Origin of the sequence: Legionella cardiaca, from assembly GCF_029026145.1 — a bacterium.
Taxonomy (GTDB): Bacteria; Pseudomonadota; Gammaproteobacteria; order Legionellales; family Legionellaceae; genus Tatlockia; species Tatlockia cardiaca.
The window spans coordinates 57,672-115,342 of record NZ_CP119078.1 but is presented as its reverse complement, the minus strand read 5'-3'; the positions used below and the strand labels follow the sequence as shown (position 1 = coordinate 115,342).

Sequence of the window (57,671 nt, the reverse complement as noted above, 5' to 3'; positions counted from 1 at the left end):
TGAATGGGGTGGAGCCCTTTTTCCAATGGTTCCAGGACATGAAATTGTTGGAATAGTGGAGCGTGTAGGAAAAAATGTTAACCATTTTAAAGCAGGTGATCATGTAGGTGTCGGCTGCATCGTTGATTCCTGTCGAAGATGTAATAGCTGCCATGAAGGTTTAGAACAATATTGTGCAGAAGGTATGACACCTACCTATAATGGTATGGAACGAGACGGTAGCCGTTTAACCCAAGGAGGTTATTCGACCAAGATCGTTGTCAATAAGGATTATGTTTTGCGTATTCCTGACAACTTACCGCTCGATGCCTCCGCACCGCTTTTATGTGCCGGGATTACTCTTTATTCCCCTCTTCGCCATTGGAAGGCTGGTCCTGGGAAGAAAGTGGCCATTCTTGGTCTAGGTGGATTAGGACACATGGGAGTCAAATTGGCTCATGCTATGGGTGCCGATGTGACGGTGCTTAGCCACTCCTCTAAAAAACAAGAAGACAGCAAGCGTTTAGGAGCCGACCATTTTTATGCGACTTCCGATTCTGCTACCTTCTCAAAATTAGTCAACACTTTTGATCTTATTATTTGCACAGTTTCTGCAGGCATTGATTGGAATGATTATTTAAAATTATTGAGACGAGATGGTGTTATGGTGGTCGTGGGTGTTCCCGACGAAAATGTTCCCGTCGGTGCATTTTCATTAGTAGGGGGGCGGCGCAGCCTGGCTGGCTCATTAATAGGTGGTATTGCAGAAACCCAGGAAATGCTTGATTTTTGCGGAAAACACAATATTACTTCAGATATTGAATTAATCCCAATGCAACAAGTGAATGAAGCCTATGAGCGTGTTTTAAAAAGTGACGTTCGCTATCGTTTTGTGATTGATATCGCATCAATTCGTTAAGTTTAGGTAGTCTTGATATTCTTTTGTTTTATCAGGACTACTTCCCTCACTCCCCTGTTAGTTTTTATTTTCCATTGATAAGCACAATTTTTTCCTCGTTAACAATATTAATTTTATTAATTTAAGCTTCAGTTAAGAATAAAATGCTTAAATATCTATCATGGTGAGTTTTTTATATTATTATACATGCCTAGGCGTTATTTTCTTGAGCACATTTTAGGATTAGACAAAAGCAAAGCCTCAAAAACATCGGCTCATGCTGTGCATTTTGTAGACTATAGATTCGGCGCTCAGACAATTCCTATTGTTTATAAAGAAAATAAACATGGTAAACCTCTCGCATCAGTCAGGGAAACCACTTTTAGTGAATTAGCCAGGCTTATTATGAAGCCTCATTTAACGCCTCCGCAACATCTCGTAGTGAATGAAGACAATCAAATTGTGGGAACAGCCGTTGATAATATAAAACTCTCTATTGCTCAACGAGAAAAGATTGGTGAAACCCAATTTTACAATCTGACTCCTCATAATTATCTATCTGATTTAGCAACCAATCATGCCTTGACAAAAGAAATTTCATTTAACTTCCTTAATCAGATGCCTAATGGTTTTTTTGCTCATTTAATGACGCAGAAAGCAAAAAGAAATCTCTCAATTGATATGGAGTCGCTTGCCAGTGTTTTAACTTGCTCCTACGCTTTAGAGGAGGATGATTTACATAAGGGAAATATTGGGTTTTATATTGTCAAGAAAAATGGAAAACCCCATGTTGTCTTCTTTAAGATAGATCACGATTTATTGCTCACTGAAAGTATTACCTCTTTTGTTGATTCACGCCTGCAAAACTGGATAAATCGAGAGAATAATTTTGATATTACTACTCATGATTTAATTCATTTTCCCGATCTTCGAGATAGTGAAAATTTTTATTGGCCAACTCGCAAACGTTTTTTTGTTAAATTAGGTGATGATAAGGTTTATTCACACTATGAAGACAGGGAAGCATTCAAAAAATTACAAAAAGATAAAGATTTTGTTCGTTATAAATGGAAGCAACTTTTAAAGGATATTCTTATTCCGGATGAATTAATTCGGGAGTCATTATTTATTCATTTAGAAGATTCCAACTTTAATGATATCTCTGAAGTTAATCTAGTAAGTCAGGCCATGAGTGAGCGTATGGCAAAACTAAAATCAGTTTTGTTTTCAATACCAGCTTTTTATGAATACTTAAACAGTGAACCTGGACAACAGGATCTGCAAGATAATATTAAAGAACTAGTGAGTCATATGGAGGAAGTTTTTCCTGAAGCGAAGAGAAAAACCTTAAAAAATAGTATGCATCTTCTTATGGAAGAAAAAGCTAATTTCTATTTAGCAGCAGCATCTGGTTTGAGTTCCGCAAGAGGTAGTCCTCTCCATGCATCCATTCGGCTTGGCGATTATCGTTTTGAAAAAAGTGACAAAAAATTTATCCACACAAGAGATCATTTAGGAAATCTTCCGATTGATATTGCTTTCCAACAGGCACAAACTTATATACCCCATTCTGAAACGATGCATCCAGGTCAAGATCCTATTTTTGTTATCAAACATCTGTTAGAAAGGGGAGCTAGAATGACGCCCCAAATTGACAGTTTCTTTAAGAGTAAAAGCATTGACATCACTTCCTATCAATTTAATTCGCAATATTTAAACTGGCCCTTAGAGGATTATGCAGATTTGAAAGCTACCCTTACCGCTATAGGTGGTGACAATACCCTCACTTTAAAAACAAAAAAAATTATTGCTGCCCAAGTTACTCAAAATTGCATTCATAGGCTTTCACCTTCTGACTTGAATACATTTAAAAACGATTTAAATGGCGCAATTGGACACCCTCGAGCGTCTGAACTTCTGTATATCAGTCAGCTACGCTCTTCTTTTTGGCTTATAAGAATACTTTTTGGTTTATATGGTAATTCATCTACTAAAAAAGAACTCAATTCCATGATTCAACAAGCACAGAAAAAAACACTAAATAAGTCTCATTTATCTCAATTTTTTACTTCAGCCAGCAACTCCGAACCTGTTTCTGAACAGGAACAGGACAATTCTGACTCAAAAACTTACGAGAGATAGCGGAAAAATTATTCCTAACAGAAATACTTCTCCAAATTTCAATAAATTTTGTACTATTTTTAAAATATGAGCCAGGATTTTAGAACACCGACTATGCAACAATTAAAAGGATGCAACAAACAATATATTTTAGTTTTGTTTATGATTTATTTTATATTGGCAAGTTTCCCCTGTGTTAACTTTGCACAATCGCAATCATCACCGCAAGCAGAAAAAACCATTATTGAAGTATCTGATACCCAATTCCAGGTGGATGGTAAAGGAAAGGCCGTAAAAGCATTTGATATTCGTTTTATTCATCCCGATGGGAGCATAAGCAAAGAAGGCTATTTTGGCACAAAAGGTGAACAATTTAATGTCATCGTGGTTAATAAGACTGCTGAACCAATCACCATTCATTGGCATGGTCTCATTGTTCCCAATAACCAGGACGGTGTGCCCGATGTCACCCAAATTCCCATTAAACCAGGGAAAAGCTACCCTTATCAATATAAATTAGTGCAATCAGGAACCTATTGGATGCATTCACACGTTGGTTTTCAGGAACAACAACAATTAGCTGCTCCTTTTATTATTTATGAATCTGGTAAAACCTCTAAAAATCAAGAAATTATCATGTTCTTAGAAGATTTTACCTATCACGATCCCGCCAAGATCTTTGAGAAATTACGCAAAACCTCTATGCCCGCCATGGAAAACATGGATATGCAAAGCTCAATGAAAATACCCCATAATATGAGCATGAAGAGTGATTACAATGATGTTGACTATGATGCATTCCTTACGAACAAAGTTACACTAGCCAATCCCCAAATCAAAACGGTTACCGCTGGCACACAAGTCAGACTTCGCATTATTAATGGTTCTGCTTCAACGAACTATGAAATTAACTTAGGTTCACTCACAGGAACTTTAGTAGCCGTCGATGGCGAAAATATCAAACCAATCCATGGGAATAAATTTCCAATTGGCATTGGCAATCGTCTTGATATTATTATTAGTATTCCAGAAAAAGGGGGGGCCTTCCCTATTTTGGCTCAAGTTGAGGGAAGTAATAAGCAAACCGGCCTTCTCTTAGCAACAGCTCATGCCGTCATTCCTAAACTAAACCTCACCGCATCACAAAATTTAGGTCGCATTCCTTATTATGAGTTAGAGAAACAACTAAGCTCACCAAACCCTCTGCCAACCAAAAAGGCAGATGTTAGTTTAAATTATACCTTGCAGGGCACCATGAATGGCTATAAATGGACACTCAATGGCGAAAGCTGGCCTAAGGTTATCCCTAAAGTCATTAAAAAAGGGCAACGCGTGGAAATGGTTTTTACCAATAAAAATAAGATGTCTCATCCTATGCATTTTCATGGGCATGTTTTTCAGGTAACCGAGATTGATGGGGTGAAACTCAAAAACGGTGCCTTGCGTGATACGATTCTTGTACAACCGAATAGTACGGTTAAAGTTGAATTTGATGCGAATAATCCCGGAATATGGCTAAACCACTGCCACAATCTTTATCACTTTGCCGGCGGCATGGGGACTACTGTTGAATTTGCAGGCTATCCCAAGCCCTCTTTTTATTTGCAAGCGATTGGTGAAACTCAACCTGCAAAAGAAAACAATCCCCAATAATGCAGTCAATTGCACAAGAAGTTATGTCGTTAATCTATTTATATTTATTGCGAATGAGCCTCTTCCACCTCTTTAATTAACTCATTTATTAATAAATGAGCTTTCATTTTTCTGCTAAATTGCACGGATTGCCCCGCCCACATCGACATAAAATCACTGCAATTATCTGCTTGCGCTTTTTTTCGCATCGCCAGTGTCAATGCATTTTGGATGGGATAATCAAGAATATGTTTTTCATGATGTTGCATGCGTAAAATAAATTTATTACAAAGACCTCTTGCCAACTTTCCAGAAAACGCACGCGTTAAAACAGTATTATCTTGTTTAGAATTTAATAAGGCCTCTTTATATTTAGGATGGGCTCCTGATTCATCACAACACAAGAATGCAGTTCCTAGTTGCACAGCAGAAACACCTAATTTTAACATCCTGGCAATATCCTTACCCCTCATTAAACCACCTGAGGCAATAAGAGGGACATTAATTTCTTTGGCTAACTGCTGGGTTAGGGTATCTATACTTTGTAAAGCCTCCTCTTCACGAGTCAAAAAACTACCTCGATGCCCGCCAGCCTCACATCCCTGGACAACAACCATATCAATGCCTTCTTTTTGTAATAACTTTGCCTCATCTAGCGTAGTTGCTGTACCAATTAACAAGATTTTTTGTGCTTTTAGTTTTTCAATCCAGGGTTTACTTAAACAACCGAATGTAAAACTTAATACGTGAATGTCTTCATCCAAAATGACCTGCATTTGCTCTTCAAAATCAGGGATAAAAGGCCCTTTTACAGGCTCGATAGGAATTTTCAACTCAAAACAACATTGCTCAATAATTCTGCAGGCCTCCTGTATGGTTTCCAAGGAGGCATGATGCTTTGAGGGAATAAAAAGATTGACGCCAAAGGGTTGGGAAGTTAGTCCCTTTGTTTGGCGAATTAGTTTACGGATTTCATTTGCATCTAAATACCCTCCAGCCAAGAAGCCCAAACCTCCTGAATTGGCCACTGCTGCTACCAATTCAGGCGTCGTAATTCCGCCAGACATAGGCGCTTGAATAATAGGGTACTTAATTCCTAACATTCGTGTAAGTAGCGATCCAGGCCACATACCTTTGCTCCCAAGTTAATTTAAATCCTATGATAGTTTACATTATGGGAAAAATCGCTATGTTTAAAAACTAACGGTTGACTCCTATACTCTAAATACATAAGAAATATTTGCTCAATTTTTTAATAAACAGGAATGAATAGGCGTGTAATTTGCTTATTTCCAATAGGCAATTTAGTGAAAAAATTCACTATGGGAAGCTTATGAGCCTAGTCGAAAAATATAAACGCAAGAAAAATTATCCCGTGGTTATTGCTAATCAATGGGGAATTATTATTTATGTGAATCAAAAATTTGAAGAGGTTTTTAAGTGGATGTCTGCAGAAATTATTGGCGAATCACTGACAACTATTATCCCTCCAACCTTACACGATGCTCACAATTTAGGATTTTCTCGTTTTTTGGCGACAGGACAATCATCCATCCTGGATAAAACAATTCAGTTAAAAGCCATTGATAAGGACGGTATTGTTTTCAAGGCTGAACATTGCATTCAGGCTGAGAAAAATGAAGAAGGTGTCTGGACTTTCATGGCAACAATACGGCCGCTTAAAGCCTAAGCTAATGGAAGCAATATGAAAGATGACAAAATATTAGCCATTATTACTCAACTCCGCCGTACACTAAGTAAAATGGAATTGTCATTAGGGGTGATTGATGATGCCATCATTTGGACCAATAATCATGGCATTATCATGTGGTGTAATGAGCAGTTTAGTCATCTAATTAAACGTCCGCATATTGCAATATTAGGTAATGCCATTGATGAATTAATACAACTTAGGCAAGCAAATAACGTTATTTCATTTAAGGATTATCTTTCACTCCAGGGAAGGCATGATTTTAATATCTATAACCTCCTCCGTGATGGTAATCCTATTTTTCTTGAAGTGTATTTAAGGCAATTTCAAAGTCTGGATGAAGAAATTAGTCTTATTATTATCATGCGTGAGATTACCGAGAAACAAAAATCTCAGGAAAAAATCAAATTTTTAGCATCTATTCCTGAAAATAATGCTGCCCCCATTTTCTCAGTAAGTTATAATAAAGAACTCCTTTTTATTAATGAGGCAGCGAACGCCTTATTTGAATTCTGGGAAAAAACATGTGGCCACCGAATTCCTCCTAATGTGCTAACTGCCATTAATTTAGCGATTAAAGAACAAAAGGAACAGCTAATCGAAGAAACTTGTCTGGAAAATGAATATTTGTTCAGTATCACGCCAGGCTCACTTCATTACGTTAATGTATACGGAACAAATATTACCTCTCGTAAGAAAGCAGAAAAGGAACTCTTATATCTATCCAGCCATGACATTCTCACAAATTTATATAATCGCTCTGCGTTTGAAAAGACCTTAAATAAAACCATAACCAGGTCTCGCCAGAATCATGAACAGTTTGCCATATTACTTCTAGATTTAGACAACTTTAAACAGGTTAATGATACCTTTGGTCATCATGTAGGGGATCAATTATTGGTTACTGTTGCTAAACATCTGCGAGAAAACATTCGTGCAAATGATATAGTTGCCAGATTAGGTGGCGATGAATTTGTTATTCTACTTTCTAATATCAAAACGGAGCAGGAAGTAGATAAATTTGCTAAATCCTTAATTCGTCGTTTTAACAAACCTATCGAATTGGAAAATCATTGTTTTCTAGCTACGGTAAGCGCCGGAATAGTTATTGCTCCGAAATCAGGAAAAGATGCTTCTACGTTACTCAAAAATGCGGATATGGCGTTGTATACAGTAAAAGAGCTGGGACGTAACAATTATCAATTTTTTACAAATACCATCCATAATAATTTTTCTCGCCGTTCTGAAATAGAAATGAGCTTGATTGATGCAATGAGAAAAGAAGAATTTTATTTGGTTTATCAGCCTCAATATAAACTCCCTCGCAAACAAATCATTGGCATGGAAGTATTATTAAGATGGCAGCATCCTACGCTCGGCGCTGTTATGCCTGCGGAGTTTATCCCGATTACAGAAAAAAATGGTTTAATTCTGCAGCTTGGAGAATGGGTATTACGAAGTGCATGTAAACAATACATGAGTTGGCAAGATCAAGGAATTATTGCCAGGAATATAAATTTGGCAATTAACTTATCGCCTAAACAACTGGAAGACAAAAATTTTTTAAACTCCATGAAAAATATTCTTCAAGAAACAAACATGTCAGCAAAAAATTTAGAGTTAGAGTTAACAGAAACCGCCGTCATGACTAGTGCTGTTGATTTGGATGACTCGTTAAAACAATTAAAAAGCATGGGAATTAAGCTTTCAATTGATGATTTTGGAACCGGCTATTCTTCTCTAACAAGGTTAAAAGATTTGCCCGTTAATAGCTTAAAAATCGATAAATCTTTCATAAGGGATTTAGCCACTGACTCTGATCATGCAACGATTGTAAAGTCAATTATTGGTTTGGGAAACAGCTTGGGTTTAAATGTAATCACAGAAGGAGTAGAAACAGAAGAACAGCTGAATTTACTTTTTCAGTATCAATGCACAATGGCTCAAGGTTTTTACTTTGAAAAACAGCCATTAACAGTTGATGAAATGTCACGTCTATTGCAGCAAAATTTTTGATGTCCTTAAGCCTTTGCCATATGCAGATTGTTCATGATATTCATGGAAATTAAATTCTGCAATCCTTTTTCAAATCAGCGTTATCAACTTGATTTTTATTGCCAAACAAACGTTTCTCTTAAGTTATCTGGACAGAAGTTAGTTAATAGTACTAACTTTATGAGAGAGGTAAATAGAAAGTCAGGACACCTATGTTTCGCGAATTAATCAATACATTCTCTGTATTGCAAATTTTTTTACTTATTCTGGTGTTGCTCACCGCTTTTTCAGCGTTAGCGAGCTATCTGGCATCAATTTTGATTCCTAAAGAAACAGTAAATAGCGAATACTCACGCAGCACTGACAACATTCTTAGTATTATGGGAAGTGGCTATGGGGTTTTTTTAGGCTTTGTGATTATTGCTCTCTGGAATCAATATCTGGCTGTGCAGAGAATTGTTTATCAAGAAGCCGACGCACTGAGTATCATCGTGCGCAATATTGAGGTTTTTCCCGAGGAAGATAGATCAATATTAAAAAACGCTGTTTATCGCTATCTAGAGGCAATAAGAGTCGATGAATGGCAAACCATGCGGCAAGGCAAGGAGAGCGAAAAAGCATGGGCGGCTACCTATAATCTGTATAAAACATTTCAAACCTACGATCCTAAAACACAGAAACAAGCACTCTTTTACCGCCAAATAATTAACAACATTGACGCCACATTAAAAGATAGACGCAATCGCCTGATTTCCATGAAAAGCATTCTCACAGATGAAATGCGCACAGCGTTAATCTTAGGGGCAATGGTTATCATTTTTTTATCAAGTCTTTTAAAAGCTAGAGAGGGAGCTTTGCGTATTTTTGCTACCTTTTGTTTAGCCACTGTTATTAGTTTCAATCTCACCTTAGCACTTAGTTTTGACTATCCTTTTTCGGGGAGTATCTCTGTATCAAACGCGGCTTTTTACGAAGGAGTATTGGCAAATTAGGCGCTAACTTGCCTTTTGCTAATTCACAAAATCAAAATTATGGTATAATCAGAAGGTGGAAATTCTTGATGTTCTCTGTTCCAATACCCCCCTCTAGGATTAAGCATGCTTAGATATTTTTCTTTGGCTAATATGACTGCCGGTTTTGTTGCAGTTATGGTTGGTTTTACCAGTTCTGCCGTTATTGTATTTCAAGCAGCCATTATGGCTGGCGCAACTTCTAAAGAAATTAGTTCATGGCTTTTTGCCTTAGGCATGAGCATGGCAATTACTTGTATTGGACTTTCTCTCCGTTATCGCATCCCAATTTTGACTGGATGGTCAACTTCCGGGGCAGCTTTGCTTGTTACAAGTTTATCGGGAATAACCATGCCTGAAGCCATTGGCGCATTCATCTTTGCAGCGTTACTAACCACCCTGGCAGGAATTACAGGCATTTTTGAAAAACTAATAAGACATATTCCTCCTACACTCACCTCTGCTATGTTGGCAGGAATCCTGTTTCACTTTGGCATGAATGTTTTTGTCGCTATGCAGAATCAATTTTCACTAGTATTTCCAATGCTACTAACTTATTTACTAGGTAAGCGATTTTGTCCTCGTTATGGAATTTTATTAGTTCTTGTCATCGGTATTCTTGTCGCCAAAGTAGAAGGTTTATTCCATGTCACGCATTTTAGTCTTTCTTTACCATCCCCAATCTTTACTATGCCTGTTTTTTCCTTCGCTACCTTAATAAGCGTTGGACTCCCCTTATTTATAGTAACCATGACCTCCCAAAATGTTCCAGGCATTGCCATACTGCGAGCATCAGGTTATCAACCACCTTTTTCATCATTAATAAGCTGGACAGGTATTACCAATCTTCTCCTGGCACCTTTTGGTAGTTTTTCAATTTGTTTAACAGCAATGACGGCTGCTATTTGTTGCAGCAAAGAAGCCGATAATGATCCTGAGAGACGCTATAAAGCAACCATTTTTGGCGGGATATGTTGGTTATTAATAGGGTTATTCGGCGTTACCGTAGTGACCTTATACCAAAACCTACCCCAAGAACTCATTTTAGCTCTGGCTGGATTAGCGTTATTTAGCACTATTGCCAGTAGCCTAAAAACAGCACTTGAGGAAGACGTCCATCGAGAACCAGCAATTATCACTATCCTTGTTTCCGCTTCCGGCATTAGCTTATTTGGAATTGGCGCTGCGTTCTGGGGACTTATTGCCGGGGTTGTTTCTTCTACCCTATTAAACTGGAGTAAAAAACATACTACCGAATTGTTAATGGCGCCTTAACTTGGCAGCCATTTAGCAGTATTTGTATTTTTATTTTTCATAATTTCAATAGCATGCCTCCTAATATACACTAACTACTCAATATAACGTTTACAGGAATGTTCATGTTATCCATTCGCCCTTTTCTTTTGTTTCTAACCACACTGTTTAGTTTGCTATTTGGCTCAGCAAGTTTTGCCAGTGAGCCGCATGAGCAAGTTGATTCTTTTATTAATAAGGAAATGAAAGAACAACAGATTCCAGGGCTCGGGGTATTGGTGATTGAAGATGGCAAAATTATTAAAAACCAAGGTTATGGTTTTTCTAATCTGGAATTAACTACTCCTGTAACACCCGATACTGTTTTTCAACTTGCCTCAGCAAGTAAGCATTTTACTGCTTTCGCAATTTTAACCTTGGTTGATAGCGGTAAAATAACAAGTTTGGATGACCCACTTGATAAATATTTAGGAGAGTCGATTCCTTCTGATTGGAAACAAATTACCATTCGACAACTTTTATCGCATACCTCAGGAATTCCAGGTTTCCCCGCAGATTTTAATAATCAACAGGATTACACCGAAGCGCAATTACTAGACTTTATTGCCAAACAAAAATTGCTATTTAAACCTGGGGAAGATTGGATGTATAGCAACGGTGGCTATGTTCTCTTAGGTATCATTATTCATAAAGTCAGTGGCAAATTTTATGGTGACTATCTTCAGGAAGTTGCTTTTAAGCCCTTAGGAATGGCTTCCACCCGCATCAATAACGTAGCAGAAATTATCCCAAATCGTGCTGCCGGTTATGAGATGATCGACAATAAACTACAAAACCAATCCTGGGTTGCCCCCAGTTTAAATACTACTGCCGATGGCAGTGTGCTAACAACGTTAAATGACATGGCTAAGTGGAACGATGCTTTAGACAAACAAAAAATATTAAGCAAAGCGATGTATCAAGCCTGGTGGACGCCTATCAAATTAAAGAATGGTCGTAATTTTCCTTACAGTTTTGGTTGGATAATAGGAAACGTGAATGATCATCGGCACATAGAGCATGCAGGTCAGTGGCAAGGATTTCGTACACAGATTTCACGCTTTCCTGATGACAATTTCACGGTCGTGGTATTAATGAATAGCAACCATATTGACCCCGTCTTTATCGCTCAAGAAGTGACAAGAATTTATAAACCCGCCCTTGCAGCGCCTCTCCATAAGCCAGTAAAACTTGATCAAGCCCTATTAGCTCGTTATGCAGGCACCTACAAAAATTCGCTACTTCCCACTGAGATTAAAATTCAAGCAACAAAAAATAATCATCTTCTCTTCAATAACATGATTTTTATTCCTTATACCGAAACATCATTCTTTACGCCCAATAGTGTGATGACCTTAACCTTTGAAGTCGACCAAAATCAAAAGGTAAGCGCTTTAACGCAACACATCCAAGGTGACGTGAAATTGGTATATAAGCGAATCTAGAAATTACGAGGTAAATAAAATATAGGAAAACGTTGCCCTGAAGGACATCACTTTTTTTGAACAATTTATCATTTTTTAATGGGTAGCTTGTTTGTCATTTCTGTGTCGGGAATCTATCTCTCATATTATTTACTGGATTGGGAGATGGATTCCCGCCCACGCGGGAATGGCAAGAACTTTTAAGGTCTTATCTCTTGAGCAGATGGAATAGTTGAATCCCAATGGAGATAAAAGCGCTCTATCTTACAAAGAGACAGATTTGAACCACGCTCTTTAAGACACCATTGAAGTATTTCTTTTTTATCTTCTGATACCGTGTCCAGGTGAGTGCGAAGTAATTCATTTCGCTTTTCTTTGAGTAAAGCGATATGTTGTCGTTGCGAAGTTGTTAATGGGTTTTTGAAAAAAGCAAACATTTTATCCATTGTCTCATGTCTTCTGACATACCCCTGTGAATGAATTATTTCTTCATAACAGGCTTCAAGAAACTCTAATTGCTGATTTATAGATGATAAATTAGCGATTGAGCTATTCAGGAGCTCTTGTGAAAACTTACTGCCTTGATACGTACTTCTGAATTCTTTTACTACTTTTTTCACTTCTCTTTGCACTGCATCATCATCTTTGTCACCTAATTGAGAAATAATTTCCATATTAATCAGCGTAGGAATTAATTTTTTTGCCGCATTTTTTGTAACGATAACCTCTTTACCGAATTTCAACGCTGTTAAATTTTTAGTATCGTCTTGCTGATATTTACCAAATACTAACTTCTGCTCTTGCCCATTGATTAATGTTTCGCTTAAAGAGTCTAGAAGTTTACACATCATCTGGAACGCAGTTTTATTAATCATCGCAGTAAACAAACGGTATTTTAATGCGAGTATTTCAGAATACTGGTGCTCGCTACCAACTACTTCTTTGAAATCCTTCATTTTTTCAATTATGTAGCGATAGCGGAAAGCCATAAATTGAGTTTCCTTTTCCTCAGAACCGAGTGCATCAGTAGTCTGCTCATCTGCTTCATCAGGAATGCCAAAAGCATCAACATCTATTTTGTATAGTCTTTGCCAAACTTCTTTTTGATGCACCATATTCCAGACTATGGCAAAACCATCGTCACTTAATTCTCCGAATGTCTTGCAATTAAATAAATACGCCCGATCACCATCTTTGGGGTGAAGCATTTCTACAAAGCGTTTAGCACCGTCTTTAGCAGAGCTCAAATTAACTTTTTCATATTGGAAAGCATGAAATTCGCGATCAACCAATTCCCACATTGTTTTTGACCATTTTTGTTTTGTATGCTTGGCAATAACCTGATTCATATGATTTAACATCATGTGAAATTCCGGTCTTATCGTGTTATGTAATCTTGCATGAAAAACATCATGAGAAGTTACTGCCGGCATTGGACTATCAACATAATCATGAATACCTTTGGTGGTTGTCTCAACCCCACTATTACGCATACTAATGGCAGTAGGTCTATAGTTATATTCGATGCCTTCCTTGACTGCATCAATGCCCACTTTGCCTAGTTTAGCCCGACTTGCTGCAGCACCGTTGATACCACTTACAGCAATTTGCAGAGCTTCAATAGTACCGAAAGACATATGAAATTCATGGAGTCCTTCCTCATCTGTTACTCTATACCAGGAACGATTCCTGAATAACGCGTTTCCTAATTGCTTAGGAGCACTTTCCTCAGCAATAATATTTGGATTAGGTTTTGAAAGATAAAAGATTTGCTCTGATTTAGGCAAGGCTCTAATCAATAAATGCAAGCGGTCTATATGCCATTGGGTACACTCTCCACCAAAAGCATTTTTCTTAATAACGGGGATTAAAAACCTCTTTGCCTCTTCGGTAAAATTACCCGATTCATCCAGAATTTTATAGGTCTTTTCAATAGGATAATCTTGCGGAAATTGCGCCCTATCGAGAATAGTCGTCATTTGTTGGCGGGTGATTTTGTTTTGTTTAAATAGCCACAGTGCGTAAAACGTATGTTCCTCTGTCATTAGTGACTCATTAGCAAAATCCCCACTCTGAATTGCACTTGCAACTTGTGCAAGCCCCTCTTTAGTGAGAGTAATACGCTCAGGAATTGTGATGATATTGCCATTTAAAAAATCATCAAAATCATCCGAATGCAGCGTTTTTTCTCCTGCAGTAATCGCCTCGACTTTTTTAGGGGAAAAAGGAGACTGATACTTCGCGTTTTTATTTTTGCGAGGAGCAAATTGTCGTAATGTAGGGTCGAAAGATACATCAACGCCTTCAGGAATTTCTGACGAAAAAAAACGACCAAAAAAGGAATCCCAAGCTGCATTAGCATCAGCTATAGAGTTGATCTCAGCTAGACCATAATCACCAGACATAAATTTTGATAAAAAACTATATTGCTTGTTGCAAATATACGCCTAATTTATTAGGGGAGTATTAACAAAACAAATAAAATATAAATTTATGCAAAGACGCAAAAATTTAATATTGAAATTAATCAATAAGTTGTTTAGCTGCCTGATAGTTTAATTTACCACTCCCAAGTTTTGGTAACTCATCCAATTGCTTAATTTTTTTAGGAAGCATCAATTTGGATAAATTGGACGCCGTTAGTATTTGCATTATTTCACTTGGTGATTGCGCACCAGAATAAATCAACGCTAATTGCTCTCCTTTTTTATCGTCAGGGATTGCAATCGCCATGAGCTCTATATTGTCATCGTTAATTTCTTGCAACCATTGCTCTTCCACTTGCCCTAAACTCAACATTTCACCACCAATTTTGGCGAATCGTGAATATCTATCAACAATGGTTAAATAACCATCATTATCCAAACTCCCTTTATCACCGGATTTATACCAAATAAAATCCTCCCCTTCCTCAATCAGCACCTCGGCTGATTTTGTCGGCATATTAAGATAGCCTTTCATGATTTGCGTTCCCCCAATCAAAACCAACCCCTCTTCTCCCAGGGGCAAATCTTGTAAGGTATTGGGATCCACAATACGAAAAGCACAACCTGGCAAGGGTAAACCAACTGTGCCAGGCTTATTTGCCGTATGGACATGCCAATCCTCTGGGGATAAAACATCAGGTAAATTACAGCTTGCAACGGGAGCAACCTCCGTCGCGCCATAACCTTCATAGATTTCCAAATTAAATCTTCGCTTAAATTCTTGGTAAACTTTAGGCGATAATTTCTCAGCTCCAGCAATTACCATGCGTAAGCTAGAAAGCATCATGGGGTGAATCGCATTGTTTCTTGCATATAATCCCAGGAATGTTGAAGTTCCGCAAAATAGAGTCACTTTGTGGCGAAAAATCAATTTAGCGATAGCTAAGGAGTTGGTTGGATCAGGATAACAAACCACTGGAATACTTTTTAGTAGTGGTAACAAGGTCGTTACCGTTAATCCAAAAGCATGAAATAAAGGCAGGCAATTCAAGATTACATCTTTTTCTTCTACGCCAAATACACTGGCAACCTGGTTAATATTGCTTAGCAGATTGCGATGTGTCAGTTCAATGCCCTTAGGTTTTCCTTCGCTACCACTACTGAATAAGATAGCAGCAGTATTATTAATTGGCGTTTCTTTAATAAAAAGAAGCTTCAATAACCAAAACGGTAAAAGCTTTGTTAATAGCAGCATGCTAACAATCAATAATTTATTTTTCTCAGGCTTAAAATCTTCTAAATAGATAACCGTTGCCATAGAGAACAAGCTATCAAACTCAATCCCTCTCGCCTTGATTTTTTCTACAAATGCTCTTGAAGTTATAATCGTTTTAATTGCTGCCTGTTGGCAAGCTAATTCAAGTAAAGCGCCACCCGTTGTATAGTTTAGATTGACAACCGTTTTGCCTAAACATAGCGAGCTTAAGTTGGCAATAATGCCGCCTAGGCTTGATGGTAAAAGGATAGCAATATTCTGTTGATTTTTAACAATTTTTTTTATGTTTCTACTAAAAAATAAAACGAGAGCTAATAATCTATTATTAGAAATTTTGTCCCCATTCTCACTTATAATTGCAGTTAAATTCCCCATCTTTTGGGCTTTATAGGCCCATTCAGATTGAATACTGTCGAGTTCATTCGTTGATAACTTCCAAGCTTTAATAGACAGTTCTCTTACTTTTTGTTTGACTTCCTGTGCTTTGCTATTGATGTCCATTACAGCACCATAAATCACACTTACCCGTCGATTATTAGCCTTGATTAATTTTTTGTAATAACTGGATGCATAAGAAGCTTTTGCTCCCCACAAACCATGGATATAAAAAGGGACAATTACGGCATTAGCTCCCATCGCGGCCCGCTCAAAACCTGTGCGAAAAGCACCTAATTGGCCATTTCTACTTAAGCGCCCCTCGGGAAACAGAACAACAACTTCACCAGCATTTAAAGCTATATTAATTTCACGCAGTGCCTCATGACTGGCACCACGAGCAATAGGAATCGTATTAAATTTCTTAAATAACCATTTTAAATACCACACCTCATAAATAGAACGTTCCATGACGAAACGGATGGGCCTTGGACAGGCAATCTGCAAGATAGCCCAATCAATAAAACTGACGTGGTTGCCCAACAGCAAAACACCACCGGTTGAAGGTAAATTATCCAATTGATAAACACTAAGGCGATAAAATTTGGAAGCGACAAAATATAATAAATAACGCACTAACGATTGAGGTAAGGTAATTATCGTATAGATAGCCCCCGCCAAAGCAATAACAAACAAGCCATACAATAAAATCAAACTGTCCATGCCAATGAGGCTAAAAATGACCGTAAGAAGCAAGAACCCAATCATGAAACAATTTTGTACAAAATTATTCGCGGATAAGATTTTTCCTAACTCTTGCCGTGGCGCATTAAATTGAATGAGCGCATTAAGGGGTACTATGAGCATACCGCCAAAAAAGCCATAAACTAAAAAAAGAAGAACGATTGCCGACTGACTGGAAAGAGCCGGCAACACCAGAAGTCCTAAACAAATTCCCACTGCAGCCACTGGAATTAAACCTGTTTCAACAAATCCCTGTGATACTTTACCAGCATATAAAGCACCCAATAAAATCCCAATGCCACCCATGGCTAAAGAACCTTGAGCAAATATGACACTGATATTGCCAATGTGATCCTTTAAAAAAGCCCCATAGCTTGCCAGTAGCACTTGATTGACTGCCCAAAATACTGACAATCCCATGATGCAGGTGAAGATCACATAATTTTTACTGGCTTTCTGCAGATAATTTTTTAAATAGTAACCTCGAAAATATTTTGCCGGCTCATACTGTGATTGAGGATCCGCGGCGTCCTTTTGCAGTAACTTAAAAGTCATTGCTGTTTCAAATATGGAAAAAAGTACTAATAAAAAACCGGCCGGGGCAAACGCTTGTAATAAAAGAGACTTGTCTAGACTTTGCTGCAAACCGAGGGAGGCAATGAAATAACTAAAAATATAAGTAAATAAAAAAGTGGCGCCCAAAATAGAAACAATTGTCAGGGTTTGAACGATAGCATTGGCCTGTGATAAATGTTCTTTCCCAAATATTTCTTTAATATAACCATATTTTGCTGGTGAATTAAGCGCACTTTGTATTGCAAGCAGTAGTGTCAGAGAAAAGGCACCCCAAAAATATCCCTGATAATAACACCAGGTAATTAGCAAAGTTAATGGAATCTCCACCGCCGCAGTGATTCTCAAAACGACAGATTTTGGAAATTTATCAGCCAAGAATCCTGATGGCGTAAAAAGTAGGATATAAGGCAGAAGGATTAGGGCATTAATGATTGCTGATAGTATCGTGTAGGCGGTACCGGTTGCTGTTTGATACAGTGTATCCTGAATTAAAATTTTGTGTCCCAAGTCAATGAAAGTATTAAAAAAAACCACCATCATGTAGGGGTAGAAACCTTTCACCTGAGTTAATTTCATCGTGTACTCCAACAAGCAAGGGTAGAATCCCTTTTGCGAATTACAGTTTAATAGCCCGAGTAGCAATTAAGGCCGGTAAGTATTTTTCAATTAAAAATCGTGGCGATGGGTGTTCATCTTCATAAAACCCGGCTAAAAGAAAACCTGCTTCCAATTGACCGTTGATTTGACTCGATAAGCTGTGGCCAAAAACAAAAGCCTCTTTATTTTCTATCTTTCCGTTAAGTATATTCGGGGAAAGATCTTTAATATCAGCATAGGGTAAAGGGTATCTTGGTTTTAATAATCCTTGCTCTTCCAATTGCTTATCTTTATCGAAAACAAAGAGAACAGGATTATAAAAACTTGCTAATAACGCACCCTTTGTACGTAAAACGCGGTAGCACTCTTCCCATACGGGCTTTAAATCTGACACATACAAGTTGGATATCGGATGAATAATATAATCAAAAGAAGCGTCTCTAATTCCCTCTAATCGACACATATCACCCTGTATCGTTTTAAGTGACAAGTGATCTCGCTTTGCAACGTAACGATCTTGTTCCAGCTGCTTTTCAGATATATCGAAAACGGTAACATTAGCTCCCGCCGCTGCTAATACAGGTGCCTGTTGTCCCCCTGCAGAAGCCAAACATAATATATCTTTACCCTGAATAGTTTTAGGGAGCCAGGTTTCAGGAATTGGCTTCTTGGTAATATGAACTTCCCACCGTCCTTCTTTTGCAGCTTCAATTAATTCTGAAGAAACCGGTTTAGACCAATCATGTTGCAACGAAGCCTGCTTATCCCAAGCTGCTTCATTATGAGTCAAGATATTAATTTGATTTTGCTTTTTCTCAACTGACATTGTTCTCATCACAAAAAATTAGCAAAGGGCATTCACTTCGCTAAGGGTTGCTACGTAGTTTGAAACTAAGTTTAGTTACTCTCGTGAGTCCCAATAGGCTGAAACAAAGCACTGGAATAGCCAAGTTTAATGCACCTGGCGTCAATTTAGCTACCAAAATACCAATCAAACCTGCAAGGCCAAATTGACAAGCTCCCAGTACAGCAGTAGCAATACCTGCTTGTTGTTTGAAATCTTTTATAGCAAGTGCCGTAGCAGTTCCCATACTAATACCAATACCTAAAGTCAGGCAAAGCATGGGAAGCATAAAACTTAAAATACTGCACTGCTGTAAATTGAGGACAATCATAAAAAAGCAGGACAATATCATCAAAATTAGTCCCCAAAACACTATTTTTTCCAGAGGGTAGACATAAGTGAGGCGTGCAGCAATCATATTGGCGACAAACACCGTCATTGCATTTAAACCAAACCACAAACCATATTCTATGCCACTAAGATGGAGTTGAGTTATCAGCAAACCGGGAGACAGGGCACAAAACAAATACAATCCAAGCAAACAAGCAGCTGCGACAAGGGTATATCGACGAAAATCAGGATTATCCATTAACTGCTTTATCGCGTTGGATAATCTAAACTGTGAGGACTTTGGATGATTGTAACTAGGAATATAACGAAAAGCCACGATGGTCATCAACAAACCAAGCACGCTTAAAAAATAAAACCCGCTATGCCAATCATGAGTCGCATCCAGTAATATACCGCCAATGACTGGAGCGGAGCTGGCAACCATTGAATTCGTTCCTGCAAGGATACTAAACAAACGAGCACAGGCATTGGTTGAAAAATTATCCCTTACAATAATAAAGCACAGCAAATAAGTTCCGCAGGCTCCACATGCCTGAATTATGCGAGCTATAATCAAAATCGATACTGATGTTGCTTGTGTAGCAAGAAATGACCCTATAAAAAAAAGGAATGCAGTACCTAAAGCCATTGGCCTTCGCCCGAAATGATCAGCTAAGGGGCCAACCAGTAATTGTCCTAAAGCCACTGTAAGCATAAACACATAAAGACTTGCTTGCATTGTTGCGCTATCGGTTTTAAAAAAAAGACTCATTTCAGGAATTGATGGAACAAAAACATCCATAGCAAAGGAAATACTGATAATAAGTGGAAATAAACGAAAAAGGCTTTGCTTTTCCGTCCAACATATGGGGTTCAATTAGAATGATCCTGTTTTAACTATTTAGCAAAGGTGTCAATAACTGTTAATAATAACCGATTTAGAGAATTAATAAAAAAAATACACGAAATAGGTAGGTTGGACTGAAAAGCCCAACACACCTTCAAAACATCTGACTAGAATTTGTTGGGCTTAAACAGCCCAACCTACACTTGCTAAATAACTTGTACCAACAAATAAAATTGTGTAGGTTGGGCTGAAAAGCCCAACACCCTTAAAAACATGGGACTGGAATTGTCGGGCTTAAACAGCCCAACCTACACTTGCTAAATAACCTGTACCAACAAATAAAATTGTGTAGGTTGGGCTGAAAAGCCCAACACGCCCACAAACGACCCGGCTAGAATTTGCTAGCTTAAACTGCTCAACCTACACGTCCTCTTGTATCCAGCTCAAAAACTCTATATAAAAGATCTTAGGAAGATCCAAAAGTCCATTTTATGCAATACAGAAGAACCTTCGCACTAGGAGCCACCTATTTTTTTACTTTAAATCTGTTAAATAAAGAATCTGATTTACTTATTCAACAAATTCATTTTTTGAAATTTGCTTTTAAAAAAGTTCAACAGAAACACCCTTTTTATATTGATGCGATTGTTATCATGCCTAACCATTGGCATATGATTATGACCTTACCAGAAAACGATGGAAATTATTCCATGCGGCTCAGTTTAATAAAGTCAAATTTTTCCAGGCAAATCATTGCCAATGAATATATATCCTTATCAAGACAAAAAAAACGCGAGCGTGGTATTTGGCAGCGAAGATATTGGGAGCATCTTATCCGTGATACAGAAGATTATGAGCACCACATCAATTATATTCATTACAACCCGGTAAAACATGGTTATGTTAACAATCCATCCGATTGGCCTTATTCAAGTATCCATCGATTTATTAAACAAGCTATTTTACCCAAAAAATGGGCTTATAATGATAAATGTATCCAATCTGGATATGGTGAATAAATTTATAAAACAACCAGTATCAACAGTAGGTTGGGCTGAAAGCCCAACACGCCTTCAAACAATCCGGCTGTAATTTGTTGGGCTTAAACAGCCCAACCTACATTTGCTAAAACAACCTGCACCAATAAATAAAACCGTGTAGGTTGGGCTGAAAAGCCCAACAGGGCCTTCAAACAACCCGGCTAGACTTTGTTGGGCTTAAACAGCCCAACCTAGGCTTGTTAATCATTTACCGGAAAAGAACCATTTTCTGCGTTGCGATAATCTGGAAAAGAGCAGTGCATATGCGCAATTTTCCAAATTCCATCTTCTTTTTCAGCAATAAGCGTACCTCGTAAATGTTCAAAGGTATGTTGGGTACCATTAATTGTTACATAAGCATTGCAAATTGCGGCAGTCCAACGGGCATCTTGCGAAGGAGAAATAAATTTTATAATTTCAATTTCACCCTGTTCTGACTGACTCCAATCTCTGAGTAATTGCATTTCAATTTCTTTTAACCCTTCACGGTACTCATCAAGTCCAGAACCCCACATGTTTGAATTTCTGGTAAATAGGCTTAATAACAAAGGCAAATCACGTTTTTTATAACCTTCGCAAAATTGTTTTAACAGTTGTTCAGTAGGTCTTTCAGGAAGTTTCATCATGGGCTCTCCACATCAATAAAGTTGATGGAGTATGAAAAATTTCAGCAGGAAAATCTGTCCGGGATGGATACGGACAATCACCAATGTATCATTCGTTCAAGTTCAAAAAAGGATGCATAACCCGTACGCTGCTTCACTCGGATAAGATAAGTTTCTACGGTTCGTGGAGAAATTTCTAGCATGCCTGCAATTTGCTTATAGGAAAACCCTTGCAGAAAAAATTTAAGACAAGCCAATTCTTGCGTAGTCAGATAAGTCATTCCTGTTTTACCCCTGACTTTAATTTTTCCCTGACTTAAGCACATGTCTTGGTAATTCACATCTCTGTAGGCTTTAGGTAGTGCAATAGCGCTCTTGTCCATAATGTGCAATAAATCTTTGTTTTTCCTATCAAAGTCATAAATAAACTGCTCTATGATCTTTATTTTATTCAAATAAAACGAACCAGGATTAGGATGTTCATAGGGCAACGTGACGGCAATCATGTCATAGTAATTTTTAGTACGCCGCACCAGTGTTAAACCATTATGAAAATTAAATTTTTCTCTCGCCAGTTGTAAAGGTGCAGTTGGAGGAAGTGCTTCATCCCACAGAAACCAATAGAAAGGTATCGATTCATGCTCATCCTCAAAAGAAGAAAAGACAATCGGTTGATCATCATAGTCTTTCGTATGCTCAAACAAACCTGGATTATTCGTTAAGCAGTTGATTGAACCGTCAGCATAACAACGAAGATATTGAAAATAATTAAACCCAAAGGTTTCAAGCAAGAAAGAACTTGCCTCTTGTACTTTGTCTTTAAGAGTAAAAATAGGATGCTCGGAATCTATTTTAATAGGCATAATGGGCTTCTTTAACTCCCCCTACTTATCGGCGTTTGTGTTCCCGTATTTTCTTGTCTGTATTATATTGCGAAAGGGAATACACCGCCCATAAAGCAGCAGGAATCCAACCAATCAGGGTTATTTGTAGTATCAAACAAACAATCCCAGCGATTGGACGGCCAATAGTGAAAAAAACAAAAAACGGTAAGAATATAGCTAAAAATAAACGCATTTGAATTCCTATGACTTTAAGAATTGAAGAGTTTAAAGACTTCAGAGTAAGAATCCAAGATTAGCATGCGTCGCTGATTGCCCAGAGACAGCCAGTTTGCCAGATTCATTCTGGATGTCAGCAAAGCGTAGGCTGGGCTATAAAGCCCAGCCTACGCTTGTTGATTATTGATTATTGATTATTGATATATCATAGCAAAAACAGTGAGCGCAGCGGATACACTTGGCCATCCTAAAGTTACTTACCGATGGATTGCTTTACAACAATCCTTGAAGTCTAAAGAGCCCCCTCATGATTTAAATATGACGGGGTTTCTAATGCTTTGTTTAATTTTGGTTTTTCTACGTTGATGGGTAGGTTGTTATTCTCTGAATAACTGTCTAGTCTACCTGTTATTCCATAAAGATAATTTAAAATTAAATTATCGCCTAAAAAGTTGTTTGATGTTCCAGAGGCCAACCAGACTGCAATGGATTTAAATAAAGGGGATTGAAAGTTAGAAAAAATATTGTTTTGTATTCGGCAATTTTGTGATTCGCTTAATAAAATTAGGCCAACGTACTCGAGGCGATATTCAAGCTCTTTTGTTGGCAAGCTGGGCGCTGATATCACATTATTTAAAATTCTACAGCCAGAAGTATCACGAATATTCAGACCAACCAGATAATAATTAACCTTGTCTTTCGGCTGATAAAAATCCATATTGCCAATAAAATTCCTACTTACATTTATTTTTGCTCCCGAAAGATTGACCGCAATATATTTGGTATTAGTAAAACTAATATTTAAGACATTTAAATTCCTTCCGCCAGATCCGGAAATAGCAAACCAAAAGCCATCTAAATACCCATTTTTGACAGTTATATTACTATGGTTACTTAATCCAATCCCGATATTTTGAGAGCCTGGATTTGGATCGCTTAATTTTTTTTCATTTAAATCAAGAACAACGGAATCTGAATTAATGGCGATCGATCCTTTGATGTTTTCATTTAGGTAATAGCACCCTGGAGAAGAAATTATATTATTTTCGAGAGAATGACAATTTGCTGGAAGTGCAAACGCAGTTATATTACAGCTTAACGATAAAAAAAGAGCTAGAATTGGGTTGATTGCTGATTGCTGATTGCAATTAAGGAACATGTTTATCCTATTTTCGCGGTGATTTTTCTAATTTATCAATATATATTTTCTTACACAATATCAATAAATTATAAATATGTTTGCTGCTCAAAAGTATCAACTTCCTCAAAAGGCAGTATTCTTTAAATATGGTACTAAACAGGACTGACACAATAACATCTGTCGGTTTTGTCAGCCCCACTTTTAATTATTTTTATAAAAACCAGTCCCAAAAAGTCGAGGTATTTAATTTTATCAACAAAGATTAACTGTGTTCTATTAGCAAGCGTAGGCTGGGCTATAAAAGCCCAGCGACCAATCTTGAGCATTACCTAGCAAATTGATGATTAACTCGAAAACAAAATATTAATTCAAGCATCCATTCATCAAATCATTTCTGGGCTTTTCAGCCCCGCCTACGCTTGCTATTCTATTCGTGAAATCGAGGAACTATTTTTCCATGATGAGTGACAGCCTCAAAAAACATTTTCATAGGTCGAACCCAAAGCTGGTTATCCCCAAATTGATCAAAATGATAAAGTGCCCTATACACTATCAACTCTTCATCTGTTTCACTATGACGAGCTTGGGCAATGACTTCATATAATTTTTCTTTTTATAATGCCTGTATTTTTCCACAGATAATTGGATCAGCTAACATTTACACTCTTGTGATTAATAGTCATTCGTTTTCACTGACTGGTAGAGCTATTTGTATTGGTAACTTGGGTACCAACCTTTTATGAGGGATTTAAAAAATTTTCATAACTATTGATTTGATTGGTCGGGACGGAAGGATTTGAACCTTCGACCACTAGCACCCCATGCTAGTACGCTACCAGGCTGCGCTACGCCCCGATTGGATGCGAATAATAACTTGTCTGAATGGAAATAACAAGATTTACAGCGTTTCTCTATGGAGAATAGTGAATTAGGAGGATTTATGCCAACAAGAATGAGCTATTGGCATAAATCAGGCTAATACCTAGGATTGTTTTGGTGTGGTGTTTAGGAAATGTTTGACGAACTCATAGTCTTTTGTTTGTAAATTATTCCCACTGCAAATGGGACTTGCCCATTTGTCAGCACAGGGTTTATCCCGTGCAATAGACCACATTGCCAAACCACCTAACTTCTTGCTTTGGGCGAATTGTCTTAACTCATCCGCATTAGCAAGAGTAAATTGTTCGGTATTCACATCATTCACACCAATCATTGGCGTCACGATGATTTGTTGCCATAGGGCTTCAGCATTTTTTTCAGGATACAGGGTTTGCAAATAATCATGCAAGGCAGTGGTCGCGGTAATCGCATAACGTCCCATATTATCAGAATAGGCTGGACCGTAGTCCATGGCCATAATATTAACCTGGTAGTTCAATTCTGCCTTCTTCGCTTCAAGTAAAGCCTGTTGCCCTTGAAACGTTAAACCTTCAGGCATCACAGGCAAGGTAAAACTCAATTTGATTTTTGGATTTTTTTGTTGGAATACACGCAGTGCCTGCATTAGTTTTGGTACATCTGCAGTGCCGTTTTCAATATCAAAATCCAAGGTTTTGGCTTGATAGGTCTTCATGACTTGTTCAAATATGCCAAGAAGTTGTTCCTGGTTGCAATTAAACGAGATATCCGTACCACTTGCACCACCAAAGGAAACGGCCACATCAATACCATTTTGAGCCAAGTGATCAGTCAATCGTTTAGCCCATTGATTACTCACGCTGTAATCCACTTGTGCGCCCCAAGCGGGCTGACAACTTCCGCTATCAGTAATAAAAGCTAAATGATAAGCCTGCAAACTATTTTCAGCTGCTATTTTTGCCAAATCCATGGGTTCCATGCTTTGGGTTTCAGGATCCCAGGTAGTATTCATCGTGATGTCTGCATAAGGACTAAAGACCAAGGGTGTGGAACCAAGAGCATTTGCTGCGACAATAAGACTACCCAAAATAGTGATAACTTTTTTCATCTTCTTTAAAGCGAATAAAAACAGGCAACAATAATAACACATTTAAAATATCTTGAACAAATAGATTATTAATTATTCTTTTTTTTAAAAAATATTAATATCTTTACCAACAAATATGCTCACGTTAATTATTCATTAATCTTTTAGATTTAAAATTAAACTATTAACAGTAAAAATCCAGGTTTCTCTAATGAAATATAAACTTCCGCCCCTTGTTCTTTTCGAAAGTCATGCCGACAGATCAACCACTGATTTTTTAATAAAGAACTTGGATTATTTAAAAAAAGTAGGTTACAAGACCTTTTGTTTTGAAATTGAAGTGGGGCAAAGCTTGGAGAAGCTGATAGAGTTTCAGAGAACCATAATACAGCAACAGACCAAACTTATTGCAGCAATGGATTCAAGACATCCAGAATATGAAAAATTGGTCGAGCAATTACGAACAGTTGGCTATAAACAGCAGCTTCTTCTCGAACTCAAAGACAGTGGCTTGGAATTTAGAGCCATCGATACATCCGTTCAAAGTCAACTAAAAACCGGAATTAACTCTCTGGAAAGAAATGAAACACTAGCTAAAAATACCCTTGCTGCCGCTAATGAAGTGGACGGTGGTGTTATTGTCTTGACAGGTTTTGGTCATTGCATCTATCAGCAAATGATTGCTGATTTCGATAAAGAACATGCCAAAGACTATTTGTGGTTTCATCTGCATAATCCTGACTATGAGACGGCAGTGCATAAAAAATTAGTAACAGCCTATCAAAACGAGGGTTACCAGAAATATTTTCCGTTAGGGGTATCAGTTATTGACGTCTCCCAAACAGCAGATGTAGAACAACGGATTAAAGAAGACATTAGCAGGAAATGCTATAACTATGAGAGTGAGGAAGTTTGTACTTCAACAGCAAGCATACTTAAAATACTTATTGGCTCAGAAGTGTCCGCCCATCTGCGCACTGACGGGGAACACCACGTGGATGCGGTAGTTTCCGTGGAAGAATACACCACTAAGCATGGCACTAATGAAAGTGATTTTTTGCAAGATCTGAAAATCACTTTACAAAAAATTCCTTATGAAGTACATGATTTGAGTACCAGTTTTTCTAAAAGCTCAGGGAATCATGTCATTATCCGAGACATTAATACAAAAGAAATTGCAGAAGAAGTTCAATCACTAAAACCTCTCATTTAATTTACTAAACATTAGGAGAAGGCTGACTATTGGCAATTTCATCCTCAGGGGTCGTTTCTCCTGTTGTTTCATAGCCTGGAACGCCATCACCCAATAAATTAACCTCATCACCACCTATAAACTGGTTTTGATTTAATTCGTTAGAAGAGCCTTCCAATGCTAATTCATCAGAAAAATCTACCTGGGGTTTGATTAACGTATCGACCGTTTCCTTTTCTAACTTCGTCATAGTTCTCTCAACTATTGTATCGCCCTTTTCTAATTATAGACGGAAAACGATTTTTGAGATGAAGCTTGACGAGAAGGCAGGTAAAGGCTAAGAGACAATGCCCTTAGCCCTTTAATCTTTAACTAAAGGCGTTAATACCGGTGATATGGCGCCCTAAGACCAGCGTATGGACATTGTCAGTTCCTTCATAGGTAAATACTGATTCTAGATTTAGCATATGACGGATAACATGATACTCCAGGCTAATTCCGTTACCACCCAATAGATTACGACACATACGAGCAATTTTTAGCGCTTCTCGACAGGCATTCCCTTTTGCCAATGAAATCATGACAGGTGTTTCACGCTGTTGATCTTTTAAACGACCAATTTGTAAATTCATGCATTGTGCTTTAATTATTTCGGTATACATCGTCGCTAAATCTTTTTGGATTAACTGAAAGGAAGCTAAGGGCTTATCAAATTGTTTGCGTTCGAGCAAATAATCCCGTGCAATATCAAAGCATGCCATTGCAGCACCCATCGCCCCCCAGGCAATACCATAACGAGCTTGACTTAAACAACTCAAGGCTGCACCCAACCCTTTATCACTGGCTGGCAATAAGTTTTCATCGGGCACAAAAACGTCTTCAAAAACTATTTCACCAGTGATTGAAGCACGCAAAGACATTTTTTGTTTTATTTCAGGACAACTAAATCCCTTAAACCCTTTTTCAACGATAAAACCACGAATACCCGCTTCAGTCTTTGCCCACACAATCGCAATATCGGCAATAGGTGCATTGGTAATCCACATTTTAGCGCCATTTAAACGCCAACCACCATCAACCTTTTTTGCATTAGTCCGCATGCTGGCAGGATCAGATCCTGAATCTGGTTCGGTCAAACCAAAGCAGCCAATGATTTCACCTGCCGCCATAGCGGGTAAAAAACGTTTTCTTTGTTCTTCGCTGCCATAACGAAATATGGGATACATGCATAAAGAGCTTTGCACAGAAACAAAACTGCGTAATCCACTATCACCACGCTCTAATTCCTGACAAACCAGACCATAGGAAACATAAGATGCTTCCGCCCCCCCGTATTCTGCGGGCAAGGTTAAACCTAACAATCCCAACTCCGCCGATTTTTTTATCAACTCTCTAGGAAATTCGGCATGCTCAAAAGCGTCGGCCATTAAAGGTATGACATCTTGATTGACAAAACGTGAGACGCTATCGCGAATCATACGTTCATCATCGTGTAATTGTTCGTCAAGAAATAACAAATCGTCCACGTTCCTTCTCCCTTTTAACTGAATGCAATGCCAAAATCGCAGCAACAATAGAATCACGGCTTGGCAACAGATACTGCCATGCAGTACCTAATGGAATAAAGCAATCTTCACCTGTAATGCGTCTTATTTTTAAACGATTAGGTGCATGCTCCATTAATAATGTCATTAATCCCTCACTCACAGAACCGCTTTGACGGCCCTCATCGACAATTAAAACGCGTTTTGCTTTTGCAACTTCGCGGATTATTGCTTCCGTTGGCAAAGGACTTAACCAGCGTAAATCAACCAATTTCACCTCAATGTTATGTTGATCCTTTAAAATTTTTGCCGCTTGCTTTGATAAATAATAACCATTGGCATAGCTAAGAATAACGGTATCACCTTCGCCATCAACCCCTACTTCACCAACGTCGATCGTTTTCTCAATAGCAGGGTATTCAAATAACCAACCATTATCCCCCGTTTCATGTAAATCTTTCGTCATGTATAAGGCAATGGGCTCTAGAAAGACGATGACACGCCCTTCTTGATGGGCTAATTTCATGCAAGTTCGCAACATCATGGCAGCATCAGGTCCATTAGAAGGACAAGCCACCAATACACCCGGCAAATCCCTAAGGACAGCAATGGAGTTATCATTATGAAAATGACCGCCAAAGCCTTTTTGATAGGCTAAGGAAGCAATACGAATCACCATAGGATTTTGATATTGACCATTAGAGAAAAACGATAAGGTCGATGCCTCTCCGCGCAATTGATCCTCGGCATTATGTAAATAAGCTAAGAATTGAATTTCAGGAACAGGCAAAAAGCCATTATGCGCCAATCCGATTGCTGTCCCTAATATTGTTGTTTCATCAAGCAGCGAGTCAAATACACGTCTTTGACCAAAACGTGCCTGAAGATCGGCCGTAACCCGATAAACTCCGCCTTTTTTACCCACATCTTCACCAAATACTAGCATGTTAGGGTACTGCATCATTAAATCGGTTAAGGCAAAATTAATATTCTGGCAAAGGTTACGCTTCATGGTTAACTGGTTGTAACTTCCAGCAAAAACTTGCTGACGTCTTGACTCATCTGGCGGTAAGTAAGCACGTTTATTTCGTCCTTTCGGTAGTAATGATGACATCACTTCTTTGGCACTGCTCATTTTAGGCAAGTGAATTGCTTCCATGGCTTTTGCTTCAATCAGGGCGCGATTATCTTGATATAAATCAATGATAGCCTCTAAGGTCATCCATCCTTCCCGGTAAAGGATACCCGCTGTATATAATAAGGGATCGTTTGCTTCTCTTTGCTCAATTTCAGCCTGTGTATTATATTGTGACTCGATATCAGAACCAGCATGCCCTAATAGCCGCACACATTTCATGTGTAAAAATACGGGCTGTTTTTTTACTCTAGCCAGATATTCAGCTTGCTGTGCCTTTTGATAAATATCAGCAATATTTAAACCATCGCAACTTATATAGTGCAGTCCCGGACGCTGTTTTATTGACGTTTCTATCCAGGTGTTCGGTGTCGGAACTGAAATACCGATGCCGTTGTCTTCACAGATAAAAATTAAAGGTAATGGATAAGGTTGTGTTGCAATCCAGGAGCAAGCATTCAACGTTGTTTGTGCTGAAGCGTGGTTTGTTGAGGCATCGCCAAAAGAACATAAAATAAGCGAATCAGCAGGTAATTTACTATGAATCGCTAATTCTTTGGCACGCGTAATCGACAATGCTGTACCTAATGCTTTGGGTAAATGAGACGCAATGGTTGACGTTTGGGGAGGAATAGTTAAAGGAACACTTCCAAATACCTTATGTCGCCCACCGGCTATTGGATCTTGAGCCGCAGCAACCAACGACAATAAAATATCTCTTACGCCGTCTGTGCTTGCTAATTGCTTGGCTCGTTGTATGTAAAAGGCACCACTGCGATAATGTAAAAAAGCCATATCACTGGCTCTAAAGACTTTGCCAAATACGGCATTACCTTCATGACCACTGCTACCGATGGTGTAATAAGACAACCCTTTTTCTTTTAATTGGCGAGCAATAAGGTCAAGCAAGCGAGACTTAATCTGCGAATCAAATAATTCAATCGCAGTTTTTTTATCCATATCCACATCCGTGGGCATGGTCGCGCTTTTAATAGCAGGAAAATCCCCGTTTTTTATGCGGTTGATAAATTGTTCATCGACTACGCTGGCTCTATCTAGCATCTTTACACCCTGTCTTAGTATCCCCTGTATAGGGGTGATATCCTTTCTGGTCGGTATTGCTTATCAGCCTGCAACTTGTTCAAAATAGGCTTTACGGGCAATGACATCAATACTTACCTACTGTTGGCCGCATCAAGTGATTGCCATTACGGCCGATACAGAGGGCATCAGTATAGTGAAATGCCTTTATAAATGACAAGTAAATTAAGTCAAAGGATGAAATATGGCTGTTGAGATACCGAATAACACGCCAATTGTCAGGTTGGAGCCTATCCAGGAATTAAAACAGACCAAGGCTGTCACGGAACTCTACGTGGGCCAAATATTAAAGACCGTGGTGGTTAAAGCATTAAGTGAAAATCAGGTACTTATCAATATTAATGGTCAAAACCTCAATGCTCGAACATCACATCATGTCGAACCCGGTGAGTTGCTACAAGTTAAGGTCCTGCAAACTGAAGGAGAAGCTGTATTACAAATTCTTCGAACGCCTCTACAAACAAACCCATTACAAACTGCGTTAATGCAAACATTACCTAAGCAAGCGCCCCCCGCCTACCTACTCGCAACACTAAGCGGTTTAGGGGCGTTACCTAATTTACCAGCAACCATTCAGCAACAAATTCAACAGTTATTGGCAAGTATCACCCCATTGACACAATTACCCCAGCACTTGGCACAAGCAATAAGTCATAGTGGTATTTTTTGGGAAAACTCTCTTTTAAATTGGCGACGAGATAATCCGAAAGAATCATTAAATTTGGATTTTAAAGGACAATGTTTGCGTCTATTGACTATGCTAAACAGTCAATTACCCTTATCTAATACCTTACGTAATCCAGCCAGTTATTACGAGTCCGATACCTTATCGCTACCAGCTAACTTCCCACAACCTCAGCGCAGTTTACTGCCACTTTCATTTACCGACCAGCCTCTTGAACAGGTGCTTGCTATATTGCGAGAACATACGGCCCATACCTTAGCTCGAATAGAAACCAATCAATTGTTGCATTTACTGAGCGCACAAGAAGCCCCTTATAGCTTGATGCTTGATTTACCCGTCAATACCTTAGCTGGACTTGAAGTTATTCCACTTAAATTAGAAGATAATCGTCAAAAAAATGCCCAGGCTTCAGGCTGGTCTATCAGTTTTGCAATTCATTTAACAAATCTTGGTGATATACAAGCCAAGGTGAGTTTGCAAGGCTCAGCTATTGATATCCAACTCTATGCGGAAAAAGAAGAAACAGTCGAATTTTTAGCAGCCAGCCAACAAATTTTTGCCAATTTACTGCAAGAATTAAATTTATCCCTCAATTTATGGAATGTTAATTTGGGATTGTTTAGTGAAGAAATAGATACAAGCAATCTTCATTTACTGGATATACGAATATGAAAAAAGACAAACTACAAGCCGTAGCACTACGCTACGATGGCAAGTCAGCGCCTAAAGTTACGGCAAAGGGTGAGGGAGCCATTGCCCAGCAGATCATAAAAATCGCCAAAGAACATGGCGTTCCCTTACAACACGATGAACAATTAACAGCACTTCTCGCGCAAGTAAATTTAAATAAAGAAATCCCGCCAAACCTTTATGTAGCCGTAGCACAGTTGCTTGCATTCCTCTATTACATCAATGAAAAAACCCCTCGCGATTACCAATAAACTGGCAAAAAGTGATCAAATATTCTACAATTTAGCTACCGAAGCAGACTTGAGGTCAATTATGAAACGGATAGCATTAGTGCCTATGTCAGTCATTTTGACAGCTTGTGGTTATAACACTGATGTAGTGGAATATAGACAAGTTAGTGTTACGCCTGTGGTTACAACTCGTGTCGTTTCAACTCCCGTTGTTACAAAACGCTGCTGCCCTACTGTGGTCACAACACCAAGAAGATGTTGTCCTACAGCCACCACCGCAGTCGTTACGACGCCTAGTTGCTGTGGCTCCAGCGTAGTTACCACCCCCGTTGTAACTACTCCAGTTGTCTATGATTCAGTAAATATTGTTGATACAGAACCTGTTGATGTAACAACAACTACTGTTGAATACTATTAAAATTTCGCTCACAGCAGCAAGACTCTTTTAAAGAGTCTGCTGTGACAAACTCAAATGAGCGTGCTTTTATTAAAGCCTGTTGCTTCTTTAATTTTATTAATGATATCTTAGCCCCTGGGTCTCAGCTACTTTATTAGCACATAACTCGATGAAATCTTTTGCTAAATCAGCTTTATGAGCCTGCAACTTGGCGCTGTTAGTTTGCGATAAAAGATCTAAATAGCCTGATTCTGCCACGTTGGTATTCCATTCAGAAATAACGCCCGGATCCTCTTCATTTTCTGTTGCCTGTACTTTAGAAGGACCAGCTTGATCTTCTGGACTCATTGCCGTGATAGCACTTTGCAAATTATGCTCATTGAAGGCTTTATCTACAGCTTCCTGAATTTGCGCAACCGTTCCTGTTCCTGCAAGGTAGTTCTGCATAGCCGTAACCACAGCTCTTTTTTCTGCAGATAATTGCGACAAATCATCCAGGGGATTCAATAATGATACTTCCTCAAGCTCACCTGTGATTCCCTTTAATAATCCGACACGCCCGGCTACTGCTTGCTCACGCTCATTAGCACTTTTACATCCACCGAGTGAGGCAGGCTCGATAAAAACGGATAACGCTTGAGAAAGCATGCCAAATTGTTTATTTTGATGGGCATCATTTGCCATCATCTTAAACAAAGTCTGGGCCACTAAGGATGGCATGTCTTCAGCAGGAGCCATTGGTTTTGTTAATGTAGCCTTCCATGCTGTTTTCAGACTTTTCAACGTTGTTATGGTATTATCTCCGTAATCGGAATCTTTGAAGTAATTCAGACCATTGCCACGTTGCGATAAAAAACTCAAATAATTAGTATGTGCTGTGCCATAAGCTGCCGTAATGCTTTGTCGCAATTCTGGCGAAAAAGCTGCTGCGTGATAATTGAAAGTAGCCAGTAAGGCTATATCCGTCATAATCGCAGCTTCTTTCGTCGCACCATCGCTCGCACTGTAACTCAATTCATAGGTATGTTGATTAACGGGAATATTTTGCACATAGATGAGTGAATTAAGCTCCCCTTTTGCGACCAGCTCCGCATTATACAAGTGAGAACCCTTCAAAATACGTGCCGCACTTGCACGCTGCTTATTCTGTAGTTCTACAAGAGGAAGATTATCAATATACTTGGGGTGCAGGGAGGTTAATAAGTTATAAACAATAGGCCCCCTGTACGCACTATTTCGTTGCTGTAATAATTGATGGTCATATGCAAGTTTGTCAGCGACATCCCGAACCGCACTTTTATGCGCAGCGCTCGTGATCCCGGTGTTAATCGCTATCGATGGAACACGTGCCTCAACCGTTCTATTGGCATAAGCGGTAACGTCATGGCTATCGGGATTATAATGACAGCGGCTAATAACGCGGATAGCTTGCTCTTCAGCGCCGAATTTTTTATTATGCGCTGTCTTTTCCGTCGCACTAATATGCGTCGCCGTTTTGTTACTAGCATCGGTGCGAAAATAATCCAATCCGGTTGCCGTAATTGATTCAAACGCCTTATCTGTTAATTTTTTACTCAATTCAGCATTTATTGCGCTGAAATTATCCTTTGCTGCCAAAAAGTCTTCCACTAACATTTTACGTGCCATTTTGGCTAGTTGCGGCCGGGCTTGGTCTAATTTTTTATTAAGTTCCACATAGTTAATATCGATGCCATTGGCACCCTTAACCTCATTTAAAATTCTGGTAAAAGTGCCCAATACTTCCTTATTGATTGCAAGCATTAACTCATCGCGTTCCTGAGGAGTGAGCGCTGCTGCACGGCTGGTTTTTTCCAAAGCACGTAAACACAAGGAAGTATGCAACATTATTTCTTCTTGCAAGGCAATAACACTAGAACGCTTTGGAGACCTCAAGTAAGCATCCAGGAGTGCATCTGAACCACCGGTGGAATCAACGGCACGCTTAAATTTAGCTTTTAAGTCATCGTGTTTAGCAATGTCGATGTTACAGAACGTTGTGTCAGTAAGCTTGGCACCTAACAACTTTTCCAATTCAGCTTTCGACCCTCTGTCAATTCCTGTTATTTGCCCGCAAATAAGCTTGTAGTCTTCAGGAGTAAAGCTTACAGGAATAATGAGATGACCTTGAGGGTCAAAGATTAATGTTTCAGCCCGCGCAGTTGTAGCGTTATGCAAAGCCTTTTGCACTAAAGCAGTTTGATATATCGCTTCGGCTTTAGCTTGCTGATTGGTACGACTTTTTTCAAATTGCGCATAAGCTTCAAATTCTTTAACAACAGTGTCAATTTTCTGGCCAAGCTTGGTATTATAATTGGCTTGTGGGTGAAGAAGAACTTGCTCAACTTTAAGATCCAGAAATTGCTTTTTGCGCTCGGCAATATTCTCAGCAGCAGTTCCTAAATAGAATTCTTCCCCTGAAGGACCAGCTAACGCCTCTTTAGTAAAGGGTACTTCTTCATCTTTCGCCGTTAGATTAGCTAATTTATATAGCTCAAACATTACACCGGCAGCCCGAGAGTTATGTGGTCCACTCCATTTGGCAAACAAAGCCTCTTTCTCGGATGCATCTAATGCACTTAAGTGCTCATTAAGCACAGTAACTGTTAAGCCTTTTACTTCAATGTCTCGCATTAACTTTTTAAAAAAATCTGTTTTAAAGGTGTTCGGTCCCTCAGCGAGGTATTTTCTAATGGCCTCAATAGCAGGCTTTGCTTGATACTGGGCAATCAATGTATCTTGCTGTTCGGCTAAACGGCCAGAAATTGTCTCTTTTAGTTGAGTAAAAACGTCATGTTTAGGATGAGTATTTTTTGCAAGGTCAGAGCGGATACGCGTATCATGAAGAATGTCTAACATTAAAGCGGATTTTTCAGCATCAAGACCGGTAAATAGCGCGTTACTCTCTATACCTTCATGAATTTCCTCAATTTTATCAATGCTCAGGGACGCTTGTACTTTTCTGCGCAAAACAGGAGGAAGTTTGAAAAACCGCTCAGGATCAGCTGAAACCAAAGCGGTTGCAATCGCAGGATGAGAATGGAGTAAAGGCTTCACTAAGTCAGGATTTCCATCCACTTTATCCAATAATTTGTCAATAAAATCTTCCGCTTCTACCCTGTCTCTTGCTAGATAAAAGCTATAAAGCTCACTTACCACTTGTGGAAGATATTCAGGAGCCTTCTCATTTAATTGGGTTAAATGTTTTTGCAGATTTTTAAATGCAATATCTATCTTTTCATACTCTTCAAGCATTGCTTGAACTAAGGTTTTACCTTGATGGGTCGTACGATTATCAAACGTCAGAGCATGCTTTAATTCGTGATCAAGCACGCTTTTTGCGTGCGTTGAAGGATGCTTTTGCCAGTAGTGATAGGGAGTACTCTTTAATATTGCTTTATTAGGCTCAGAAAGTTTTGTCTCTACAATCGTTACTAAATCGAGATCAGCTAAGTTAACATTTAAAGTACGATAAAGATCACGTACCCATTGTGCCGCTTGTGTATAAGATGATCTAGCCTTGTTCCTGCCTAACCAGAATAATTTTGTGCGCTCATCTTCAGATAATCTAGCCAGGGCATCCGTCAATTGTGCTGCAGTCAGCCTATTTTCCCTCATTAAGCCAAGAATTTCACCGAAGAATCTTTTTTTGACGAGGTTTTCTGCAGAGTCGTTTTTACTTGCTATATAAGCTTCAAGGTCGTTAATTATAGGCATAATCGTTTTGCTACCAATAGAGAGCTACTACTATAGATTATAGAACTTAGCTTAAGAGAGTATTATTTAAGACAGTTTTTTTAAAAAATACTCTCACGTGACAGAATAGGTTTAGGCCGATGGTATGAGAGATTTTTATCTTGCGCAAAAATCACCCTATTTTCTTAATTATACTAAGGCAGTATGATAGAAAATTATCGTTCTCTTTCTAATTATTATGAAAAAACTTCTACTGTTATTTTTGGCATTTTTAAGTTCACAAACTCAGGCCTTGCCTCAGGGATTTGCCTATCTACAGCAAGTCGCACCGCAAATTATTGAGGATTTACGCTACGCGACAACAAATAATTTTATGGGACGTCGCGTGCCTGGTTATCAAAGCCATCATTGTATTCTTAGCCTGCCAGCCGCCAGGCAATTAGTGAACGTGGAAAAAGCCGCTTTAGCAATGGGCTATACATTGAAAGTATATGATTGTTATCGGCCGCAACGAGCAGTGAATGCTTTTTACCGATGGAGTCAGGATGATCGCGATCAAGCAACAAAGATGTATTTCTATCCTCGCGAAGAAAAAAGCATGCTTTTTGCCAAAGGGTACATTGCTAAAGCTTCAGGCCACAGTCGTGGCAGCACCGTCGATATCACGTTAATAAAGTTAGGAACAACAGCGCCTTCATCTATTGCAAGCACACGTTGCTATGGAAAAACGCGTGACCATATCGATGATAATTCAATTGATACCGGTACACGCTTTGATTGCCTTGATGTTAGTGCCCATACCAATTATCAACATTTGACTCCGCAACAAAAAGCCAATCGTTTGTTATTACGTAACCTTATGATGCGCTATGGTTTTGTACCTTATAAAGAAGAATGGTGGCATTTTACGCTAAAGAATGAACCTTATCCCAAAACCTATTTTGATTTTCCTGTTAAATAAAATTCAATCTCGGCACCTTGCTTGATTCCCTGATAAAGATGGCCTAATTTTTATAAGAAATATAGCCCTCCAAAATTGAGCAATTAGCTTTTCAGGAAAGCTTAAAGCTTATAAACCTTAAGGGAGTAAAAACGTGAGGCTACCTCTTTTATTTAGAATTTATCGTCGCGCCCTGTCAATTACGAGTTATCTATTCCCTGCTTTGGCAGGCATTATTAGTGCTAAACGTTTTTTAACTCCGACCAAGCATCCAAGACCCCATTGGGAACAGAAAATTATCAAAACGGGCGAAGAAAAAACGCTCGCCAATAACTTAAAATCCTGGCGTTGGGGAATTGGACCTAAAATTTTATTACTCCACGGATGGGATGGCAGAGGCAGTCAGTTAGGATTTTTTATTGAACCATTAGTGAAAGCAGGTTTTCAGGTTATTGCCATTGATGGGCCTGCACATGGAGATTCACCGGGAAAAAGAACGAATTTGGGGGAATTTGCACAAAAAATTGTTGAAATCCAAAATGAATTAGGCACCTTTTATGGTGTTATTGCCCATTCCTTTGGTGGCCCAGCGATCATACTGGCAACCGATAAAGGATTTTCTGTTAGTAAACTTGTTCTAGTATCCTCTCCCTGCGATCTACAAAAGATTTTTGATAATTTCACGCATTTTATGGGATTATCTCCTCGTTCCAGACGATATTTTCAATCTTATATCGAAAAGGAAGCGGCCCTGAAAGTACGGGATGTGCAACCCAAAGAAATTATCAAGCGAATTGGCAAGCCTATTCTTATCATTCATGACAAAAAAGATGCTGAAGTACCTTATAGTGAAGCGCTGCAATTAACGGCAGATTTGCATGATTATGATTATTTATTTACCGAAGGGCTTGGCCATCGACGAATTTTAAAATCAGAGCAACTGTTAGATAAAATTGTCTCTTTTTTTAGAAAGTAAGTCTCAATCAACCAATCAAGAGGAGGGAGATATGTGGCTTGTCTTTGCTATTACCGCTGCTTTACTGTGGGGTTTAAATTATTCATTAGCCGAAAAAATATTGCAAAGTATCTCGCCAGTGACCTTGCTAGCCTTTGAAATGTTAATTGGTGGTTTTTTATTTTTTATAATTTCCTATTTTACCTCTTTCAGAAGGGATTTAGCCCTTCTTATTGCTGAACCAACTGTCCTCTGGCTGACAATCACTGAAATTATAATTGTTATCGCTGCCAGTTTTTTTATTGTTTGTTCAATTCAATTTAAAAATGCTACCTTAGCCGGCATCATCGAATTGATTTATCCTTTGTTTATTATCCTTTTCACCTGGTTACTTTTTGGCGAAAACCATGTAGATCTTTCCGTAATTATTGGTGGGGCATTAATTTTTATTGGGGTTTTAGTGATTAGTATCCCCTAAGAATAAGCTTTCTCGACGATAATTATCAATTATCGCCGACAACAAATTAAGAAACCGATTCCCGGATAATCCACACACGTTGCGTATTATCAGGAATCTCTGTCTTTTCCATCCATAAAACAAACGGCTTAACGCCTACTCCAGACGGCATTACCTTTGAAGATAAAGCAACAGCAAAAGGATATTTATTCCTTAAGCTCTTTAAAGTATTCAGGACTGGCGTTGCATCAGCCTGATTATCTTTAAGAATTAACTCATTCCCGCGATAAATTACTGTAACCTCTTGTCCTTTAAGAGCGTCTTTTACAACGGTTTCAAGGCGTCGCCAACGAGCCTGCTGACCTCTATGCACTTCAGCTTGCGTTGGATTTTGCTGATACTTAAGACGGCGATGGGGTGAAAATACTTTCGCCCAGGTATTATTACCAGGTTTTTGCTGTAAAAAGTATGTACACAAGGCATCCACTAAATAACGGTATTTCCCTGAAATTTCAGGTTTCGTGCCCGGGACATTATTAATAAAAATAGCAAAAGCCAGCGTATGCGCATTTGCCGTATAGAGGTAGCCAGAAAGGCTGACTATTCCGCGCATGGTTCCTGTCTTTGCACGTACTAAATCTTGTTGGGTTGGTTTTTTAAAGCGTTTCTGCAGTGTTCCATCTCGACCTGAAACAGGAAGAGCTGAAATGTATTCATAAGATAGCGGAAATCTATCGTAGAGGAATCGCAATAAACTTGCGGTTTGCCCAGGGGTTAGCAAATCATCCCGTGACAATCCAGAACCATCCGTAAGTATTGCATTATTTAGCTCTACGCCTGTTTGCTCCTGGATGAATTTTTTTATCAGTGGTTGTGCTTGTGCCCAGTTGACCGGCGAGCCATGGAGTTTCTCAGCAGCATGCAAGAACAAACTATCCGCATATAAATTATCTGAAGGTTTAAGGGTATCTGCCATCAACTGCGCGATTGGTTTCGATGATTCTGTGGCAATTAATAAAGAACCAGCAGGCGCCTTGCCTAATAGAACACTCCCTTCCAATACAATATTAGCCTCGGCTAACTGTCGTTTGATAAGGCCTTGGGCGTAGGCTAAGGGGTTGCGAATGGCCATTTGTTGCTGTACTGCCCATTGCCCTACAGTGACACAGCCACGAACACTCAGATTATTTTCTTGATCCACAGAAAAATCAACGCCGCAGCGATTACCTTTGGCTTTTGTAATTACTTCATTATTAATATGAATGCTACCGCTGGCATCATCGGTTTCTACCACAGCAGGTTCACCTATTTTTGCAGATGGATTGACTGTTACCGTTAGACGATTTGTATCAATCATTACCGGTGCCAAAGGAGCACCATAGCTATATATAAGATCTTCTGCCAGCCAGCCAGGCGGATAAGGATTAACATTCGCATGGCTGCTATCAATGTAAACATTTCCTTGAATACGATTAATATTCCAGGCTTTTAAACCCGCCAAAAGGATAGCCAGACGCTCGTGATTAAAGGACGGATCGCCTGAAAGATGCAAGTATAATGAGCCCTTTAAAATACCTTGTTGTAGTTGCGAAGCGTTTGTGCTTAATTGATTTTTAAAGCGATAATCTGGTCCCAATACCATGAGGGCTGCTGCATCTGAAAATAATTTCATATTGCTGGCAGGGACAAAGGTGCGGTCTTGATTGCGGCGATATAAAATTGCCCCTGTGGTTAAATCAACCACTTCAACACCAATATTAAGCGAACGGGATACCTGATTAATTAAATTATCAGCACCGCTTTGAAAACTGGCATGAGAAGAGGCCGTTAACAAGGCTAACAATGCACCCGACAACATCCTTTTCATCAATTTCGGTTCCTTCATATTGAATTTTAATAAAGAAATATTAATCATATCGTAAGCCCATGCGCTCCAGAAGTCCTGCTAAGGTATCATTATCGAAAAATTTTACTTGAAGCCAACCACCATTGCCCTCGCCGTTAACAATTTGAACAGGAGCACCTATTTGTTCCGCAATTTGAGCTTCTAATCTCTTAATATCACGATCACGATGCGAATCTCGTAGTGGTTGTTCTCTTCCTTTCATTTCTTTAACTTTTTTCTCCAAATAACGTACTGACCAGTCATGCTCCGTAATTTGTGTTGCTAAAGAAGATTGTTGATTTGCTGAGAGCCCAACCAACATTTTTGCATGCCCCATGGACAGGCTTCCTGATTTTACCTGCTCCTGCACACTCTCACACAAGGTTAACAAACGTAAAATGTTCGTGATATGGCTGCGGGATTTGCCAACTAAAGCGGCTATTTCATCCTGTTGAAAATGAAACTCATCCAGCAGGCGACGATAACCGTTGGCTTCTTCAATTAAATTTAAATTTTCTCGTTGAATATTTTCAATCAGCGTAACGGCGGCGGCTTGCTCATCGGAATAATCACCAATAAGGCATGGAAGCTCGGCCAATCCAGCAATCATCGCCGCTCGCCAACGCCTTTCACCCGCAATGATTTCGTACTTATCTTTTGTTAGTTCCCTAATCACTAAGGGCTCAATTAAGCCTTGAGAAGCAATGGAATCCGCCAATTCTTGTAGCGCTAAGTCATCAAAGTTTTTCCGTGGCTGATAACGACCGGGGTGTAAAAATTCAATGGGGATTAATTTAAATAATGTTTTCATAGGAAAGAAACATAAACAGCAATGGCTTATTGTTTCATAAGATTTTAAAATTACATAATGAATCGCAGTATTTTTACAGAATGTGGGCTATGAAGTACCTGCCGATGCGCGATAAAACAGGAAAGCGCTATTTCATTTGTAGTGCATCATTCAATAAGAAATCATTAGGCTCAATAGCTTGTGTATTTCGAGCAAAAAATCCGGAGGAAGCCACACCCGTGCTCTTATTGGTCATCTGACGCGAAACTTCAGCTGATAATAATCTATTTTCACTGAGAAACTCTTTGGCTTGTGTTTTTATATAGCTATCATCAGAGCGTAAAATACGTACAAGGTAATTTGCAGCCTGTTGTAATTGACCAACGGAGCCTTTTTCAGCTAATGCTTTTGCCATATCCAACATGGCATTCGTCAAACCTTGTTCTGCAGCAATCCTCATCCACTTCACAAAATGATTGGAATTTTGAGGATAAATTTTTGCTAATTTATAAGCTGCCATGGCTTTTCCTTCAAGCGCTAAAACCTTCAGCTGCTTATATAAATTAATAGTTTCCGTCTTAATCTGATAATCATTTGGAGTTTGTTTCCGAGCTTGCGCCAAATTATCAAACTCGCTTCGTTTATTGGTCATAAATCACTAAGTTTAGCAATGAAAGTTAAACAATAAGTGACTAAAATTAACTCAATATTAAGATAGACAAGCTTTACACAATCTTTACTTTTCACAGAGCAATCAGGATGCCGGCGTAGATGGGCAACTATTCAGGAAATGGTTGTCCGCCTGCGCGGGTGTGACGTATTTTGGGGTCGATTAAACATTGCCAGTCCAAAGCAATCTTATGTTCTATCGTAAAGATACCATCCCACATGAAAAAGCATATGAGCTGCGATACCCGCCAGTAAGCCAAACTGCCAAAAAATCCAACCAAATAAAATGGCCTGCCATGCATAGAGTAATAACATGCTATAAATAAAGCGTCGGCTTGATTGACAACCAGCTGCAATATAAACAGGTAACTGCACTAAGGCGAGAATTAACCCACTTAAGACAATAGCGCTCCAAACGATAAAAGAATTTTTTTGATGCGCCAGAAGAATCGCAAAGAAAGCTGTGACATTTATTAAGCCCCAACGCGCTATAATTTCCTCAACAACGCCACCGTAGAGAATACAGCCATCAACCCCCACGACTGCTCTTAATTTACGCATTATCTGAAATGTTTCTGTATCCAATATACTGGCAACTAATCCGTAGTAGAGAAAGAAGAAAATTAGCAAACCACCCACAGTCATTAAAAACACGGGCAATAGCATTGCCTGTATTTGGTCAAAAACCGGTTTTCCCTGTAGCATGGCATCTAATACTGGAGCATTTAACCCTGTTTTTAACGATAATACGCTTCCGCCCATGGCCATTAAAAACACCATAAACAATGTTTGCGCAATACCCAGGCGACTCACCCGTTTTTTTAATTCTTCGCTGTTATTTGGTAACAAGAGATTAATCAATCGCGGCACTGCAATAAATACTCCTGGCAGAGCCAGACAAAATAGCACAATGATTAAAGGCCAATTAATTTGCATTATTACTCTTTCCTAAGCACGCTATAAAAAAATCCATCACCTCTATTTTCTTCGGGTAAAATTTGCCAACCATAACCTGTATTGTGTCCCCAGGGTTTATCCTCTGATACGATGGAACAATCTTCGCAACTTGCCACAAATCGGGCAATTTGTTGTTCATTTTCTTCTTTCATAATGGAACAGGTTGCATAAACGAGTAGACCACCTCGTGCAAGTAAGGGCCATAAACTCACTAATAAATTAAACTGGAGCTTGGTTATCGAGGTAATTTCCTCAGCTGTTCTTAAGAGTTTAATATCTGGATGCCGCCTGATAACCCCAGTAGCAGAGCATGGCGCATCAAGAAGAATACGTTCAAAGGGCTTCCCATCCCACCAGGACTGGGGATTTAAGCCATCGCCCTGGATTAGATTAGCCTCTAATTTTAAACGAGATAAATTCTCCTTTACTCGTTGCAAACGTTTCTCATCCACATCCAAGGCGACGCAGGCTGCTAATTGTGGTTCTGATTCTAAAATATGACAGGTCTTTCCGCCTGGAGCACAACAAGCATCAAGCACCCGAAGCCCTGGTTGCAATGACAGCAATGAAACAGCCAATTGCGCTGACTCATCTTGTACAGAAATGTCGCCTTGATTAAACCCTGGTAGTTCGTAAACATCACTAGCACTCTCAAGACGAATGCCCACTTCAGAATAACGATGAGGATAGGCCTGAATGCCTGCTTGTTGTAATTTTTCCAAATATTGCTGTCTTGGCAAATGACGAGCATTCACCCGTAAACTCATCGGCGGGTGGATGTCGTTTGCTTTTAAAATTTCCTGCCAAGATTCTGGCCAATTTTTTTGTACACGCTGCATAAACCACTGAGGATGTCCATAAATGAATTCCTTATTATTCTGTAACTGTGACAATATTGTTTGTTGCTCGCGGCAAAATCGCCTTAATACGGCATTAACTAATCCCTTTGCCCAAATTTTTTTGCTTTGCTCGAGCAAATTCACCGTTTCTTTTACAACGGCATAATCGGGTTTTTGCATGAAATGCAATTGATAAAGTCCCATTAATAAGGCTAACCATACTTCAATTACTTTCGGTTGCTTATCAACAAGACAGTTGGCCATGGCCTGGAGACGGAAATAATGTCGACAAACACCAAAGCAAAGCTCTTTTGTAAAAGGTGTCAGCTCTTTGGTAGATTGCATCATGTGAGAAAGTGGTGATTTGTCCTGCAATACTTTCGTTAGAATTTTTAATGCTTGTAATCGTTCTGTTTTTTTCATTGTAAAACAAAATTCACTTTCAGTTGTGAGCGATTCGCGTTTAACCAATCCGCTACTTTCATTACTTTTGAGCCAGGAAATTGAATGTACTCAACCATAAGAGCATGTTGACCGGTTGCTACCAGCATGCCTTGTTTATCCAGAGACAAGATGGTTCCAGGTTCAGCAGTAACCGAGTGCTCTACTACATGAGCCCGATAAATACGCAATATCTCTTCGCCAATCTTTGTATAGGCTATTGGCCAAGGATTATACGCACGAATTTGATTGTTAATGTCATTGGCAGTTTTATGCCAATCAATAGCCGCATCTTCCTTGCTAATTTTTTTTGCATAAGTCGCTTGCTCATGGTGCTGTGCTTCTGGCATCGCTTGTCCAAGCGCTAAAGCATTTATCGTTGCCAATAAAGGCTCTGTTGCGAGCTCGGCGAGTCTGTCATGTAAATTTCCTGCAGTATCGTCAGGCAAAATTGGGCAGCGAACTTCCATTAATTTATCGCCCGCATCCATACCTGCATCCATTTGCATAATCGTCACCCCAGTCTCACTATCACCATGCAAAATAGCATGCTGAATAGGAGATGCTCCTCGCCAGCGCGGTAGTAATGAGGCGTGAACATTAATGCAACCTAATTTAGGTATAGCAAGTACCCTACGGGGCAAAATAAGTCCATAAGCAATAACTACCATCAAATCTGGTTGCAGAGCAGCAAGTTCTGCAACATCTTCTTCATTGCGAAAATTGAGCGGTTGATAAATGGGTATATGTTGTGTGAGCGCCCAGCTTTTCACCGCGGAGGGCTGCAATTTACGCCCTCTTCCTGCAGGTCTATCCGGTTGGGTATACACTGCCAACAAACGATGCGCTGATTCTGCAAGCGCGCGAAGACTTGGTAAAGTAAATTCTGGGGTACCAGCAAAGACGATGTTCAAATTTACTCCTGGGCTTGAGCTATAGAAACGTCTACTTAAATAGTAGACTTACAGGCTGGATTCCACTCGCTTTATTTACGAGATTTCTGCCGCTTGTATTTATCCAATTTCCTTCTCGCCATGGCGCGCTTAAGTGGTGATAATAAATCAACAAACAATTTGCCGTTCATGTGATCAATTTCATGCTGAAAACATTCACCAAGGAGCCCTTCGGCAGTCATTTCAAAAGATTTACCAAAACGATCCAGAGCACGAACTGTCACTTTTTGAGCGCGTACAACGGTATCATAAGCACCGGGCACTGATAAACACCCCTCTTGATATTCCATTTTCCCTTCAGAAGCAAGAATTTCAGGATTTATTAACACCAATTGCTGGGTTTTATCGCCAACGACATCAATGACTGATAATCGCAAACTCACGCCGATCTGAGGCGCTGCCAAGCCTACACCATTGACGCTATACATTGTTTCAAACATATCTTCGATTAAAGCTTGTAATGCATCATCAAACTGCTCAACAGGTTTTGCAATCTGTCGTAGTCTTTCATCAGGTAAATAAAGAATTTTACGAATGGCCATAACTATCTATTTTAAAGCGTATAATACATGGTATTATCACCCAACACCTCGTATCGCTGCAAGTTATCTCAAGACCTTTGCCTTAATGGAAACATTCATAGTCTTAAAAAATGGTTAGGCTAACATTCTGAAGTCCTGGATTCTTGCTGCCAATTAATGGATTAATTAGTTAATGAACAACACGCCCTATCTTGTTGCGTTAAATAAAATGCCCTCCATAGGTCCACAAACCATCGCAAAACTCTTGTTGCGTTGGCCGAATTTACAAGAGATGTTTCAATTATCAATTCAGCAATTAGAACAAGCAGGCTTACCCGCCCCTATCGCTCAAACTATTAAACGATTCTCTTTTAAAGAAATTGAAGTTGATTTGCGATGGCAAGAGGCTAGCAATCATCATTTATTGACCTGGGAAGATGAAAATTACCCTCATTTACTCAAAGAGATAGCCTCTCCTCCTGCGGTACTTTATGGGATTGGCGATCTCTCCTGTTTACAAGAACCTACTGTTGCCATTGTTGGCAGTAGAAAACCATCTATTCTTGGTAGTGAGACAGCACGGCGCTTCGCCACTGAATTAGCATCAAATCAAGTAGTTATTGTAAGTGGTCTTGCTTTAGGCATTGATGCGCAAGCTCATGAGGGTTGTTTGGATGTTAAAGGAAAAACCGTAGCGGTCATGGGAACTGGAATAGATTGTATTTATCCACGTCAGCATAAAAAACTTGCCGAAAAAATCTGCCAGACAGGCTTATTATTAAGTGAATTTTCTTTAAAAACCCCACCAGTCGCTGGACATTTTCCACGCAGAAATCGTATAATAAGCGGTTTATCATTGGCCACATTGGTTGTTGAGGCAGCAATCAAAAGCGGCTCCTTGATTACGGCTCGACTCGCGCTTGAGCAAAATCGGGATGTCCTGGCAGTGCCCGGCTCTATTTTGAACCCACAAGCCAGAGGTTGTCACTATCTATTGCAACAAGGAGCAACGTTAGTGACTACAACACAGGATGTTATGGACGCATTAGGTCTGGATAGTAAGCAAGTCATGCAAACTCGCGCAACACTATCCCTTGCCACGGATAATAAAAACCTAGTAAAGTGCATTGGCTTTGAAATAACGACAGTAGATCAAATCATTGCACGAAGCGGGTTAGGTATTGAAGAAGTAGTCAGTTCCCTGGCTACATTAGAATTAAAGGGTATTGTGAAAGCAGTTCCCGGTGGCTACATGAGGTGTGCATAATGAAAGATAGTTTGTTTGAAATGTTAATGAGTTTTTTTGAAAAAAGCTTGGCGCAATTAAAAGAAAGTCAAACGAATGCGGACACTGATAACCCAGATTCATCTGAAAACGCCAGTTTAGAAAGTCGAACTCTTTTTATCAGAGATGCGCAAAGCACAGCCATGCGTATTTTTACAGAAGATGAGCGACAAAAATTTACTAAAGCAAGTTATCAATTTTTAACACGTGTCATTCAGTGGGGTATTATTGCCCAAGAAACATTGGAATTGATTATTAATCAACTATTATTTTCTGAATCACGATTTGTTACTTTACAAGAAACAAAATGGATTATTCGTAATACACTTGCCGACAACCTTGATGCCAATCAATTAGCTTTTCTTGATCTTGTGCTATACCAAAAGGAAGATAAGCTAGCGTTACATTAATTATTACCCCAAGGAAAGGTTAATTTTTTATGAGTAAACACTTGGTTATCGTGGAATCTCCCGCGAAAGCTAAAACCATACAAAAATATTTAGGCAAAGATTATGACGTGTTAGCGTCCTATGGGCACGTCAGAGATCTTCCTGCACGCAAAGGTTCTGTGAATCCTGATAAAGATTTTCACATGACTTATAAGCCTATCGAAAAAAATTTACGACATATTGATTCTATCGCCAAGGCATTAAAAAATTCCGACTCTCTACTTCTTGCAACCGACCCTGATCGCGAAGGGGAAGCGATTTCCTGGCATGTATATGAATTAATGAAAGAGCGAAATTTACTAGATAATAAAGAAGTTCATCGCATTTTTTTTAATGAGATTACTAAATCAGCGATTCAGGAAGCAATCAATAATCCACGCTCAATTGCGATGGACCTGGTTAATGCGCAACAAGCTAGACGAGCCTTAGATTATCTAGTGGGTTTTAATTTATCACCGCTATTGTGGAAAAAAATTCGTCGCGGATTATCTGCGGGCCGAGTACAAAGCCCTGCACTACGACTTATTGTTGAGCGCGAAGAAGAAATTGAGCGTTTTGTACCGCAGGAGTACTGGCGAATAGTCGCCCAATGTCAACATGATAGCACGGCCTTTGAAGCCAGACTCACCCATTTTGAAAAAGAAAAGCTCCAGCAATTTACTATTAACGAAGGCACAAGAGCTCATCACGTTCGTGACAGCTTGCTCAAACAGGCTAAAGGTTTCTTACTAGTTGATAATATTGAAAAAAAGCAGCGCAAGCGTAAACCGGCATCGCCATTCATCACCTCAACGTTGCAACAGGAAGCAGCCAGAAAATTAGGTTTTACTGCACGAAAAACGATGATGATTGCCCAGCAGCTTTATGAAGGTATTGATATTGGCACCGGCACAATGGGCTTAATTACCTATATGCGTACGGACTCGGTCAATCTAGCCAATGAAGCCATTGAAGAAATCCGCAGTTTTATTGTAGAACGTTATGGCAAAGATAATTGTCCTGACACACCCCGTGTTTTTAAAACCAAATCGAAAAACGCGCAAGAAGCACACGAAGCCATTCGCCCGACGTCTATTAAACGTACGCCAGAGATGGTACAACAGGCATTAACAGCCGATCAATTTAAACTTTACAATCTTATTTGGAAGCGCACGGTTGCCTGCCAAATGGCAGAAGCAATTATTGATACCGTGGCCGTTGATCTAAGCTGTGGGGAAGGAAATATTTTTCGCGCCACCGGTTCCACTATTATTTTTCCTGGTTTCCTTACCGTTTATGAAGAAGGTCATGACGATATTCAGGATGACGACCACAATGCAGTTTTGTTGCCTACACTAAAAATCGGTGAAAAGATTAATCTTCAGGATATTCTTGCAAATCAACATTTTACTGAACCACCTCCTCGTTACTCAGAAGCCTCTTTAGTAAAAGCACTGGAAGAATATGACATCGGGCGTCCATCAACTTATGCCACCATTATTCACACTTTACAGCAACGTGAATATGTGATTGTCGATAAAAAGCGTTTCGTTCCCACGGATGTCGGACGTATTGTAAATCGCTTTCTTACCGGCCATTTTACGCGCTATGTTGATTATAAATTCACAGCGCAACTAGAAGACACTTTAGATGCGATTTCGCGTGGCGAACGCGAGTGGGTTCCAGTATTGGAAGAGTTTTGGAAACCTTTTATTGATCAAATTCAACATATCGATACCCAGGTGCAGCGTAAAGACATCACGACTGAAACACTTGACGAGCAATGCCCTAAATGCGGCAAACCATTGGCGATTCGTTTAGGTAAACGCGGACGCTTTATTGGATGCACAGGGTATCCTGAATGCGATTATACTCAGGATTTAAATAGCCAGGAAAGTGACAAACCGGAGGCTGATATTGTTGAAGGACGTATTTGCCCCGAATGCTCAGGACCGTTACATATCAAAACGGGACGCTATGGTCGTTTTATTGGGTGCAGTAATTATCCGCAATGCAAATATATTGAGCCTATCGAAAAGCCTGAAGATACAGGTGTAGAATGTCCTAAATGTCATAGTGCCAAAATTCTCAAACGTAAGTCACGTAAAGGTAAAATCTTTTATTCTTGTGGTAGCTATCCAAAATGTGACTATGCTCTGTGGAATGAGCCCATTGATAAACCTTGTCCCCAATGTGCTTGGCCTTTATTAACCGTAAAAGAAACTAAGCGAGCAGGTAGACAAATCATTTGTCCTCACGAGGGATGTGGCTATACGGCAAATGAAGAATAATTCTTGGTTGCTCTTCGTAGTCTCTATTTAGAGGCAGACGAAAGAAATGCGCGTTAATATAACGCGCATCTGCTATCACTATATTGAATTGGTATATGCAGATTCTTCAGAACTTACACAGCATTCACGAAGACTATTTACCATACCGCCAACCAAATCAACAGTATTAATGATTGGACTAAATGTGGCGAGAACCGCAAAAGCTGCAGACATAACCAGGCAGGCGCCAACTCCTTTCAGATTTTCCAGAGAATCTTTAAAATTGCCAGTGACCAAATTGCCGATAGCTCTTAAAAACTCAAGTCCAGCAAATAATGCCACTACTGCCGAAGTTATTCCCAATATTGGTGCATCTGTAACAATTGAAGTTGTTCTAACTAAAAATTTTTCAGGAACTTTATAAGGTTTGAAAAAATAGGAGCGCAGAGACCTTGAATCTTTTTCAAAAATTGATTTATTTATTACTTTAGCGGTGGTGCCCAAAATGAATAATGACATGAGTTATCCTGATAAAAAAATCACAAATGGCAAATTATACACCAATCTATTTTATTATAAAACATAATGCTTAAATTTATGAAAGAGCAACAGGGCTTCTAATTTTTGAGCATCTCTTTGGCTTATACCACTTCCATAGCTACGTGGGAAAAATAACAGAGTAACGCATAATAGTTAGGTATCCAAATGTCTACGTGATTCTCTTCCTTGATGCGCATTAAGCACGGTACGTAGCAAAGAAGAGGTATTTGTGACCCAAATAGCTATTTTATTTCAAGAAAATATAACTACTGAAGATAAGAATTCCTTAATAAAAACTACATATAATGAATTAATTTACGGCAAAAAGCTCAATTTAAATGAAACTATACCGCTCCCTTTCTGAAGCCACCACAGCATTTAAACGAAAATCTAAAGAGGTATTCGCTATTATAAGTTTTAATGGTCAAGCCTATTTTGTTTTTCGCAGCAACCCGGACGCTGAAATAGCAACCATTATGCAAGTTCATGCTAAAATGGTTATTGGGAATGAAATACGGCATCAGGATACAAAATACATTGATAATCATAATAAATTTCAACTTTTTAAGTTTATGGTTGAAGCGAATGTTCCGGAACTATTTCCAAAACACTCCCAACATGCAGAAGAAAATCTCATTCGTGGTTTCCCGGAGGCTGTGAGCAAATTTAAAGCAACCTTTCCAAATCAAAAAATTATCAAAATTGATATTTTTTTAACACATTCTCCTTGCTCAGAATCAGGAGACAAAAAATGCAGCACTCAAGTCAGTGTGAACGGCTTTTTTCTTCCTGCAGGCTGTGACAAAAAATTAATTGCATTTTTTAAGAAGGAAAATTATAAATCTGCAGATATCCAATTATTTACTAACGATACCAAAGTTAAAGTTCAATATAATCATGTTTTTGATTCTTCAACCACTTATGATGATAGTGAATTTATAAAAGAAGCGGACCCTATTCTTAAGGGTTTACTATCTAGCCAATTAGACAAATCAGGTTGATCTGTATGAAACCTTGTGCTTAATCTTCAGGTGGCACGCTAACATTAATAATTTGTTGTACACAACTTTCTACCTTAGATACTCTATTAATAATGGGGATGCGTCAGCCATAAACTAATGCAGTCATTTTTTTGCTTTGACAAGTCGGTTACATTAATTTGTATTTAACTTGGACAAAACCACCACCCAGTGTGTACGTTGTCATTTGGTTTAATTCAATATCCCGTGCCAATGCTCCAAATAATGGGCGACCAGAACCTAGCAAAACCGGAACAATAGTTATTGTTAATTCGTTAATCAGGCCACTAGCTATAAAGTTTTGAATAGTAATGCCTCCATCAATGTAAAGATGCTTATACCCTTCATTTGTTAACCGGTTTACTAGTTCTGTAGGTGTTTCTGAAGATGTGGAGACGCATTTTTTCAAATGCACAGGTATTTCTATGGGGTGGTTAGTCATCACCATTACTGGAAGGTCTCCATATGGCCAAGTTTCAAATGATAATACTTTCTCAAAGGAGTACCTTCCCATAACTAATCCATCGACTGTTGATATAAATGATTTATAACCACCATCTTCACCAGATGGCGCAAGATTATTCGCCTTCGTTAACCAATCAATAGACCCATCATCTCTAGCAATAAATCCATCAAGACTGGTAGCAATAAAAACTGAACATTTAGCTAACATATTATTAATCCTTACAGACTTGCAATAAGTCTCTATTTTCCAATCTAAGGTAGTTATCTCGCGACAAATGCGTAGATAACTTAATAAAGTACTAATGATATGACTATATATTTCATTCACATAGAATATTCTGGAATAAATAATCATGCGCGAACGAAGTGAAACCAATTCTCCCAATGATGGATTAATGACTGAGACATTAAATAAAATTTTTATTAAAGCAATCATTAATAATAATTTAGATTTGATTAAATTTCTAACGACCATTCCGGGTGTGGATCCAAATGGCGATGAAAATAATGCACTCTGTTTGGCTGCATACAATGGTTATTTAGAAGTTGTCCAATTTCTTGTAACGCTTCCTGGTGTCACTTCAGATGCAAATAATCATGCATTCCGTGTGGCGACACGTAATGGACGTTTAGCTGTGGCTAAATTTCTAATAACACTTCCTGATGTTAATCCCGATGCAGGTAATAACAATGCCATTCGTGCAGCTGCACGTCATGGTCATTTAGCCGTGGTTAAATTTCTAATGACTCTTCCTAATGTCAATCCAGCCGCGGATGATAATTATGCACTCCGTTGGGCTGCCAATAATCGACATTTAGATATTGTACTGGCTCTAGCGATGCATCCTTTGGTCAATGCAACAGCTACTATGACAGAACCATTACAACAGATAGTGAATACAGTAAAGCGAGTGATTCGGAATTATGGCACTTTCTTTCAGACTGCGGAAATACTTAAAGAGGTGAAACAAAAAATTGTGAGTAACCTTTTGAATGCGCTTAAGCAAAATTGTGGTGATGATATGAATAATAATAGTGCAATTCATCCCTGATAAACATTAATGCGTTGCTATTGCTAATAGATCCGTAATAGCAACGCCCACCTAATGAAATGATTTTTTTTATAATATTTCTGTCCGAATCTATTACGACATTTTATTTTAATCATATCCATCTGCTAAACAGGATAAGTATGAAGCTTTAAAAAAGAACTGTTACAATCTTATCCGCCACAATCAGTAAATCACGTGAATAGTATGTCTACGCGAACTAAAAAATATACTGTTGTCTCCAATACACTAGCGTGCATGAGCAATCAGCAATTAATTGATGCTCTCTTAAGTGGAAAAGAAATTCATACTGGCATTGGAGGGACTTCTGTTCGAATAGAAATCGAGAATATTCCCGTATTTGTAAAGCAAGTTCCCATTACTGAATTAGAATTGGATATTTTCATGTCCACCGCTAATATTTTTGACTTACCAATGTGCTATCAATATGGGATTGGATCGGCTGGTTTTAATGTGTGGCGTGAACTCGCAGCACATGTTATGACAACCAATTGGGTGATTACTGGTCAATGTCTTCATTTTCCGATTATGTATAATTGGCGAATTATCCCAGATCGTTTAAGTAAAACGGATGTTTCTTATTGGGGTACTATCGCAAATTATTTAGATTATTGGGAAAATAACCCGAATATCAAAGAGCGAGTAGATAGCTTAAACAATGCCAACGCGAGTCTTTTATTATTTCTTGAACATTTCCCTAAAAATTTATACCAACATTTAAAAGATATTCTACTAAATTACCCAGAATCAGATTCAATCAACTACCTTGAACAATTGCATAATTCTTTTGAAATGGTTTTCAAGTTTATGCATGACAATAATTTTCTTCATATGGATGCTCATTTCCATAACATTTTAGCGGATGAAGAAAGTATTTATCTCAGTGATTTTGGTTTGGCATTATCTAACAAGTTTGATTTATCAACGGTTGAGTTAAATTTTATAAACGATCACAAAAATTATGACAGAGGCAGTTATTTCGTTAACTTATTACATAGTGTTCTTACTAGTTATATTGATAATAAAAATTGGGATGATACTTTAAGTAATTATTTGGCAAACAAATTCCCAAGTAATTTACCGGATAAAATTAGTGATCTTCTATCTAAACATGCTTCAATTGCTGAAAAAATGCATAGATTTTATAAAGAAATTCAAAAGGATAAGTCAACTCCGTATCCATTTAATCAGATTAATCACCTACTAAAAAAATAAAAACAAGTATTCGTATAGATTTAACTGATACTTAAATGCGTGCAAATTTTTAAACCTACATCTACTACTAAATACAGTATTGATAACTTCTTGACCTTGACGCTATAAAAAATTTTGCTATGCTTCGCGCAAAATATGGCCAAAGACAACATTTACTAAAATGAGTAATTGTTAATCGTTAGCAAACAGAGGTGTATCTTGCATTTTTTTAAAATATCTAAAAAAACCCCACAAAAAACAACGCTCTTTACACGTTTTTCTGATGGACCTAAGGGTAATTCTGTTGTTTGTATTGCTAAAAAACATAATAGTGAAAAGAAAATCATAATAAAGATAGGTGATCTTGTTGGTAATGAATATTTCTATGACAGTGTATATGCTGATGAAATTGAAGCTAATGAAGAACTATTCGCAATCTCAAGAGAGGGGTTTTGTGGTGATTTAATACGCGCAATTAGTCCTCATTGCACCGCCAAATATAATCGGTTTCATGGCAAGAATGTGAATGAATTGTTCATAGGATCGGATTTTATGGAGCATTTCCAAACTTGGAAAGCCTCATATAACTACAATGCGCAAACCATTCTCGGTTACAAAATTAATTCTGAAGGGGATGTTGAGGTTCAGCAAGGAAACTCAAAACCTGTACGCGGACTTGGTGTTTGTGCAGTGTTATTGACAGTTCTTGGGCGAGGAGATAGAGGAAATACTAACTGGGGATTAGTAGAATATAATACACATCTCCAAGTTACCTTAATTGATTTTGGTCAATGTCTTGCCCAATTTCTTCTTTTTGAAGATGAAACGAACTCACCCCAGGGATATGAAGAAAATATTGAGTGTGTGGGGGAAAGCACAGAGGCTACAGAAGGCGCAGCGTATTCATATGGGCAAGGTGCTGCGTTTGCTTATGAGCGGGGTACAGATGCAGATGACCAGGGTGCTGAGACAGCAGATGCACAAAATCCAGCATTTCCAGGATTTCCTGCATTTAAAGAGCAAACAAATTCAAGAATCAAGGAAGACAGTAATTGGTTAAATTTTACAAATCCCTTCGACATAATTAATGCAATATTTCAACAATACAGTAATTCAACTGAACCAACTCCTGATGACAAATCACAATATGTTGAACCCCCTCTCCCTAGCCAGTTTCTACAATCACAACGTATAAAATGCGAAATTTTTGAAACAATTCACCAGCTTTATACCACACCATTTTCAGACCTTGTGAAAATGGCGAATGATAATTTCAAAGAGTTTCCTACCTACAAAGCGGCAATGCTGCAAGATAAAAAACTTGTTATTGAGCATTTATATAATCAATTTAAAGATAACAAAGAATACCTTGCTGTTCAGTTTATTAATCAATGTTTCATGAAAGTAGGTACAGGATTTAAATTAAGTGATCTTGATAATACAAGTATCAATTATTTTCTGAGCATTTATACCTTTCTTAATCCAAGCAATGACAGTTATAAAGAGGCATTTTTTTGCAGGCAGATAAGAACTATACTGAAACGTGAAGAAGACAGCGTAGAAATGCAAAGCGATAGTGAACAGATCTCTTTTTCCCAAGCGTCTCCTATAATCTAAATTTCAATCTCCTCACACTATCCTTGTGATTGGGGAGATTTACCACTTGGATTATTAATGAAGGTATTCATTTCGTCTTGCTAAAGAAATTTTTGAGTCTATTTGACTATTATATCCACGTATATCCACGAAAAATGACGTGTTACGTGAGTATATATACCCCTGGGTAAACAGCTTTCCTAATAAGCAATATGAATCTTTTTGTTTAACTTTTGTATAGAAAAAACCAACCTTACGCCCTATCTCGGCTAACCAAATTGAAATTTGCGAGATCTTTACAAAAGAAGCATCAAATCCAATTGTTGTAAGTCTTAAGCCTTGATATTATAGAGTTGTGGTTAAAAATCTTGCACGGCTAACAAAACCATTTCGGAAGTCAAAAGAAGGTATGGTGAGCAAGCTTGGCATTGACCAAGACGCCTAAGATACTTTTGGTGACATCCTCTTAGCAACAGTGACCGTTGCAAGACTTAACCACTTATCTTTACCTATTGGTCAATATCCTTCTCCCTAACATAAGCCTTTGTTCTTACGTTACGCCATTATAGGTGCTTCTAAGGTTTCTAAAAATACGAAATCCGACTGGCTTAAAAATAATGTATTTTGCTCATGACGAGTAACTACGCCAGCTTTATGCCATGATAGAGAAGACTCCATGGACAATAAGATGTAGCAATTCACGAGAAGCAAGTGCAGTTGCAGATTTTATTGCTAATCCTGATTCCCTGACACATTGAAAATTATCTAAATTGAAAAGAAATTAAATCATTCGTTTCAAAGCAGTTCGATGCCATAGCGGGGATTAATTCCGCGTTTTTATTATCCTTGATGATGATTCTGCCTATTTTTGATTCTTCCGCATTTCTTTCTATTTTAATAAGTAACAACCCATCTCGTTCGACAATAGTAGCCTCTTTGGCGCCATCGGCAATGATAAGTTGTATGTCTAAGGGAATGTTTTTTTCTTTAATAACTCGCGCTAATGAACCTCGTACACTATCGTAACAAATCTCAACACCTAATTTCATCCCAAAATAATCTTTGACCGCGGCATCTTTCTCACCGGATTTGAAATACAGTCGACGCAAATCCATTAAATTTAAAAAGCCTTCATCCGTATAATCAAAATCATAACATGTATGAGGATATCTTTTTTTGTATTTTTGGATATTGCCACGATAGAAGAAATAAGCTGTATTCCGATAATAGATATTTTGACTGGTCTTCGCCTCCTTATACCAACAAATTGTTCCAGGGACAATGAGCATATCGGTATCGAGGGATAGCGCCCTTAATCTTTTTTTGAACGCATTCTTTTGCTCCCAGGTATAGTAACGTTGGTAACAAAGGCCAGATAAATTTTTAAATAAATATTCCGGGGCAACAAAAATTGCCAAGGGTTGCGTGGCATCTGATGCTAATTCTAATTTTTTAAGTTGACTTTTAGTGTCTTTAAAGCCAAACCATTTAAATTTTTTGCTTTCCAGGGGATCGCGATTGTCTTCTTGTTCCACACTACCTTGTACCATTTTTTTGGCAAGAAGTACTCGTTCCTCTACTATCTGCAGACGCTCTTCAAAGGAGCGAAAATAAAATTTTTCATCGGGCTGAAAAGCAAAAACTTTCAGTTTTAAAAAATTGTCAGACGTCGCACTGATTTTATTAGCATTTAATTTCGACTCTACCAATTTTTGCCTAGGTACCAATTTGACTGTCCTATTTGAAAATTGCAAATTAGCTAACAGGAGTGGAATTCTACGCTTGGCCTCCACTCTATTACGTTAGGAATTATTGAAGCTGATACTTTTGTAAAAATTT

48 protein-coding genes, 1 tRNA gene, 1 other RNA gene and 1 pseudogene (2 of these 51 cut by a window edge) are annotated in these 57,671 nt (G+C 38.6%); 24 read left to right on the top strand and 27 right to left on the bottom strand.

The window, feature by feature from the left end:
* The 3 genes from PXX05_RS00520 to PXX05_RS00510 form a co-directional block, all read left to right on the top strand.
* Nucleotides 1–898: the 3' portion of an NAD(P)-dependent alcohol dehydrogenase gene (locus PXX05_RS00520; protein ID WP_275089107.1), read on the top strand. The gene continues 149 nt to the left of window position 1, outside the view; the window shows 898 of its 1,047 coding nt (coding positions 150–1,047); its start codon lies beyond the left edge, outside the window; it ends in the stop codon at nucleotides 896–898.
* 186 nt (nucleotides 899–1,084) lie between these two features.
* Entirely contained in the window at nucleotides 1,085–3,019 is a 1,935-nt protein-coding gene (gene ankK / locus PXX05_RS00515; protein ID WP_275089106.1) for a Dot/Icm T4SS effector AnkK/LegA5, read from the top strand.
* Nucleotides 3,020–3,085: 66 nt separating this feature from the next.
* The gene (locus tag PXX05_RS00510) at nucleotides 3,086–4,651 is read left to right on the top strand and encodes a multicopper oxidase family protein (protein ID WP_275089105.1); all 1,566 of its coding nucleotides are present in this window, start codon (nucleotides 3,086–3,088) and stop codon (nucleotides 4,649–4,651) included.
* Between the two features lie 44 nt (nucleotides 4,652–4,695).
* Here PXX05_RS00510 and PXX05_RS00505 read toward each other — a convergent pair whose 3' ends face one another.
* A complete protein-coding gene (locus PXX05_RS00505) occupies nucleotides 4,696–5,760 on the bottom strand; it encodes an NAD(P)H-dependent flavin oxidoreductase (protein WP_275089104.1) in 1,065 nt (354 codons plus the stop codon).
* Nucleotides 5,761–5,963: 203 nt separating this feature from the next.
* On the opposite strand from PXX05_RS00505, the gene PXX05_RS00500 reads away from it, so the two are divergent.
* The 5 genes from PXX05_RS00500 (at nucleotide 5,964) to PXX05_RS00480 (ending at nucleotide 12,084) form a co-directional block, all read left to right on the top strand.
* The gene (locus tag PXX05_RS00500) at nucleotides 5,964–6,320 is read left to right on the top strand and encodes a PAS domain S-box protein (protein ID WP_275089103.1); all 357 of its coding nucleotides are present in this window, start codon (nucleotides 5,964–5,966) and stop codon (nucleotides 6,318–6,320) included.
* A gap of 15 nt (nucleotides 6,321–6,335) precedes the next feature.
* Nucleotides 6,336–8,357 (top strand): sensor domain-containing protein, encoded by a 2,022-nt coding sequence (locus PXX05_RS00495; protein WP_275089102.1) that lies wholly within the window; start codon nucleotides 6,336–6,338, stop codon nucleotides 8,355–8,357.
* Between the two features lie 191 nt (nucleotides 8,358–8,548).
* A complete protein-coding gene (locus tag PXX05_RS00490; protein WP_275089101.1) occupies nucleotides 8,549–9,328 on the top strand; it encodes a bestrophin-like domain in 780 nt (259 codons plus the stop codon).
* A 105-nt stretch (nucleotides 9,329–9,433) separates the two neighbouring features.
* Complete coding sequence (locus tag PXX05_RS00485; RefSeq protein WP_275089100.1) at nucleotides 9,434–10,621, top strand: benzoate/H(+) symporter BenE family transporter; 1,188 nt, start codon at nucleotides 9,434–9,436, stop codon at nucleotides 10,619–10,621.
* 104 nt (nucleotides 10,622–10,725) lie between these two features.
* A complete protein-coding gene (locus PXX05_RS00480) occupies nucleotides 10,726–12,084 on the top strand; it encodes a serine hydrolase domain-containing protein (protein WP_275089099.1) in 1,359 nt (452 codons plus the stop codon).
* 179 nt (nucleotides 12,085–12,263) lie between these two features.
* On the opposite strand, the gene PXX05_RS00475 is transcribed toward PXX05_RS00480, so the two are convergent.
* From PXX05_RS00475 to PXX05_RS00460, 4 genes are all read right to left on the bottom strand, one after another.
* Nucleotides 12,264–14,468, bottom strand: coding sequence for a hypothetical protein (locus tag PXX05_RS00475; protein ID WP_275089098.1), 2,205 nt, complete (start codon nucleotides 14,466–14,468; stop codon nucleotides 12,264–12,266).
* A gap of 118 nt (nucleotides 14,469–14,586) precedes the next feature.
* A complete protein-coding gene (locus PXX05_RS00470) occupies nucleotides 14,587–18,036 on the bottom strand; it encodes an acyl-[ACP]--phospholipid O-acyltransferase (RefSeq protein WP_275089097.1) in 3,450 nt (1,149 codons plus the stop codon).
* A gap of 40 nt (nucleotides 18,037–18,076) precedes the next feature.
* The gene (locus PXX05_RS00465; RefSeq protein ID WP_275089096.1) at nucleotides 18,077–18,883 is read right to left on the bottom strand and encodes a class I SAM-dependent methyltransferase; all 807 of its coding nucleotides are present in this window, start codon (nucleotides 18,881–18,883) and stop codon (nucleotides 18,077–18,079) included.
* Between the two features lie 40 nt (nucleotides 18,884–18,923).
* Nucleotides 18,924–20,108 (bottom strand): multidrug effflux MFS transporter, encoded by a 1,185-nt coding sequence (locus PXX05_RS00460; protein WP_275089095.1) that lies wholly within the window; start codon nucleotides 20,106–20,108, stop codon nucleotides 18,924–18,926.
* Nucleotides 20,109–20,569: 461 nt separating this feature from the next.
* Between PXX05_RS00460 and PXX05_RS00455 the strand changes: the two genes are divergently transcribed.
* Nucleotides 20,570–21,097, top strand: a complete 528-nt coding sequence (locus PXX05_RS00455; RefSeq protein WP_275089094.1) for an REP-associated tyrosine transposase — start codon at nucleotides 20,570–20,572, stop codon at nucleotides 21,095–21,097.
* A gap of 221 nt (nucleotides 21,098–21,318) precedes the next feature.
* Here PXX05_RS00455 and PXX05_RS00450 read toward each other — a convergent pair whose 3' ends face one another.
* The 7 genes and pseudogenes from PXX05_RS00450 to PXX05_RS00420 form a co-directional block, all read right to left on the bottom strand.
* Nucleotides 21,319–21,744 carry a nuclear transport factor 2 family protein gene (locus PXX05_RS00450; protein WP_275089093.1) on the bottom strand — a complete coding sequence of 142 codons (426 nt, stop codon included), beginning with the start codon at nucleotides 21,742–21,744 and terminating at the stop codon, nucleotides 21,319–21,321.
* Nucleotides 21,745–21,821: 77 nt separating this feature from the next.
* Nucleotides 21,822–22,586, bottom strand: coding sequence for a LuxR C-terminal-related transcriptional regulator (locus PXX05_RS00445; protein ID WP_275089092.1), 765 nt, complete (start codon nucleotides 22,584–22,586; stop codon nucleotides 21,822–21,824).
* A gap of 25 nt (nucleotides 22,587–22,611) precedes the next feature.
* Nucleotides 22,612–22,800 (bottom strand): YqaE/Pmp3 family membrane protein, encoded by a 189-nt coding sequence (locus PXX05_RS00440; protein WP_275089091.1) that lies wholly within the window; start codon nucleotides 22,798–22,800, stop codon nucleotides 22,612–22,614.
* Between the two features lie 276 nt (nucleotides 22,801–23,076).
* Complete coding sequence (locus PXX05_RS00435; RefSeq protein WP_275089090.1) at nucleotides 23,077–23,943, bottom strand: hypothetical protein; 867 nt, start codon at nucleotides 23,941–23,943, stop codon at nucleotides 23,077–23,079.
* A gap of 409 nt (nucleotides 23,944–24,352) precedes the next feature.
* Nucleotides 24,353–24,583, bottom strand: a pseudogene (locus PXX05_RS15105) (DUF1653 domain-containing protein).
* Nucleotides 24,584–24,703: 120 nt separating this feature from the next.
* Nucleotides 24,704–24,780, bottom strand: a tRNA-Pro gene (locus PXX05_RS00425).
* 127 nt (nucleotides 24,781–24,907) lie between these two features.
* Nucleotides 24,908–25,891, bottom strand: a complete 984-nt coding sequence (locus tag PXX05_RS00420; protein ID WP_275089088.1) for a chitinase — start codon at nucleotides 25,889–25,891, stop codon at nucleotides 24,908–24,910.
* 190 nt (nucleotides 25,892–26,081) lie between these two features.
* Between PXX05_RS00420 and PXX05_RS00415 the strand changes: the two genes are divergently transcribed.
* Entirely contained in the window at nucleotides 26,082–27,083 is a 1,002-nt protein-coding gene (locus tag PXX05_RS00415) for a TraB/GumN family protein (RefSeq protein ID WP_275089087.1), read from the top strand.
* Nucleotides 27,084–27,087: 4 nt separating this feature from the next.
* On the opposite strand, the gene PXX05_RS00410 is transcribed toward PXX05_RS00415, so the two are convergent.
* From PXX05_RS00410 to PXX05_RS00400, 3 genes are all read right to left on the bottom strand, one after another.
* Nucleotides 27,088–27,312, bottom strand: coding sequence for a hypothetical protein (locus PXX05_RS00410; RefSeq protein WP_275089086.1), 225 nt, complete (start codon nucleotides 27,310–27,312; stop codon nucleotides 27,088–27,090).
* A 118-nt stretch (nucleotides 27,313–27,430) separates the two neighbouring features.
* A complete protein-coding gene (locus tag PXX05_RS00405) occupies nucleotides 27,431–28,588 on the bottom strand; it encodes an acyl-CoA dehydrogenase family protein (protein ID WP_275089085.1) in 1,158 nt (385 codons plus the stop codon).
* Nucleotides 28,566–30,803: a dehydrogenase E1 component subunit alpha/beta gene (locus PXX05_RS00400; RefSeq protein WP_275089084.1), complete on the bottom strand. Its 2,238-nt coding sequence runs from the start codon at nucleotides 30,801–30,803 to the stop codon at nucleotides 28,566–28,568. Before PXX05_RS00400 ends, PXX05_RS00405 begins: the two co-directional genes overlap by 23 nt.
* A gap of 223 nt (nucleotides 30,804–31,026) precedes the next feature.
* Here PXX05_RS00400 and fliK point away from each other — a divergent pair, with 223 nt between their 5' ends.
* From fliK to PXX05_RS00385, 3 genes are all read left to right on the top strand, one after another.
* Nucleotides 31,027–32,199 carry a flagellar hook-length control protein FliK gene (gene fliK / locus PXX05_RS00395; protein WP_275089083.1) on the top strand — a complete coding sequence of 391 codons (1,173 nt, stop codon included), beginning with the start codon at nucleotides 31,027–31,029 and terminating at the stop codon, nucleotides 32,197–32,199.
* Nucleotides 32,196–32,468, top strand: coding sequence for an EscU/YscU/HrcU family type III secretion system export apparatus switch protein (locus tag PXX05_RS00390; RefSeq protein ID WP_275089082.1), 273 nt, complete (start codon nucleotides 32,196–32,198; stop codon nucleotides 32,466–32,468). The genes fliK and PXX05_RS00390 overlap by 4 nt, the downstream gene beginning before the upstream one ends.
* 61 nt (nucleotides 32,469–32,529) lie before the next feature.
* Nucleotides 32,530–32,865 carry a hypothetical protein gene (locus PXX05_RS00385; protein WP_275089081.1) on the top strand — a complete coding sequence of 112 codons (336 nt, stop codon included), beginning with the start codon at nucleotides 32,530–32,532 and terminating at the stop codon, nucleotides 32,863–32,865.
* Between the two features lie 96 nt (nucleotides 32,866–32,961).
* Here the strand turns inward: PXX05_RS00385 and PXX05_RS00380 are convergent, their stop codons facing one another.
* Complete coding sequence (locus tag PXX05_RS00380) at nucleotides 32,962–36,579, bottom strand: hypothetical protein (protein WP_275089080.1); 3,618 nt, start codon at nucleotides 36,577–36,579, stop codon at nucleotides 32,962–32,964.
* Nucleotides 36,580–36,796: 217 nt separating this feature from the next.
* Here PXX05_RS00380 and PXX05_RS00375 point away from each other — a divergent pair, with 217 nt between their 5' ends.
* The 3 genes from PXX05_RS00375 to PXX05_RS00365 all read left to right on the top strand — a co-directional run bounded on the left by PXX05_RS00375 (nucleotide 36,797) and on the right by PXX05_RS00365 (nucleotide 38,931).
* The gene (locus PXX05_RS00375; RefSeq protein ID WP_275089079.1) at nucleotides 36,797–37,519 is read left to right on the top strand and encodes a M15 family metallopeptidase; all 723 of its coding nucleotides are present in this window, start codon (nucleotides 36,797–36,799) and stop codon (nucleotides 37,517–37,519) included.
* A gap of 133 nt (nucleotides 37,520–37,652) precedes the next feature.
* Nucleotides 37,653–38,474, top strand: coding sequence for an alpha/beta hydrolase (locus PXX05_RS00370; RefSeq protein WP_275089078.1), 822 nt, complete (start codon nucleotides 37,653–37,655; stop codon nucleotides 38,472–38,474).
* A gap of 31 nt (nucleotides 38,475–38,505) precedes the next feature.
* Nucleotides 38,506–38,931, top strand: a complete 426-nt coding sequence (locus PXX05_RS00365; protein ID WP_275089077.1) for a DMT family transporter — start codon at nucleotides 38,506–38,508, stop codon at nucleotides 38,929–38,931.
* Between the two features lie 46 nt (nucleotides 38,932–38,977).
* Here the strand turns inward: PXX05_RS00365 and dacB are convergent, their stop codons facing one another.
* The 7 genes from dacB to def all read right to left on the bottom strand — a co-directional run bounded on the left by dacB (nucleotide 38,978) and on the right by def (nucleotide 45,986).
* Nucleotides 38,978–40,777: a D-alanyl-D-alanine carboxypeptidase/D-alanyl-D-alanine endopeptidase gene (gene dacB, locus PXX05_RS00360; protein WP_275089076.1), complete on the bottom strand. Its 1,800-nt coding sequence runs from the start codon at nucleotides 40,775–40,777 to the stop codon at nucleotides 38,978–38,980.
* A gap of 40 nt (nucleotides 40,778–40,817) precedes the next feature.
* Nucleotides 40,818–41,606, bottom strand: coding sequence for a ParB/RepB/Spo0J family partition protein (locus tag PXX05_RS00355; protein WP_275089075.1), 789 nt, complete (start codon nucleotides 41,604–41,606; stop codon nucleotides 40,818–40,820).
* Nucleotides 41,607–41,733: 127 nt separating this feature from the next.
* Complete coding sequence (locus PXX05_RS00350; RefSeq protein ID WP_275089074.1) at nucleotides 41,734–42,237, bottom strand: hypothetical protein; 504 nt, start codon at nucleotides 42,235–42,237, stop codon at nucleotides 41,734–41,736.
* A gap of 206 nt (nucleotides 42,238–42,443) precedes the next feature.
* Entirely contained in the window at nucleotides 42,444–43,190 is a 747-nt protein-coding gene (locus tag PXX05_RS00345; RefSeq protein WP_275089073.1) for a CPBP family intramembrane metalloprotease, read from the bottom strand.
* A 2-nt stretch (nucleotides 43,191–43,192) separates the two neighbouring features.
* On the bottom strand, nucleotides 43,193–44,473 hold the full coding sequence (gene rsmB / locus PXX05_RS00340; protein ID WP_275089072.1) for a 16S rRNA (cytosine(967)-C(5))-methyltransferase RsmB: 1,281 nt from the start codon (nucleotides 44,471–44,473) through the stop codon (nucleotides 43,193–43,195).
* On the bottom strand, nucleotides 44,470–45,405 hold the full coding sequence (gene fmt / locus PXX05_RS00335) for a methionyl-tRNA formyltransferase (protein WP_275089071.1): 936 nt from the start codon (nucleotides 45,403–45,405) through the stop codon (nucleotides 44,470–44,472). The genes rsmB and fmt overlap by 4 nt, the downstream gene beginning before the upstream one ends.
* A gap of 71 nt (nucleotides 45,406–45,476) precedes the next feature.
* A complete protein-coding gene (gene def, locus PXX05_RS00330; protein WP_275089070.1) occupies nucleotides 45,477–45,986 on the bottom strand; it encodes a peptide deformylase in 510 nt (169 codons plus the stop codon).
* 172 nt (nucleotides 45,987–46,158) lie between these two features.
* Between def and dprA the strand changes: the two genes are divergently transcribed.
* Genes dprA through topA form a run of 3 tightly spaced genes read left to right on the top strand, consistent with a single transcriptional unit; the run spans nucleotide 46,159 to nucleotide 49,969 of the window.
* Entirely contained in the window at nucleotides 46,159–47,232 is a 1,074-nt protein-coding gene (gene dprA, locus PXX05_RS00325) for a DNA-processing protein DprA (protein WP_275089069.1), read from the top strand.
* Nucleotides 47,232–47,660: a DUF494 family protein gene (locus tag PXX05_RS00320; RefSeq protein ID WP_275089068.1), complete on the top strand. Its 429-nt coding sequence runs from the start codon at nucleotides 47,232–47,234 to the stop codon at nucleotides 47,658–47,660. Before dprA ends, PXX05_RS00320 begins: the two co-directional genes overlap by 1 nt.
* Nucleotides 47,661–47,689: 29 nt before the next feature.
* On the top strand, nucleotides 47,690–49,969 hold the full coding sequence (topA, locus tag PXX05_RS00315) for a type I DNA topoisomerase (RefSeq protein ID WP_275089067.1): 2,280 nt from the start codon (nucleotides 47,690–47,692) through the stop codon (nucleotides 49,967–49,969).
* 78 nt (nucleotides 49,970–50,047) lie between these two features.
* Here the strand turns inward: topA and PXX05_RS00310 are convergent, their stop codons facing one another.
* Nucleotides 50,048–50,467, bottom strand: coding sequence for a hypothetical protein (locus PXX05_RS00310; protein WP_275089066.1), 420 nt, complete (start codon nucleotides 50,465–50,467; stop codon nucleotides 50,048–50,050).
* A 359-nt stretch (nucleotides 50,468–50,826) separates the two neighbouring features.
* Between PXX05_RS00310 and PXX05_RS00305 the strand changes: the two genes are divergently transcribed.
* Complete coding sequence (locus tag PXX05_RS00305; protein WP_275089065.1) at nucleotides 50,827–51,489, top strand: hypothetical protein; 663 nt, start codon at nucleotides 50,827–50,829, stop codon at nucleotides 51,487–51,489.
* Between the two features lie 148 nt (nucleotides 51,490–51,637).
* Here PXX05_RS00305 and PXX05_RS00300 read toward each other — a convergent pair whose 3' ends face one another.
* Nucleotides 51,638–52,180 carry a dihydrofolate reductase family protein gene (locus PXX05_RS00300; protein WP_275089064.1) on the bottom strand — a complete coding sequence of 181 codons (543 nt, stop codon included), beginning with the start codon at nucleotides 52,178–52,180 and terminating at the stop codon, nucleotides 51,638–51,640.
* Between the two features lie 145 nt (nucleotides 52,181–52,325).
* Between PXX05_RS00300 and PXX05_RS00295 the strand changes: the two genes are divergently transcribed.
* From PXX05_RS00295 to ssrS, 4 genes are all read left to right on the top strand, one after another.
* Complete coding sequence (locus tag PXX05_RS00295; RefSeq protein ID WP_275089063.1) at nucleotides 52,326–53,024, top strand: ankyrin repeat domain-containing protein; 699 nt, start codon at nucleotides 52,326–52,328, stop codon at nucleotides 53,022–53,024.
* A 204-nt stretch (nucleotides 53,025–53,228) separates the two neighbouring features.
* Complete coding sequence (locus PXX05_RS00290; RefSeq protein WP_275089062.1) at nucleotides 53,229–54,257, top strand: protein kinase family protein; 1,029 nt, start codon at nucleotides 53,229–53,231, stop codon at nucleotides 54,255–54,257.
* A gap of 198 nt (nucleotides 54,258–54,455) precedes the next feature.
* Complete coding sequence (locus PXX05_RS00285) at nucleotides 54,456–55,853, top strand: hypothetical protein (protein ID WP_275089061.1); 1,398 nt, start codon at nucleotides 54,456–54,458, stop codon at nucleotides 55,851–55,853.
* A 328-nt stretch (nucleotides 55,854–56,181) separates the two neighbouring features.
* A non-coding RNA gene (ssrS, locus tag PXX05_RS00280) (6S RNA) lies at nucleotides 56,182–56,340 on the top strand.
* 253 nt (nucleotides 56,341–56,593) lie between these two features.
* Here ssrS and PXX05_RS00275 read toward each other — a convergent pair.
* The gene (locus tag PXX05_RS00275) at nucleotides 56,594–57,559 is read right to left on the bottom strand and encodes a nitrilase-related carbon-nitrogen hydrolase (protein ID WP_275089060.1); all 966 of its coding nucleotides are present in this window, start codon (nucleotides 57,557–57,559) and stop codon (nucleotides 56,594–56,596) included.
* A 75-nt stretch (nucleotides 57,560–57,634) separates the two neighbouring features.
* A protein-coding gene (ltaE, locus tag PXX05_RS00270) for a low-specificity L-threonine aldolase (protein WP_275089059.1) crosses the window boundary here: on the bottom strand, nucleotides 57,635–57,671 show its end. It continues 1,004 nt past the right edge of the window; 37 of the gene's 1,041 nt are visible here — the last part of the coding sequence; the start codon falls outside the window, past its right edge — the gene reads right to left on this strand; its stop codon occupies nucleotides 57,635–57,637.

Coding starts and splice junctions, on each gene's coding strand:
- PXX05_RS00295 (WP_275089063.1), top strand. CDS start 52,326: ATGCGCGAACGAAGTGAAACCAATTCTCCCAATGATGGATTAATGACT.
- PXX05_RS00455 (WP_275089094.1), top strand. CDS start 20,570: ATGCAATACAGAAGAACCTTCGCACTAGGAGCCACCTATTTTTTTACT.
- PXX05_RS00485 (WP_275089100.1), top strand. CDS start 9,434: ATGCTTAGATATTTTTCTTTGGCTAATATGACTGCCGGTTTTGTTGCA.
- PXX05_RS00305 (WP_275089065.1), top strand. CDS start 50,827: ATGAAACTATACCGCTCCCTTTCTGAAGCCACCACAGCATTTAAACGA.
- topA (WP_275089067.1), top strand. CDS start 47,690: ATGAGTAAACACTTGGTTATCGTGGAATCTCCCGCGAAAGCTAAAACC.
- PXX05_RS00440 (WP_275089091.1), bottom strand. CDS start 22,800: ATGCGTTTATTTTTAGCTATATTCTTACCGTTTTTTGTTTTTTTCACT.
- PXX05_RS00320 (WP_275089068.1), top strand. CDS start 47,232: ATGAAAGATAGTTTGTTTGAAATGTTAATGAGTTTTTTTGAAAAAAGC.
- PXX05_RS00445 (WP_275089092.1), bottom strand. CDS start 22,586: ATGCCTATTAAAATAGATTCCGAGCATCCTATTTTTACTCTTAAAGAC.
- PXX05_RS00500 (WP_275089103.1), top strand. CDS start 5,964: ATGAGCCTAGTCGAAAAATATAAACGCAAGAAAAATTATCCCGTGGTT.
- PXX05_RS00510 (WP_275089105.1), top strand. CDS start 3,086: ATGAGCCAGGATTTTAGAACACCGACTATGCAACAATTAAAAGGATGC.
- PXX05_RS00435 (WP_275089090.1), bottom strand. CDS start 23,943: ATGTTCCTTAATTGCAATCAGCAATCAGCAATCAACCCAATTCTAGCT.
- PXX05_RS00345 (WP_275089073.1), bottom strand. CDS start 43,190: ATGCAAATTAATTGGCCTTTAATCATTGTGCTATTTTGTCTGGCTCTG.
- PXX05_RS00380 (WP_275089080.1), bottom strand. CDS start 36,579: ATGCCTATAATTAACGACCTTGAAGCTTATATAGCAAGTAAAAACGAC.
- def (WP_275089070.1), bottom strand. CDS start 45,986: ATGGCCATTCGTAAAATTCTTTATTTACCTGATGAAAGACTACGACAG.
- PXX05_RS00300 (WP_275089064.1), bottom strand. CDS start 52,180: ATGTTAGCTAAATGTTCAGTTTTTATTGCTACCAGTCTTGATGGATTT.
- PXX05_RS00400 (WP_275089084.1), bottom strand. CDS start 30,803: ATGCTAGATAGAGCCAGCGTAGTCGATGAACAATTTATCAACCGCATA.
- PXX05_RS00505 (WP_275089104.1), bottom strand. CDS start 5,760: ATGTGGCCTGGATCGCTACTTACACGAATGTTAGGAATTAAGTACCCT.
- dprA (WP_275089069.1), top strand. CDS start 46,159: ATGAACAACACGCCCTATCTTGTTGCGTTAAATAAAATGCCCTCCATA.
- PXX05_RS00375 (WP_275089079.1), top strand. CDS start 36,797: ATGAAAAAACTTCTACTGTTATTTTTGGCATTTTTAAGTTCACAAACT.
- PXX05_RS00420 (WP_275089088.1), bottom strand. CDS start 25,891: ATGAAAAAAGTTATCACTATTTTGGGTAGTCTTATTGTCGCAGCAAAT.
- PXX05_RS00410 (WP_275089086.1), bottom strand. CDS start 27,312: ATGACGAAGTTAGAAAAGGAAACGGTCGATACGTTAATCAAACCCCAG.
- PXX05_RS00350 (WP_275089074.1), bottom strand. CDS start 42,237: ATGACCAATAAACGAAGCGAGTTTGATAATTTGGCGCAAGCTCGGAAA.
- PXX05_RS00415 (WP_275089087.1), top strand. CDS start 26,082: ATGAAATATAAACTTCCGCCCCTTGTTCTTTTCGAAAGTCATGCCGAC.
- PXX05_RS00390 (WP_275089082.1), top strand. CDS start 32,196: ATGAAAAAAGACAAACTACAAGCCGTAGCACTACGCTACGATGGCAAG.
- PXX05_RS00465 (WP_275089096.1), bottom strand. CDS start 18,883: ATGTCAGTTGAGAAAAAGCAAAATCAAATTAATATCTTGACTCATAAT.
- PXX05_RS00355 (WP_275089075.1), bottom strand. CDS start 41,606: ATGAAAACATTATTTAAATTAATCCCCATTGAATTTTTACACCCCGGT.
- PXX05_RS00450 (WP_275089093.1), bottom strand. CDS start 21,744: ATGATGAAACTTCCTGAAAGACCTACTGAACAACTGTTAAAACAATTT.
- PXX05_RS00310 (WP_275089066.1), bottom strand. CDS start 50,467: ATGTCATTATTCATTTTGGGCACCACCGCTAAAGTAATAAATAAATCA.
- fliK (WP_275089083.1), top strand. CDS start 31,027: ATGGCTGTTGAGATACCGAATAACACGCCAATTGTCAGGTTGGAGCCT.
- PXX05_RS00480 (WP_275089099.1), top strand. CDS start 10,726: ATGTTATCCATTCGCCCTTTTCTTTTGTTTCTAACCACACTGTTTAGT.
- ankK (WP_275089106.1), top strand. CDS start 1,085: ATGCCTAGGCGTTATTTTCTTGAGCACATTTTAGGATTAGACAAAAGC.
- rsmB (WP_275089072.1), bottom strand. CDS start 44,473: ATGAAAAAAACAGAACGATTACAAGCATTAAAAATTCTAACGAAAGTA.
- dacB (WP_275089076.1), bottom strand. CDS start 40,777: ATGAAAAGGATGTTGTCGGGTGCATTGTTAGCCTTGTTAACGGCCTCT.
- PXX05_RS00475 (WP_275089098.1), bottom strand. CDS start 14,468: ATGTCTGGTGATTATGGTCTAGCTGAGATCAACTCTATAGCTGATGCT.
- PXX05_RS00365 (WP_275089077.1), top strand. CDS start 38,506: ATGTGGCTTGTCTTTGCTATTACCGCTGCTTTACTGTGGGGTTTAAAT.
- PXX05_RS00495 (WP_275089102.1), top strand. CDS start 6,336: ATGAAAGATGACAAAATATTAGCCATTATTACTCAACTCCGCCGTACA.
- PXX05_RS00290 (WP_275089062.1), top strand. CDS start 53,229: ATGTCTACGCGAACTAAAAAATATACTGTTGTCTCCAATACACTAGCG.
- PXX05_RS00470 (WP_275089097.1), bottom strand. CDS start 18,036: ATGAAATTAACTCAGGTGAAAGGTTTCTACCCCTACATGATGGTGGTT.
- PXX05_RS00385 (WP_275089081.1), top strand. CDS start 32,530: ATGAAACGGATAGCATTAGTGCCTATGTCAGTCATTTTGACAGCTTGT.
- PXX05_RS00490 (WP_275089101.1), top strand. CDS start 8,549: ATGTTTCGCGAATTAATCAATACATTCTCTGTATTGCAAATTTTTTTA.